Annotated in this window: 48 protein-coding genes, 5 tRNA genes and 3 pseudogenes (2 of these 56 only partly in view); 26 read left to right on the top strand and 30 right to left on the bottom strand. The window is 70.3% G+C overall.

From position 1 onward, the window contains the following. Positions 1-447, bottom strand: partial view of an aminomethyl-transferring glycine dehydrogenase subunit GcvPA gene (gcvPA, locus tag BT364_RS18655; protein ID WP_072486318.1) — the 5' end (the start) only. The gene continues 945 nt to the left of window position 1, outside the view; 447 of the gene's 1,392 nt are visible here — the first part of the coding sequence; it begins with the start codon at positions 445-447; its stop codon lies off the left edge, out of view. 143 nt (positions 448-590) lie between these two features. Here gcvPA and BT364_RS18660 point away from each other — a divergent pair, with 143 nt between their 5' ends. The 5 genes from BT364_RS18660 to BT364_RS18680 are packed head-to-tail and all read left to right on the top strand — an operon-like array spanning position 591 to position 7,941. Then, the gene (locus BT364_RS18660; protein ID WP_218172444.1) at positions 591-1,928 is read left to right on the top strand and encodes an ABC transporter substrate-binding protein; all 1,338 of its coding nucleotides are present in this window, start codon (positions 591-593) and stop codon (positions 1,926-1,928) included. Between the two features lie 4 nt (positions 1,929-1,932). Next, entirely contained in the window at positions 1,933-2,859 is a 927-nt protein-coding gene (locus tag BT364_RS18665; RefSeq protein WP_072486319.1) for a carbohydrate ABC transporter permease, read from the top strand. Continuing rightward, the gene (locus BT364_RS18670) at positions 2,856-3,713 is read left to right on the top strand and encodes a carbohydrate ABC transporter permease (RefSeq protein ID WP_256260043.1); all 858 of its coding nucleotides are present in this window, start codon (positions 2,856-2,858) and stop codon (positions 3,711-3,713) included. The genes BT364_RS18665 and BT364_RS18670 overlap by 4 nt, the downstream gene beginning before the upstream one ends. Then, the gene (locus BT364_RS18675; RefSeq protein WP_072486320.1) at positions 3,710-5,743 is read left to right on the top strand and encodes a beta-galactosidase; all 2,034 of its coding nucleotides are present in this window, start codon (positions 3,710-3,712) and stop codon (positions 5,741-5,743) included. Before BT364_RS18670 ends, BT364_RS18675 begins: the two co-directional genes overlap by 4 nt. Continuing rightward, on the top strand, positions 5,740-7,941 hold the full coding sequence (locus tag BT364_RS18680; protein WP_079179526.1) for an MGH1-like glycoside hydrolase domain-containing protein: 2,202 nt from the start codon (positions 5,740-5,742) through the stop codon (positions 7,939-7,941). The genes BT364_RS18675 and BT364_RS18680 overlap by 4 nt, the downstream gene beginning before the upstream one ends. A gap of 108 nt (positions 7,942-8,049) precedes the next feature. Here BT364_RS18680 and BT364_RS44255 read toward each other — a convergent pair. The 6 genes and pseudogenes from BT364_RS44255 to BT364_RS18710 all read right to left on the bottom strand — a co-directional run. Then, positions 8,050-8,232: pseudogene (locus BT364_RS44255) on the bottom strand (amino acid permease); the annotation flags it as partial. A gap of 147 nt (positions 8,233-8,379) precedes the next feature. Continuing rightward, positions 8,380-12,441 carry a hypothetical protein gene (locus BT364_RS18690; RefSeq protein WP_072486321.1) on the bottom strand — a complete coding sequence of 1,354 codons (4,062 nt, stop codon included), beginning with the start codon at positions 12,439-12,441 and terminating at the stop codon, positions 8,380-8,382. Between the two features lie 9 nt (positions 12,442-12,450). After that, positions 12,451-13,320, bottom strand: a complete 870-nt coding sequence (locus tag BT364_RS18695; protein ID WP_256260046.1) for a carbohydrate ABC transporter permease — start codon at positions 13,318-13,320, stop codon at positions 12,451-12,453. Continuing rightward, a complete protein-coding gene (locus tag BT364_RS18700; RefSeq protein WP_079179527.1) occupies positions 13,317-14,279 on the bottom strand; it encodes a carbohydrate ABC transporter permease in 963 nt (320 codons plus the stop codon). The genes BT364_RS18695 and BT364_RS18700 overlap by 4 nt, the downstream gene beginning before the upstream one ends. Beyond that, positions 14,276-15,583, bottom strand: a complete 1,308-nt coding sequence (locus BT364_RS18705; protein WP_072486323.1) for an extracellular solute-binding protein — start codon at positions 15,581-15,583, stop codon at positions 14,276-14,278. The genes BT364_RS18700 and BT364_RS18705 overlap by 4 nt, the downstream gene beginning before the upstream one ends. Beyond that, positions 15,580-18,489, bottom strand: coding sequence for an alpha-L-rhamnosidase (locus BT364_RS18710; RefSeq protein WP_072486324.1), 2,910 nt, complete (start codon positions 18,487-18,489; stop codon positions 15,580-15,582). The genes BT364_RS18705 and BT364_RS18710 overlap by 4 nt, the downstream gene beginning before the upstream one ends. Before the next feature lie 382 nt (positions 18,490-18,871). Here BT364_RS18710 and BT364_RS18715 point away from each other — a divergent pair, with 382 nt between their 5' ends. After that, positions 18,872-20,404: an alkaline phosphatase D family protein gene (locus tag BT364_RS18715; protein ID WP_256260049.1), complete on the top strand. Its 1,533-nt coding sequence runs from the start codon at positions 18,872-18,874 to the stop codon at positions 20,402-20,404. 48 nt (positions 20,405-20,452) lie between these two features. On the opposite strand, the gene BT364_RS18720 is transcribed toward BT364_RS18715, so the two are convergent. The 6 genes from BT364_RS18720 to BT364_RS18740 all read right to left on the bottom strand — a co-directional run bounded on the left by BT364_RS18720 (position 20,453) and on the right by BT364_RS18740 (position 25,344). Further along, entirely contained in the window at positions 20,453-20,698 is a 246-nt protein-coding gene (locus BT364_RS18720) for a cupredoxin domain-containing protein (protein WP_371268619.1), read from the bottom strand. A 185-nt stretch (positions 20,699-20,883) separates the two neighbouring features. Further along, positions 20,884-21,042: a hypothetical protein gene (locus BT364_RS40210; RefSeq protein ID WP_107408259.1), complete on the bottom strand. Its 159-nt coding sequence runs from the start codon at positions 21,040-21,042 to the stop codon at positions 20,884-20,886. Between the two features lie 66 nt (positions 21,043-21,108). Beyond that, positions 21,109-22,059, bottom strand: coding sequence for a cytochrome c oxidase assembly protein (locus BT364_RS18725; protein ID WP_072486327.1), 951 nt, complete (start codon positions 22,057-22,059; stop codon positions 21,109-21,111). Between the two features lie 111 nt (positions 22,060-22,170). Then, on the bottom strand, positions 22,171-23,199 hold the full coding sequence (locus BT364_RS18730; RefSeq protein ID WP_072486328.1) for a 6-phosphofructokinase: 1,029 nt from the start codon (positions 23,197-23,199) through the stop codon (positions 22,171-22,173). Between the two features lie 143 nt (positions 23,200-23,342). After that, positions 23,343-24,071, bottom strand: a complete 729-nt coding sequence (locus BT364_RS18735) for a type 1 glutamine amidotransferase (protein ID WP_072486329.1) — start codon at positions 24,069-24,071, stop codon at positions 23,343-23,345. 34 nt (positions 24,072-24,105) lie between these two features. Then, positions 24,106-25,344, bottom strand: coding sequence for a Mur ligase family protein (locus tag BT364_RS18740; protein ID WP_072486330.1), 1,239 nt, complete (start codon positions 25,342-25,344; stop codon positions 24,106-24,108). Positions 25,345-25,458: 114 nt separating this feature from the next. On the opposite strand from BT364_RS18740, the gene def reads away from it, so the two are divergent. Next, a complete protein-coding gene (gene def, locus BT364_RS18745; RefSeq protein WP_177328163.1) occupies positions 25,459-26,004 on the top strand; it encodes a peptide deformylase in 546 nt (181 codons plus the stop codon). Positions 26,005-26,018: 14 nt separating this feature from the next. On the opposite strand, the gene BT364_RS18750 is transcribed toward def, so the two are convergent. Next, positions 26,019-26,669 carry a TetR/AcrR family transcriptional regulator gene (locus BT364_RS18750; protein ID WP_072486331.1) on the bottom strand — a complete coding sequence of 217 codons (651 nt, stop codon included), beginning with the start codon at positions 26,667-26,669 and terminating at the stop codon, positions 26,019-26,021. A gap of 174 nt (positions 26,670-26,843) precedes the next feature. Between BT364_RS18750 and BT364_RS18755 the strand changes: the two genes are divergently transcribed. Then, entirely contained in the window at positions 26,844-28,070 is a 1,227-nt protein-coding gene (locus BT364_RS18755; protein ID WP_072486332.1) for an acyl-CoA dehydrogenase family protein, read from the top strand. A gap of 78 nt (positions 28,071-28,148) precedes the next feature. Here the strand turns inward: BT364_RS18755 and BT364_RS18760 are convergent, their stop codons facing one another. The 3 genes from BT364_RS18760 to BT364_RS18770 form a co-directional block, all read right to left on the bottom strand. Next, positions 28,149-28,637 carry a glutathione peroxidase gene (locus BT364_RS18760; RefSeq protein ID WP_072486333.1) on the bottom strand — a complete coding sequence of 163 codons (489 nt, stop codon included), beginning with the start codon at positions 28,635-28,637 and terminating at the stop codon, positions 28,149-28,151. 230 nt (positions 28,638-28,867) lie between these two features. After that, a complete protein-coding gene (locus BT364_RS18765; RefSeq protein WP_072486334.1) occupies positions 28,868-29,410 on the bottom strand; it encodes a GNAT family N-acetyltransferase in 543 nt (180 codons plus the stop codon). A gap of 49 nt (positions 29,411-29,459) precedes the next feature. Further along, complete coding sequence (locus BT364_RS18770) at positions 29,460-30,041, bottom strand: helix-turn-helix domain-containing protein (RefSeq protein WP_072486479.1); 582 nt, start codon at positions 30,039-30,041, stop codon at positions 29,460-29,462. A 157-nt stretch (positions 30,042-30,198) separates the two neighbouring features. Between BT364_RS18770 and BT364_RS18775 the strand changes: the two genes are divergently transcribed. Beyond that, positions 30,199-30,639, top strand: coding sequence for a DUF7144 family membrane protein (locus BT364_RS18775; protein ID WP_072486335.1), 441 nt, complete (start codon positions 30,199-30,201; stop codon positions 30,637-30,639). An 18-nt stretch (positions 30,640-30,657) separates the two neighbouring features. Here BT364_RS18775 and BT364_RS18780 read toward each other — a convergent pair whose 3' ends face one another. The 4 genes from BT364_RS18780 to BT364_RS18795 form a co-directional block, all read right to left on the bottom strand. Then, positions 30,658-31,989 carry a chloride channel protein gene (locus BT364_RS18780; protein WP_072486336.1) on the bottom strand — a complete coding sequence of 444 codons (1,332 nt, stop codon included), beginning with the start codon at positions 31,987-31,989 and terminating at the stop codon, positions 30,658-30,660. Positions 31,990-32,158: 169 nt separating this feature from the next. Continuing rightward, positions 32,159-33,604: a DUF2252 domain-containing protein gene (locus BT364_RS18785; RefSeq protein WP_371268614.1), complete on the bottom strand. Its 1,446-nt coding sequence runs from the start codon at positions 33,602-33,604 to the stop codon at positions 32,159-32,161. Positions 33,605-33,751: 147 nt separating this feature from the next. Further along, on the bottom strand, positions 33,752-34,705 hold the full coding sequence (locus BT364_RS18790) for a DUF389 domain-containing protein (protein WP_072486337.1): 954 nt from the start codon (positions 34,703-34,705) through the stop codon (positions 33,752-33,754). Positions 34,706-34,984: 279 nt separating this feature from the next. Further along, entirely contained in the window at positions 34,985-36,754 is a 1,770-nt protein-coding gene (locus tag BT364_RS18795; RefSeq protein ID WP_072486338.1) for a cation:proton antiporter, read from the bottom strand. A 236-nt stretch (positions 36,755-36,990) separates the two neighbouring features. Here BT364_RS18795 and BT364_RS18800 point away from each other — a divergent pair, with 236 nt between their 5' ends. Both BT364_RS18800 and BT364_RS18805 read left to right on the top strand, forming a co-directional pair. Continuing rightward, positions 36,991-37,440 carry a DUF6325 family protein gene (locus BT364_RS18800; protein WP_177328164.1) on the top strand — a complete coding sequence of 150 codons (450 nt, stop codon included), beginning with the start codon at positions 36,991-36,993 and terminating at the stop codon, positions 37,438-37,440. 76 nt (positions 37,441-37,516) lie between these two features. Next, positions 37,517-37,813 (top strand): SHOCT domain-containing protein, encoded by a 297-nt coding sequence (locus tag BT364_RS18805; RefSeq protein WP_072486339.1) that lies wholly within the window; start codon positions 37,517-37,519, stop codon positions 37,811-37,813. 38 nt (positions 37,814-37,851) lie between these two features. Here the strand turns inward: BT364_RS18805 and BT364_RS18810 are convergent, their stop codons facing one another. Next, a complete protein-coding gene (locus tag BT364_RS18810; RefSeq protein ID WP_072486340.1) occupies positions 37,852-38,517 on the bottom strand; it encodes a hypothetical protein in 666 nt (221 codons plus the stop codon). A gap of 69 nt (positions 38,518-38,586) precedes the next feature. Here BT364_RS18810 and BT364_RS18815 point away from each other — a divergent pair, with 69 nt between their 5' ends. Next, positions 38,587-38,838, top strand: a complete 252-nt coding sequence (locus BT364_RS18815; protein WP_072486341.1) for a DUF6011 domain-containing protein — start codon at positions 38,587-38,589, stop codon at positions 38,836-38,838. 15 nt (positions 38,839-38,853) lie between these two features. Here the strand turns inward: BT364_RS18815 and BT364_RS18820 are convergent. Beyond that, positions 38,854-39,258: pseudogene (locus BT364_RS18820) on the bottom strand (acyl-CoA thioesterase); the annotation flags it as partial. An 87-nt stretch (positions 39,259-39,345) separates the two neighbouring features. On the opposite strand from BT364_RS18820, the gene BT364_RS18825 reads away from it, so the two are divergent. From BT364_RS18825 to BT364_RS41610, 5 genes are all read left to right on the top strand, one after another. Then, a complete protein-coding gene (locus BT364_RS18825) occupies positions 39,346-40,989 on the top strand; it encodes a recombinase family protein (protein ID WP_256260072.1) in 1,644 nt (547 codons plus the stop codon). A gap of 541 nt (positions 40,990-41,530) precedes the next feature. Next, positions 41,531-41,608, top strand: a tRNA-OTHER gene (locus BT364_RS41605). Positions 41,609-41,748: 140 nt separating this feature from the next. Further along, a tRNA-Asp gene (locus BT364_RS18830) sits at positions 41,749-41,821 on the top strand. Positions 41,822-42,012: 191 nt separating this feature from the next. Then, positions 42,013-42,084, top strand: a tRNA-Gln gene (locus BT364_RS18835). A 2-nt stretch (positions 42,085-42,086) separates the two neighbouring features. Then, positions 42,087-42,172 (top strand) — tRNA-Ser (locus tag BT364_RS41610). A gap of 138 nt (positions 42,173-42,310) precedes the next feature. On the opposite strand, the gene BT364_RS41615 is transcribed toward BT364_RS41610, so the two are convergent. Further along, positions 42,311-42,469, bottom strand: a complete 159-nt coding sequence (locus tag BT364_RS41615) for a hypothetical protein (RefSeq protein WP_177328165.1) — start codon at positions 42,467-42,469, stop codon at positions 42,311-42,313. A 255-nt stretch (positions 42,470-42,724) separates the two neighbouring features. Here BT364_RS41615 and BT364_RS18840 point away from each other — a divergent pair. The 8 genes from BT364_RS18840 to BT364_RS44600 all read left to right on the top strand — a co-directional run bounded on the left by BT364_RS18840 (position 42,725) and on the right by BT364_RS44600 (position 47,337). Then, a tRNA-Pro gene (locus tag BT364_RS18840) sits at positions 42,725-42,802 on the top strand. A gap of 63 nt (positions 42,803-42,865) precedes the next feature. Continuing rightward, positions 42,866-43,000 (top strand): hypothetical protein, encoded by a 135-nt coding sequence (locus tag BT364_RS43100; RefSeq protein ID WP_256260057.1) that lies wholly within the window; start codon positions 42,866-42,868, stop codon positions 42,998-43,000. Positions 43,001-43,102: 102 nt separating this feature from the next. After that, positions 43,103-43,309 carry an HNH endonuclease gene (locus BT364_RS18845; protein ID WP_256260073.1) on the top strand — a complete coding sequence of 69 codons (207 nt, stop codon included), beginning with the start codon at positions 43,103-43,105 and terminating at the stop codon, positions 43,307-43,309. A gap of 253 nt (positions 43,310-43,562) precedes the next feature. Continuing rightward, entirely contained in the window at positions 43,563-44,009 is a 447-nt protein-coding gene (locus tag BT364_RS18850; protein WP_072486482.1) for a phage terminase small subunit, read from the top strand. Beyond that, the gene (locus BT364_RS18855; protein WP_256260058.1) at positions 43,996-45,108 is read left to right on the top strand and encodes a hypothetical protein; all 1,113 of its coding nucleotides are present in this window, start codon (positions 43,996-43,998) and stop codon (positions 45,106-45,108) included. The genes BT364_RS18850 and BT364_RS18855 overlap by 14 nt, the downstream gene beginning before the upstream one ends. A 55-nt stretch (positions 45,109-45,163) precedes the next feature. Beyond that, positions 45,164-45,466 carry a hypothetical protein gene (locus BT364_RS18860; protein WP_072486344.1) on the top strand — a complete coding sequence of 101 codons (303 nt, stop codon included), beginning with the start codon at positions 45,164-45,166 and terminating at the stop codon, positions 45,464-45,466. Positions 45,467-45,556: 90 nt separating this feature from the next. Then, entirely contained in the window at positions 45,557-46,762 is a 1,206-nt protein-coding gene (locus tag BT364_RS18865) for a helix-turn-helix domain-containing protein (protein ID WP_072486345.1), read from the top strand. 299 nt (positions 46,763-47,061) lie between these two features. Further along, complete coding sequence (locus tag BT364_RS44600; RefSeq protein WP_072486347.1) at positions 47,062-47,337, top strand: DUF7848 domain-containing protein; 276 nt, start codon at positions 47,062-47,064, stop codon at positions 47,335-47,337. Positions 47,338-47,425: 88 nt separating this feature from the next. Here the strand turns inward: BT364_RS44600 and BT364_RS18880 are convergent. After that, positions 47,426-47,776: pseudogene (locus tag BT364_RS18880) on the bottom strand (acyl-CoA thioesterase); the annotation flags it as partial. 48 nt (positions 47,777-47,824) lie between these two features. Continuing rightward, the gene (locus tag BT364_RS18885) at positions 47,825-50,338 is read right to left on the bottom strand and encodes a DEAD/DEAH box helicase (RefSeq protein WP_072486348.1); all 2,514 of its coding nucleotides are present in this window, start codon (positions 50,336-50,338) and stop codon (positions 47,825-47,827) included. Positions 50,339-50,476: 138 nt separating this feature from the next. Here BT364_RS18885 and BT364_RS18890 point away from each other — a divergent pair, with 138 nt between their 5' ends. After that, a complete protein-coding gene (locus tag BT364_RS18890) occupies positions 50,477-51,268 on the top strand; it encodes a metal-dependent hydrolase (protein WP_072486349.1) in 792 nt (263 codons plus the stop codon). Positions 51,269-51,311: 43 nt separating this feature from the next. Here BT364_RS18890 and BT364_RS18895 read toward each other — a convergent pair whose 3' ends face one another. From BT364_RS18895 to BT364_RS18910, 4 genes are all read right to left on the bottom strand, one after another. Beyond that, the gene (locus BT364_RS18895; protein WP_072486350.1) at positions 51,312-53,093 is read right to left on the bottom strand and encodes an ABC transporter ATP-binding protein; all 1,782 of its coding nucleotides are present in this window, start codon (positions 53,091-53,093) and stop codon (positions 51,312-51,314) included. After that, complete coding sequence (locus tag BT364_RS18900) at positions 53,090-54,916, bottom strand: ABC transporter transmembrane domain-containing protein (RefSeq protein WP_072486351.1); 1,827 nt, start codon at positions 54,914-54,916, stop codon at positions 53,090-53,092. Before BT364_RS18900 ends, BT364_RS18895 begins: the two co-directional genes overlap by 4 nt. Before the next feature lie 198 nt (positions 54,917-55,114). After that, positions 55,115-56,563, bottom strand: coding sequence for a Gfo/Idh/MocA family protein (locus BT364_RS18905; protein WP_079179529.1), 1,449 nt, complete (start codon positions 56,561-56,563; stop codon positions 55,115-55,117). 215 nt (positions 56,564-56,778) lie between these two features. After that, positions 56,779-57,671 carry the final stretch of an FAD-binding and (Fe-S)-binding domain-containing protein gene (locus BT364_RS18910; protein ID WP_072486353.1) on the bottom strand. 2,059 nt of this gene lie beyond the right edge of the window, so only the last 893 of its 2,952 coding nucleotides appear in the window; its start codon lies beyond the right edge, outside the window; it ends in the stop codon at positions 56,779-56,781.

Consider the following 57,671-nt stretch of genomic DNA (forward strand, 5'->3'; position numbering starts at 1 on the left):
GCCGTCGTACACCGGGACGTTGACGACCTCGACGTCCAGCAGCTCGGCCATCATCGACTGGTACTCCCACAGCGCCTGGAAGCGGCCGTGGTCCTCGTACGGTTCGCCCGCGTACGCCGTGAGGAACTCGCTGCGGTTGACCACCTCGTCCACCACTGCCGGGACGTGGTGTTGGTAGCAGCCGGAGCCGAGGAAGCTGAGCGCCTGCCGGGTCGAGGTGTTGCGGACGAGCAACTCCTCCATGTGGCGGGTGAGTTCGGCCTCCGAACGCAGCGGGGCCGGCAGATCGAGGGGGCGGTGCAGCCGGATGCCGTCCGGGATGTCGGCGTAGAAGTCCTCGACGCTCCTGGCGCCGATCTCCTCCAGCATCGCCTGCCGCACGGCCGGGACCGCGTTCGGGATGTAGGGATGGGTGTAGGTGTGTGCGGAGTCCTGGGGTGACGTCATGCCGCGCCTTTCGCGTGCGCCGGCTCGGGGGCCGGCCATGGACCACAGCAGCAAAAGTCTTTGGGTGTACACCTCTTGACGGCAGCCTCCGTCATTCAGTGTTCTGAATACAGCATTAGGCATTCAGGCTCCAGGAGGCAAGAGTGTCAACAGGACCCACCCGACGGGCCGTTCTGGCCACCGGCTTCGCGACCGCGGCATCGTCCCTGGTCAGTGCATGTGCCATGGGCGGCGCGGGCGGCGGACAGGCCCGCGACATCGGCGGCAGGAAGGACGACGAAGGGGGCAAGGTCAGCGGCGGGATCACCGTCTGGTCATGGGACGTGGCCGCCAAGGCCATGAAGCGCCTGGCCCGCACCTTCGAGGAGCGCCACCCCGGGACCACCGTCGACATCGTCGACATCGGCTACGACAACGCCTACGACAAGATCATTGTGGGCCTGCGCGGCGGCTCGGGTCTTGCCGACGTCCTCACGGTCTCGGGCAGTCACATGCCGCGCTTCACCGGCAACTTTCCCAGCGGCTTCTACGACCTGACGAGCCTCGGCGGCCGCTACGGAGGCGACTTCGACCGCGCCGCCTGGCACACCGTCACCGGCAAGGACAGCGCGGTCTTCGCCCTGCCCTGGGATATCGGCCCCTGCGCGCTCTACTACCGGAGGGACCACTTCCGTGCCGCGGGAGTGGACCCCGCGTCGCTGGTGACGTGGGACGACTACGTGACGGCAGGCGTCCGCATCAAGAAGGCCACCGGCCGCAAGCTGCTCATCATGGACTCCACGGACGCCGGGATCCTGCCGATGCTGCTCCAGCAGCAGGGCCAGTACTACTTCAAGGGCGGCCGGGTCGCGCTCGACACCCCGGAGGCCGTGCGGGCCCTCACCCTGATGAAGTCCTTGCAGGACGAGGGTCTCGTCGACTACGAGAAGGGCTGGGACGGACTCGTCACCGGCACCAAGGAGGGCAAGGCCACCACCACACCCACCGCTGCCTGGTGGACGGGCACGCTCACCGACGAGATGCCGGAGCTGAAGGGCAGGTTCGGGGTGGTGCCGCTGCCCGGCTTCACCGCCGACGGCATCCGCACCTCCAACATGGGCGGCTCCACGCTCTGCGTCCCCGCGCAGAGCAAGAATCCCCGCCTCGCCTGGGCGTTCATGGAATTCCTGCTCACCGGCAAGGCCAACCAGGTCTCCATGCTCAAGCGCGAGGGCCTATTCCCCGCCTATCTGCCCGCGCTCGACGACCCGTACCTGAGCACGAAGCAGGAGTACTTCGGCGGGCAGGCGGCCCTCGACGTGTTCGCCCGGCTCGCCCGCAACATCCCGCCGGTCGAGTACAACAAGGACGACGCGAAGGCCACCGACATCATGGTCTCCGCCGTCACCGGCGTGATGCTGCGCGGCAAGGACCCGCGCGCCGCCCTCGACTCGGCCGCGCGGCAGCTCGCCGCGGCCACCGGCCGCGAAAGGGTGAAGTAGCCCGATGGCAGTCCCCACCACCTACGACCGGCCCGTCGCCCCCGCCCGTGCCCCGGCCCCGGCACGCCGCAGACGCCGGCGCCCCACCGCCTGGATCTTCGCCGGACCCGCGGCCGTCCTCTTCGCGCTCTTCTTCGCCTATCCGCTGGGCGCGAGCCTCCTGCAGAGCTTCACCACCGAGGACGCCGGCGCCACCCACTGGGTCGGACTCGACCAGTACCGGCGCATGATCCACGACCCCGCGTTCCTGGAGTCCCTGTTCAACACCGGGATCATCCTCGTCGTCCAGGTCCCCGTGATGATCGGCCTGGCACTCGTCCTCGCCGTCCTGCTCAACCAGTCCTGGCTGCGCTTCCGCGGCACCTGGCGAGCGGTCTACTTCCTGCCCGCCGTCACCACACTCGTCGCGTACGCCGTCGTCTTCCAGGTCCTCCTCAAGACCGACGGCGGTCTCGTCAACCAGATCCTCGGCGCCGTCGGCATCGGCCAGGTCGACTGGCTCAACAGCCCCACCTGGGCCCGCGTCTCCCTGATCGCCTCCCTGACCTGGCGCTGGACCGGCTACAACGCCGTCATCCTGCTCGCCGGACTCCAGTCCATCGGCAAGGAGCAGTACGAGGCCGCGGCGATCGACGGCTCCGGCACCCTGTCCACGTACACGCGCGTGATCCTGCCGCAGCTGCGCCCGGTCGTCCTGTTCTGCGTGATCACGTCCACCATCGGGACGCTCCAGCTCTTCGACGAGAACTACGTCCTCACCCGCGGCGGCCCCGACGACGCCACCCTCACCCCGGTCGTCTACCTCTACAAGGCCGGCTTCCAGCAGCTCGACTTCGGCTACGCCGCCGCCATCGCCTGGGTCGTCGTCGCCCTCATCGCCGCGGTCTCCGCCCTCCAGTACGTCGCCTTCGGAAGGGAGCGCCGCCAGTGACCGCCCTCCAGCAGGCCTCCGTACGCATCCACCCGGCCCGGCGCGCCGGCCGGTACCTCATCCGCCTCCTCCTCGTGGCCGGCGCCGTCGTCAGCCTGGTGCCGTTCCTCTGGATGGCGATCGCCGCGACACACTCCACGTCGGATCTGTTCCACTCACCGCCGCCGTTCCTGCCCGGCGGCCGTCTCCTCGACAACCTCGTCCGGCTCCAGGACACCATCGGCTTCGGGCGGGTCCTCCTCAACAGCGTCGGCATCGCCGTCGTCCACACCGCGCTCAGCTCGCTGATCTCCGCCATGTGCGGCTACGGACTCGCCAAGTACCGCTTCCGCGGCCGGGGTCTGCTGCTCGGCGCCGTGCTCGCCACGATGATGATCCCGTTCCAGGTGCTGCTCGTGCCGCTGTTCCAGATGATGGCGAGCGTCGGCTGGATCGACTCGTACCAGGCGGTGATCCTGCCGTTCCTGGCGAACTCCTTCGGCATCCTCCTGATGCGGCAGAGCTTCGTCGACTTCCCCGACGAACTCCTCGAATCGGCCCGGATCGACGGTTCCGGCGAGCTGCGCACCTTCTACCAGGTCGTGCTGCCGTGCGTACGCCCGCAACTCGGCGCCCTGGTCATCTTCACGTTCATGGCGCAGTGGAACAGCTTCATCTGGCCGCTGCTCATGCTGAACTCCGAGGACAAATACACCGTGCCCGTAGCACTCAACACCCTCACCGGGCTCTCCCATGTCGACTACTCGGGCCTGATGCTCGGCTCGCTCCTCGCCACGCTTCCGCTGATGCTCCTCTTCCTGGTCTTCCAGCGGCAGTTCGTCGCCGGACTCCTCGGCGGGGCGGTGAAGGGATGAGCCGCCTGACCCGCGTCCCGGGCGTCCTGTACGGCGGTGACTACAACCCCGAGCAGTGGCCCGAGGAAGTCTGGGCCGAGGACGCCGAGCTGATGCGCGAGGCCGGCGTCACGATGGTGACCGTCGGCGTCTTCTCCTGGGCCCGGCTCCAACCCGGCCCGGACGCCTGGGATTTCGCCTGGTTCGACCGGCTCCTCGACCTCCTGCACGCCCACGGCATCGCCGTCGACCTGGCCACCGCGACCGCGTCACCGCCGGCCTGGCTGGTACGCGCCCACCCGGAGATCCTGCCGGTCACGGCCGACGGCGTTCGCCTCGAATTCGGCTCGCGCCAGCACTACTGCCCGTCCTCGCCCGAATACCGGGCCGCCGCGCTCCGGCTCACCCGCACCCTCGCCGAACGCTACGCACACCATCCGGCCCTCGCCCTGTGGCACATCCACAACGAGTACGGCGACCATGTCACCGAGTGCTTCTGCGTTCGCTCCGCTGCACACTTCCGGGCCTGGCTCACCGACCGCTACGGCACCGTCGACTCCCTCAACCACGCCTGGGGCACGGCCTTCTGGTCGCAGCGCTACAGCACGTACGACGAGATCGAACCACCGCGCACCGCCCCGGGACCGGTCAACCCGACGCAGCTGCTGGACTGGCGGCGCTTCTGCTCCGACGCCCTTCTCGAATGCCACCGCGCCGAGCGCGAGGCACTCGGGCAACTCAGCCCCGGCATCCCGGCCACCACCAACTTCATGTCGATGTTCAAGGCACTCGACTACTGGAAGTGGGCCGAGCACGAGGACCTCGTCTCCGACGACGCCTACCCGGACCCCGCCGACCCCCACGCCCATGTCAACGCCGCCCTCAACTACGACCTGATGCGCTCCCTCAAGGGCGGCAGGCCCTGGCTGCTCCTCGAACAGGCGCCGTCCGCCGTCAGCTGGCGGCCGGTCAACGTCCCCAAGAAGCCCGGCCTGCAACGCCTCTGGTCCCTCCAGGCACTGGCCCGCGGCGCCGACGGCATCATGTACTTCCAGTGGCGTGCCTCTCGCGCCGGAGCCGAGAAGTACCACAGCGCCCTGCTCCCGCACCGGGGCACCGCGTCCCGGGGCTGGCGCGAGACCGTCCGCTTCGGCGCCGAACTCGCCCGGCTCGGCGAGGTCACCGGCACCACCGCCCCGGCGGGCGTGGCGATCATCCTCGACTGGGACTCCTGGTGGGCCCTGGAGGCCGACGACCACCCCTCGGCCCGGATGCGCTGGCGCGAGCTGCTGCGCCCCTGGTACGCGGCGCTCCACGCCCGCGCCGTCACCGTCGACTTCGTGCCCCCGCACGCCCGCCTCGACGGCTACCGGGCCGTCCTCGCCCCCAACCTCCATCTGCTGCGGCCCGAGAACGCCGCACGCCTCGCCGCCTACGTACGCGGCGGCGGCCTCCTCGTGTGCGGGCCCTTCTCCGGCGTCGTCGACGGCCACGACCACATCCACGACGGCGGCGCACCCGGGCCGCTGAGGGACGTACTCGGCGTATCCGTCGACGAGTTCTGGCCGATCCCCGACGGCGCGGCGGTGCCCCTGGCCTCCGGCGCGGAGGCCACCCTGTGGAGCGAGTGGATCGAGCGCCAGGGCCCGGACACGGAGGTCGTCGACGCGTACGCGGCCGGCGAGCTCACCGGCCGCCCCGCGATCACCCGCCACTTCTACGGCACCGGCACCGCGTGGTACATCAGCGCCCACCTCGGCGACGGCATCGCGGCCGTGCTCGACGAGGCGCTGAAGGCAGCGGGCGTTCGGCCCGTGCTCGACGGCCCCGAGGGCGTCGAGGCAACCGTGCGCTCCGGCGCGCAGGGCACGTACCTCTTCGTCCTCAACCACAACGACCACGCCACCCGGACCCCGCTGACGGGCCCGTACGCCGTCGGCGGCACCGATCTGCTCACCGGAACCGCCGTCCGCGACCACATCGACCTCGGCCCACTCGGCGCCGCCGTCCTGCGCATCGTCACCGACTCCCTTGGAGAGACCGGGAAATGACCCGCTGGAGAGACCGACACCCGACCGGACGCCGCTCCCTGAGCGCCCTGACCGCGCTCCTCCTCGCCGGCGGCACCCTCGCGGTACCGCAGACGGCGACCGCCCACGGGCACCCGAAGCCCCCGCCTTCGTACGCCGACGTCCTCGACCTGCACGGCACCCCTGCCGCAGCCCAGCCCGGCGACGACGAGGACAACAACCCCGTCAACGTCTTCGCCGACCAGGGGGCCTGGCACGCCTACGCCCTGCCGGAGGCCGGTGACAAGGACGCGTACGGCGGCTTCTCCGGGCCCCTCTACATCGCCCAGGAATACCCCTGGTGGCTCAGCAAGTCCTTCAGCCGCATCCGCCTCACCGAACACGGCCGCACCCTGGACCTGGCCGGTGGCGGGGCACCCCGGCTCACTTCGCTCCCGGGCCGCCTCCTCCAGTCCTACGACCTCGGCCGCGGGCTGCGCCTCACCCTCGAACTCCGCTTCGCCACCGACCGCAGCGCCCTGGTCAGGGCCGAGGTCCGCAACACCGGCCCGGCGCCCCGCACCCTGGGCGCCGACTGGACGGGCAGCCTGCTGCGGCCCGCCGACAAGCCGATGCGCGACGCGCCGTCGCTGACCGCCACCGGCTCCGGCGTCGGCGTCGACTTCGCGAAGGTCCGCGAGACCTGGGACTACCTCACCGACGGCACGGAGCGCTTCGAGGTCACCCACAAGGACCGCGTCCGCACGGCGGTGGACGGCGACAGCTACCGCACCGAGGCGGACCCGGTGACCCTCGCCCCCGGCCGCTCGCACAGTTTCGACTGGACCGAGTCCTACACCTTCACCGCCACCGAGCGCGGGAAGGAGCAGGCGAAGGTACGCGAGGTGCTGGCCCGCCCCGCATCCGTCGTGTCCGCGTCCGACGCGCGCTGGCGGGGCTATGTCGCCGGGGTGACCCGTGGCGTGCCCGCCGACCGGCGGCGTACGGCCGTGAAATCCCTGGAGACCCTGGTCACCAACTGGCGGAGCGCGGCGGGGCGGATCAAGCACGACGGGATCACACCGTCGATCTCCTACAAGTGGTTCGCCGGCGGCATCTGGGCCTGGGACACCTGGAAGCAGGCCGTGGGCACCGCACGCTTCGCGCCCGAACTGGCCGAGTCGCAGATCCGCTCCATGTTCGACTGGCAGATCCGGCCCGACTCCACGACCCGCCCCCAGGACGCCGGGATGATCCCCGACGTCATCTTCTACAACGACCCCGCACGCGGCGGCGGCAACTGGAACGAACGCAACTCCAAGCCCCCGCTGGCCGCCTGGGCGGTGTGGGAGGTGTACAAGAAGACCGGGGACAGGGCCTTCCTGCGCGAGATGTACCCGAAGCTCGCCGCGTACCAGGCGTGGTGGTACCGCAACCGGGACCACGACCACAACGGTCTCGCCGAGTACGGTGCCACCGTGGACCCGGCCAACGACTCCCCCGAGGAGCGGCGCCTCGCCGCCGCCTGGGAGAGCGGCATGGACAACGCGCCCCGCTTCGATGCCGCTCTCGGCACCGGCATCGTCGCCAACAGGGCCGCCTACGGAACGCTCCTCGGCTACTCCGTCGACCAGGAGTCCGTCGACCTGAACTCCTATCTCGCCGCCGACCAGGGCTACTTGGCGCGCATCGCGGGCGCGCTGGGCCGCGGCGCCGACGCCCGGCACTGGCAGCGGCGCTCCGACGCCACCGCCACCGCCGTCCGCACGACGATGTACGACGCCACCGACGGCTGGTTCCACGACACCGCGCTCGGCACCGGCGCACCGCTCACCTCCCGGGGCCGCGGCATCGAGGGCGCCGTTGCGCTGTGGACCGGCACGGCGTCCGCCGGACAGGCACGCTCCGTGCGCGACAGGCTGACGGACCCGGCGGAGTTCGCCACCACCGTGCCCTTCCCGACCGTGGCGAAAAGCTCCCCCTACTTCTCGCCGACCGCGTACTGGCGCGGCCCCGTCTGGTTCGACCAGGCCTACTTCGCCCTCGGCGGCCTGCGCCGCTACGGCTACGGCAAGGACGCGGACGCCCTGACGGACCGCCTCCTCACCCACGCGTCGGGCCTCGCCGGCAACGGGCCGATCATGGAGAACTACGACCCGACCACCGGGGCGCCGCTCAACTCGCCCAACTTCAGCTGGTCCGCGGCGCTGCTGCTGCCGATGCTGACGGGAGACAGGTAGGGGACGGGCGGCAACCGTCCCCGGATCGGGCGCGGGCAGGGCAGCTGTGCTCGCGCCCCGTCGATGCGGTGGGCCCTGGACCTCCCGGGTCCGGACCGGCAGGGCCGAACCGCGGCGCGTGGCCGCCGCCAGGACCAGGACGATCGCCTCGGGACCGTAGGCCACCGAGGCCATCGCGTCGAGCGAGAGCGCGGCGAGGCCGGTGAGGGAGGTGAGCTTGTGGCGGGCCCCGGGATCGGGGGGTTCCTCGGCGCTCGGCGCCGCGCCGGGGTCTGAGGTCGGAACGGACATGTGATGCGCGGTCCTTCGATCGGGTCCGCCCAGCGTGGGCCCGGTCCCGGCCGCCGGAGACGGGCACTTGCGCGATCTTGGCGCGGAGCGCCGGACTCTTCGCGCATTCCTGACGCGCGGGGCCGGGGCACGACGGTCCCTGCCCCGTCACACCCGCCCGGTGCGCAGCCGTACCGGACCCAGCAGGCCGCTGACCCGCTGCCCGGGAAAGACGAAATGGGTCGGACTCGTCGCATCCAGGCGGGGTGCCAGCGTCCCGAACACGGTGACCTCCACGGCATTGGCCCCCGGCACGACCAGCCCCGTCAGATCGAAGACGTACGGGGAACACACGCGCACCCCCGCTCCGGTGCCCCCGACCCGTACCTCCGCCGTGCCCCGGACCCGCCCGAGGTCCAGCCACACCGGACCCGCTGCGGCATCGGCGGGCACGGTCACCACACGGCCGTACCGCACCCCGCCGCTGTACTCGGCCAGGCCCCGGCTCTCCCAGTCGCCGAGCCGGATCCGCCCGGGGCCGACCGTGCACCGCAGCGGACCCGCCAGCGCGGCACCACCCTCGTACCCGGGGCGTGTCCGGACCCGCAGCGCCGCGGTCCGCGGCCCGCCGCGACCGGCGGGCGGCAGCTCGACCGTCACGGTGCGCACCCCCCGGGCGTCGACGGCGGTCGCGGCGACGGGGCAGTCGGAGCCGTCCACATGGACCGTGACCTCACCGTGCACCGCGGCCGTCAACCGGTGTGTTCCGGGAGGGAGTTCGCACCACAGCCACTCCACACCGCCCCGGTGCCCCGGAACCGCGAATCGTACCGGCACCACCGTGCCGTCGTCGGCCTCAGGGTCCAGCCACGCGGCACCCGGCAGCGGATGGGGGCGGCGGCGCAGGAACAGGGCGGCGGGATCACCCACCGGCTCGCGACGCACCCGGACCGGCCCGCGCCCCCGCGCGTCCTCGGCCCACCAGCGGGAGTCGCTGTGCAGCGTCGCGACATGCCCGCCGTGCCCGTCGTCGAGGACCGCGTCCACCAGCACCGCGCGCTCGCCGTCGCCGGACGTCTCGACCGTGATGGCGTTGTCGCCGAGGCACAGGGCGGCCGCCACGTCGTACCGCCGCACACGTGGCACCGCGTGCTCGGCGTACGGGTCGAAACCGCCCTGTCTGCCGATGAGATGTCCGTTCACCCGCAGTGCGCAGGGCACCCGGGAAGCCACCTGGACGACGGCCCGGTCGGGGAGTGCCGGCAGGTTCAGCGTGGTGCCCATGGTTCCGGGCGCGTGGATCCACTCCGGTCGCCGGTAGCGCCCGGGATCACGCACGAGCGCGAAGTGCACACGCAGCTCGCAGTCTTGATCGGGTGTCAGTTCAAGTTCGAGCAGATGGACTCCGGCCGTTGCCCGCACCGGGCCCATCGCGAGGTGGCCCCCGTCGTCGAGAGCCACCGGCGCGCCGTCGATCCGTACCCGCTTGGCCGCCGCGGCGCCGATCGCGAGATGACCGTCGAACGCCTCGTCCAGACCCAACGCCACCCGCAGCCGCACCACCTCTTCGGCGACCGCGCGGCCGATGTGCGCGAACTCCTCGGGCACATGCCCCTTCGGCCCCAGAACCGCGCGATGCACCGGATCCTTGTACACGCCCAGGGTCTCGGACCATTCGAGCACCGAGGGGCCGCCGTCCCGGCCGGGCCCCTCGCGCAGGACGACCGCGCGCGGGCCGAACGTCGCGTGGACCGTGGCCCCTGCCGCGCGACCGGGGCCGGAGGGCGCGGCCCATCCGTCCCGGACGCCGTCCTCACCGGCCGCCTCCACCCGGTGCCGGAAGGTCCGGCACTCCGTGACGGCCGGACCCGTGGGCGGACCGGTCGCGGGGCGGGCGAAATCGCCCCAGGTGTTGTCGAGCGTCGGAACGAGCACCATGTCCCACTCCGCGTCCGGAGGGATCTCCACGACGGTGGCACCCGGTCCGGAACAGTGCGCCACGGGCGCGGACGGCTCCCGGTCGTGCGCCGGAAGGACCAGCACGGCCGCGGGTCCCGTATCGAAGGGGACCTCGACCTCGACGGCCCGCGCGTCGCCCTCGGCGGGCAGCGCCGGCAGCGTCCGCGGAGCACCGCCGAACGGGTCCACCAGCACGGCCGGGCCCGAAACGTCCCGCACCCGCACCCGGGCCCGCCGCGCGTAGCGGCCGGGGTCGAAGTCGTAGCGGGCGTCGAGCCAGCCCAGCGCGGCGCCCCGCTCGTCGGGGGCGGCGACGGACGCACGGGTCGCCCGAGGCGCGGCCGCGGTCAGGAACACCACCGTGGCGCCGTCCACCCGACGCGCGAGCGCGGGGACCGGGGCCCGGACGACCGGGTGCGTACCGCCGAGAGCGGCGGCGAGCGGATCGGCCGGGTCGTCCGTCATGGGGATGTGCACGGCCCGGCCGTCCGCGAAGCACTCCCGCAGCCCGGCCGGGGTGTCCGTGCCGGGGCCGACGAGCTGCTCGGGGAGGTCGCCCAGCGCGATCAACCGTCCACCGGCGGAGGCGAATTCGACGAGCCGCTGCGCCGTCTCCCGTTCCAGGACGGTGCACGAGGGCAGCACGATCGTGGCGTACGCCTCGTCCGCGACCCGTAGCCGCACCCCGTCGTCGAGCCGGGAGATCCGGGCACGGGCCAGCGAGGCATCGTCGACGACATCGGCATCGAGGCCGAGGCGGTCCATGACGCCGGGCCGGGTGCGGAACCAGGCCATGTCCCCGACGAGTTCGAGGTACACCGACTGGGCGCGCCTGGCCGCGTCGGTGACCCCGTCCAGGGCGGTGCCCGCCTGGGCGGTCGTGGTGGGCAGCAGGATCGCGATGTCGCACAGATGGTGACCGAGGCTCAGGATCGCGCACAGCCGGGTCACGGCGTCGGCGAAGACACGGTGGTGGCGCCAGTACGGCTGGCGCCAGTCGGTCGCGGGCGGCGCCCATTCCCACCAGCCGCCCTTGGTCGTGTAGTAGACGGCATGCGGGTTGTAGAGCGTGGCGCCGGCCCGCAGCCACGGCAGCAGCCAGTCGAAGGTCTCCTCCAGGGTGCCGCCCCAGCCGGTGGAGTGGAAGGCCTCGACCCAGGTGCGGGGGCGGCCGTAGAGGTGGGCGAGCGAGGAGTGGACGCGGGCGTCCCCGTGGTGGTCGGAGCCGGGCGCCGAGAACCAGCGGTGTGTCCGCGCGTAGTCGGCGTACAGCTCCACGCCCGCCACCGGGTGCCCGGCGCGGGCGGGGTCCTGCTGGTCGCAGCCGATGAGCAGTCCATGACGCTCGTGCCAGGCGGCCAGCGGGCGGAAGAAAGCCTCCTCGGCCAGTTCGGCCCGGGTCAGGTGGTAGTCGCGGCGGACCCGGTGGACGTCCGGATCCGCGCAGTCGTCGTACAGGGCGTCGAGCCGATCGCCGATGTCGTACCCGCGAAGGCGCCGGAAGGCGTCGGCGAAACCGGTGGACCAGGTGGGCAGGGAGGGCAGTTCGTCCTGGAACGAGCCGACGACGACGGACCCGAGCCGGTCGCCGAGCCGGCGCTCGAACTCCCCGTGCACCCGGTCCAGCAGCGCCGCACAGGCCTCGGCGCCCAGATAGTCGAAACCCAGCGCCACATGGTGGTGGAGCGTCAGGCGCCAGCGGCCGGGGCCCGGCGCCCGTACGCCCCCGTCGGCAACCGCCACCGGGACCGTCGGACCGGTGCTCCGGCCGTCGGCGTCCAGCGGTTCGGCGCTGCCTGCGAGCGGCCGGCCGCCCGGCGGACAGCGCAGCTCGCCGGCCCGGTCCGCCGCGCACTCCACCACGGCTCGTACCCGGTCGAGCCGGCGGCCCGCGTGGGCGGGCCGCTCGTCGACGAGGCGTGCCTGCAGATCGGCGCCGGAGAAGCCGAGCTGGTCGTAGAACCAGAGAGCGACCCCCAGTACCCGGGCGTCCTCGCACACCCCGTCGAGCAGCGCCCACCACGCGTCGGACAGGAACGGCGGATCGTCGGCGTCGGCGCCGAACAGCGGCCCCGACGGCGCCAGGTTGAGGAGCACGAGATTGTGCACCCCGCCCTGCGCGAAGCGCTGCAGTTGTGCCCGCAGCCGCGCCCGGTCGAGCCGCTCCCCGCTCCACCACCAGATCGCGACGGGCGAGAAGGCGCGCGGCGGCCCGGCGAGTACCGCCGAGATGCCCGGCGGGAGGAGAGGGCCGTCCTCCGGGTGTGTCATGGGAGCTCCTCAGCCCTTGAGGCCGCCCGCGAAACCCTTGATCACATAGCGCTGGAGGAGCACGAAGACGATCAGGATCGGCAGCGCGGCGAGGACCAGCCCGGCGAAGACGAGCCCGTAGTCCGAGACGTACTGGCCGACGAACGCGAAGATGCCCACCGGCACGGTCTCCTTGTCGGAACCGCCCAGGTACAGCAGCGGAGTGAAGAAGTCGTTCCAGATGAACACCGCGTTCAGGATGATCACGGTGCCGGTGATGGGACGCAGCAGCGGGAACACGACCCGGGTGAACGCCTGCCGGTGGTTGCAGCCGTCGATCAGCGCGGCCTGCGCGTAGTCCGGCGGCAGCGCACGGATGAACCCGGTGTACAGGAAGACGGTGAACGGCAGCTGGATGCCGGTGTAGAAGAGCACCATGCCCTGGTACGTGCCGAGCCAGCCGAGGTCGTCGACGAGTTTGTAGAGCGGGATCATGCCGAGCTGGAACGGCAGCACGATGCCCAGCAGGAACAGGATGTACAGCCCGTAGCCGAGGCCGCGGGCGCACCGTGCGAGGTAGTAGGCCCCCGTGGATCCGAGGACGATCAGCAGCAGCAGACTGACCGCGGTGATGACCGTGCTGTTGACCAGGGCGGGCCCCAGCGACGCGGAGGACCAGGCGTCGCCGAAGTTGCCGAAGGTGGGCGGCGAGGGCAGCGAGAGGGGTGATTCGGAGATCTGCCGGGGGTCCTTCATCGCCAGGGTGATCAGGGCGTACACCGGGAACAGGAAGACCACCGCGACGGCGATCATGACCAGTTCGAGGACGTACTGCCCGTACCGAGGCCTGCGGCGCCCGCGCCCGGGTGCTGCCGTTCCGAGGGTCATTGAGGTGCTCACGCGGTGACCTCCCTCGCACGCAGATAGCGGAGCTGGACCAGGGAGACCGCGGCGACGAACAGCGCGAGGACCAGGGCCACGGCGGTGCTGTAGCCGAACTTCCCGTAGACGAAGGCCTCCTTGTACAGGACGGTCGACAGCGTCTCGCTGGAGGTGCCGGGTCCGCCGTTGGTGGCGGCGTAGACCTGGTCGAAGAGTTTGAGTCCGCCGATGGTCGACAGCATCAGGTTGATCGTCAGCGCCGGGGCCAGCAGCGGCCAGGTGACATAGCGGAAGCGCTGCAAGGAACCCGCCCCGTCGATCCGGGCGGCCTCGTGGAGTTCGACGGGCACGCCCTGGAGCCCGGCCAGGAAGACGACCATCGAGTAGCCCGCGTACTGCCACACGACCATCGCCGCGACGGACCACAGGGCGAGCGAGGGATCGCCGAGCCAGTCCTGACGCAGTCCGCCGAGCCCGACCGCGCCGAGGAGACTGTTCAGGCCGGCGCCGTTCTCCGGGTTGTAGACGTACTTCCAGAGGATCGCGATCATGACCGGGCTGACCACGGCCGGTGCGAAGAAGATCAGCCGCAGTACCGCGCGGGACTTGATGTTGGTGTGGACACCGAGCGCGAGCAGCAGGCCGATGCCGTTCTGGACGACGACCACGGCAATGGTGAGGAGCAGGGTGTTGCCGACGGACTCCAGGGCCCGGCCGTCGTCGAGCAGGGTGCGGAAGTTCTCCGTACCGGTGAAGGAGAAGCCGCCGATCCCGGACCAGTCGGTGAAGGCGTACACCACCCCGGCAAGGCTCGGATAGAGCACGACGATGCCGTAGACGACGAGCGCCGGGACGACGAAGAGCCAGGGCGGGACGGTGTGGTCGCGGTGCCGGACCGGGCGGCCACGACCGGCCTTCGGACCGTCCCCGGCCGTGTCGGCCGCACCGGGGACCGTCTTCTCGGAGGTGCTCGTCACGACTTCTTCCCGTAGGCCTCGTCCATCTGCCTCAGGGCGCCGTCCACGTCCTTCTTGCCCGCGAGGAGGTTCTGCACGGCGGCGAAGTGGGCGGGCTGCACCTCGGCGTTGGGCCAGCTCTGATCCATGAAGGGGACGGCCCGGTTGTCGTCGATGAGGGGCAGGAAGCCGTCGAGGACCGGGTCGGTCTTCGTCGAGGCGCCGCGCTTGAACGGGATCGCGGCCACGGACTGCGCCCAGCGGTCGACGTTCTCCTGCTTCCCGAGGAACTCGATGAACTCCTTCGCCGCGGCCGATTTCCTGGACCGCGCGGAGACCCCGAGCCCGACGACGATGCCCGCCGGGATCCACAGGTTCGCGGCGTCGTCACCGCCGGGGAAGGGGAACATGCCGAGGTCGTCCGGATTCCGGGCGGCCTGGCGGAAGTTGGCGAGCACGGCGGAGACCTGGACGGCCATCGCCGCCTTGCCGCTCGCGACCATCGAGGTCTGCTGCTCGTACGTCGTACCGTTGGGGTTTTCGTTGAAGAAGCCCCGGCGTTGCAGCTCCTGGTACTTGCCCATCGCGTCGGCCCACCCGGAGCCGCGGAAGTGCGCCTTGCCGGAGGCCATCTCGGCGTCGAAGCCGGGGTTCTTCGCATAGACGGCGTTGGGGACCAGCGCGTAGGTGATCAGCTGGGTGACCCAGGGCGTCTGCGTGCCGAGCGCGATCGGGATGATGCCCTTGGCCTTCAGCTTCGCGCAGACATCGAGGAGTTCGCTCCAGGTCTTCGGCGGTTCGACCCCGGCCTCGGCGAAGGCCTTCTTGTTGTGGATGGCGCCGATGACACTGCTTCCCGCCGAGTACAGATACGTTTTTCCATCGCGCCGGTATGCGGGGTGGAAGTTGGCCGGGACTTCCTTGGTCCACGGCTGGGCGCTGAGGTCGGCGAGCAGCCCGGCCTTGGTCAGCTCGACCATGGACATGGCGCTGCCGCTGCCGGGATAGAGCACATGGACATCGGGGGCGTTGCCCCCGGCGAGCTGGGTGCGTACCACCGTCTGCACCTGGTCCGTGGGCGCGAAGGAGGTGGCGAACTCGTCGTCGGGCCGGGACTTGCGGTAGAGGGCGACGAGCTCCTCTATCGGTCTTTGCTGGTCGGCGACGCCGACGACGCGCAGCTTGCCGGAACCGCCGCCGGAATCCGAGCAGGCCGTCAGAGCGGGCGGAAGGGCGGCGAGCGCCGCGACCCCGCCGCCGATCCGCAGAAATCCCCGGCGGCCGACCGTGCTGCGGTCCGGCCGGATGCGAGAACCCGTCGTCATGGTGTGTCCTCCTCGTACGAACGGGCGAACGAAGGTTTCGCCGCCGGTCCTGATGTGCGTCGGCTCGGGGTGAGTGACGGCCGCGGCCGGTCCGCCCCGGGCGGGCCGCCGATCGGGGAATGGGCCGCGGTGAAGCGGTAGGCGCCCGAGGACACCCGGTAGAGCACGTGGTCGGCGGCGGTCGAGACCGCCGTGATGTGGCGGTCGTCGGCGTCCGGGACCAGGCCCGATTCGCGGACCGAACCCGGGTCCGTCGTGGGCACGTACACCTCGGCGGTGGAGCCGGGAGGCACCAGGACGCGCAGGGCGATCCGGCCGCCCTGTCGCTCCCAGGTCACCGAGACGGTGCCGCGGACCGACTCGTAGCGGGCGCTCGCGTGGCGGAGCCCGCCGGGGCGCGGCCGGATCAGCAGCGTCCGGTACCCCGTGGAGTCCGGCGCCTGGTCCAGGCCGGCGACACCGCGGTAGAGCCACTCGCCGACCGAGCCGAGCGCGTAGTGGTTGAAGGAGTTCATCGACGGCGCCCGGAATCCGGTGCCGGGGGTCCACCCGTCCCAGCGCTCCCAGATCGTGGTGGCACCGTGCCGCAGCGGAAACCGCCACGACGGCACCTCGTCGCGGAGCAGCAGTGCGTGGGCGAGGTCGGCCCGTCCGTGGGCGTCGAGTACGGGCGCGGCGAGCGCCACTCCGAGGAAACCGGTCAGCAGGGCCGGGCCCGCCGACTCGACGAGTTCGGCGAGACGGCGGGCTCCGGCTCCGGCGAGCCCGGCGGGCAGCAGCTCGAAGGCGAGCGCGAGGAGATACCCGGTCTGGGTGTCGCCCGCGACGCGCACGCGGAGGCCGTCCGCGGCCTCCTCGGAGGTGACGAAGTGCTCGGTGAACGCGCGGCGGATGTCGTCCGCCAGCCGGTGGTAGCGCTCCCCGACGTCCTTCTGCCCCAGGGCCTCCGCGGCCCGTGCGGTGAGCCGCGCACTGTGCGCGAAGTACGCGGTGGCGACCACGTCACGCGGCGTGGGCGTGCCGGGGGCGAGCCAGTCGGAGAAGTGCGGGCCCACCCGGTGGCGCCAGACCAGCCCGGGGTTGTGACGGTGGATCAGGTCGACCCACGCGCACATGCCCTCCAGGGACCGGGAGAGGAACCGGGGATCGTCGTAGACCCGGTAGAGGTGCCACGGGACGATCACCCCCGCGTCCGCCCAGCCGGGCGCGCCCTCGTCGGCGACTCCCACGAGGCGCGGGGCGACATTGGTGAAGCCGCCGTCGGGGGTGCGGGCGTCGTCGATGTCGCGCAGCCACTTGGTGAAGAATGCGGCGACGTCCGCGTTCAGCGCGGCCGTCGGCAGGAAGACCTGCGCGTCGGCCAGCCAGCCGAGCCTCTCGTCGCGCTGCGGACAGTCCGTGGGGACACTGACGAAGTTCGAGCGCTGTCCCCAGGCCACACAGTCGTGGAGCCGCCTCAGCTCGGCGTCCGAACAGTCGAACTCCCCGGCCCACGGCGTGTCGCTGTGCAGTGCCACGGCGACGACATCGGAGTCGGCCAGCTCCGGGACACCGCTGATCTCCGCGTACCGGAACCCGTGATACGTGAAGCGCGGCTCGAACACGATGTGCTCGCGGCCGTCCCCGACGAGCACATCGGTCGCGGCGGCGGTGCGCAGATTGGCGGTGTACAGCCGCCGCGACCCGTCCAGCACCTCGGCGTGACGGATCACCACCCGCGCCCCGGCCGCCAGCCGACGGACGGTCAGCCGTACGCGTCCGGCGAGGTTCTGGCCGAAGTCGACGACGTGGGTGCCGGGGGAGACGCGTTCGACCGAGCACGGGCGCAGCTCGGTCATCGCCCGGACGGGCTCGTCGGCGGACGCCACCAGCAGGCGGTGATCGGTCTCCGTGACCAGGGCCGGGGACCAGCCGGAGTCGTCGAAGCCGGGGAGTTCCCAGCCGTCATTGTCGTGCCGCAGGTCATGGCACTCGCCCATCAGCAGATCCGCGTGGCGCACCACGCCCGTGGCGGTGCGCCAGGTCCCGTCGGTGACGACCGAGGAGCTCCGGCCGTCCGGCCCGGTCAGACGGAGTTCCGCCAGGAACTGGGGGGCCGAGCCGTAGTGGGCTCCGGCCCTGCGTGGTTCGAAGCCGACGAATCCGCTCCACCAGCCGTCGGCGACGGTGGCCGCGAGGACGTTCTCGCCCTCGCGCAGCGCCGCGGTGACGTCGTACGTCTGGTACTGGACGCGGCGGTGGTAATCGGTCCAGCCGGGCGCGAGTTCGGCGTCGCCGACCCGTACGCCGTTGAGCCGGACCTCGTACAGGCCGCGCGCGGTGACATGGAGCCGGGCAAGGGTGCCGGCCGATGCTGTGAAGGTGCGGCGCAGGACGGGGCACGGGGCGAGCCCGTGGTCGTCCAGGGCGAACCCGCCCTCGGTGGGCGCGTCCATGACGTCGACCGGACGCGGGTCGTGGGTGATCCACGAGGCCCGCCACTTGCCCACGTGGGTGATGCCGGTCTCGAACCACGAAGTGGCCTCGGCGGGCGTGTCCGACCCGGCCGGCCACACGGAGACCCGCCAGTGGAAGCGGGTACGGCCCGGGAGCGCCGGCCCCGCGTAGCCGACGGCCGTCGCACCGGGATCGGACACCCGGCCCGAGTCCCAGAGGAGTTGACCGCACCCGTCCAGATCCTCGGCCCGCCCCGCGACGCGGACCCGGTACGCCACCGGGTCGTCGCCACGAAGGTCGGAGGCCAGCCGCCAGGAGAGCCGGGGCGCCGGTTCGTCGATCCCCAGCGGGGTGGTGCGGTGCTCGCACCGCAGGGCGTACGGCCGCAGCCCCCGGGCCCCGGGACGGCCGGTCGCCGCCGCTTCGGCGGGGCGGCGGGCGGGTACATCCGCTACCGGGGAACCGGACACGAGCACGTCCTTCCGTCGCACCGAATTTCCCGATGTGAAATCTAACGTTAATTCTGTGGCGTGGAGACTATGAGCCGCCCTGAGGGGTGTCAAGGGTGTTGCCGGGCCTGTCGTCGGTCGCCTGGAAAAATGGTTGATGTCTCCTCAACTAACCGCCTGTGAACGGCGATGTGACCGCGCGCAGGTGGCCTTGTGGCGCCTGATTCCCCTGTGATATCCACGCTGTGATTACCACATGGACGGGCGTGAAATCACGTGCCGATCCCACCTCGTACCGGGCGGAATTCCGTTCGACGAAGGGACGAGTTTCATGCAAATGAACAGTGGGTCAGGTGGTACCGGAGGGTTCGGAAGACGGGCGATGCTCGGCGGGACAGTCGGTATGGCCCTCGCCGCGGCCGGCCTGTCGGCGGGCAGGGCCTGGGGTGACGCGCCCTTCCACGAGGATCCGTTCACCCTGGGCGTGGCGTCCGGCGACCCGTGGCCGGACGGGGTCGTCCTGTGGACCCGCCTCGCTCCCCAGCCCCTCGCGCCCGACGGAAGCGGCGGCATGCCGCCGTACGCCTTCGACGTGCAGTGGGAGGTCGCCCGCGACGACCGCTTCCGGTCCGTCGTACGCCGGGGACGGACCCGTGCGGTGCCCGAACTCGCCCACTCCGTCCACGTCGAGGTCTCCGGACTCCAGCCCGGCCGGCACTACTACTACCGCTTCCGCGCCGGCGGCATGCTCAGCCCCGTCGGGCGCACCCGCACCGCGCCCCCGCCGCACAGCCGGCCCCGGGAGCTGGACTTCGCCTTCGTCTCCTGCCAGGCGTGGTTCGAGGGCTTCTACACCGCCTACCGGCACCTCGCCGAGGAGGACGTCGATCTGGTCCTGCACCTCGGCGACTACATCTACGAGAACGCCATCGACGCCATGGGCGGCGTACGCAACGTCCCCGTCGCCGCCGAGCTGCGCCCCGAGCCGATGAACCTCGTCCAGTACCGCAACCGCCACGCCCTCCACCACTTCGACCCCGACCTCATCGCCGCCCACCAGGCCCACCCGTTCGCCCTCGTCTGGGACGACCACGAGGTCGAGGACAACTGGGCACGCGACAAGTCCAAGGCCGACAACGAACCCGACCAGGACCCGGCGGTCTTCCGCGAGCGTGCGGCCGCCGCGTTCCAGGCGTACTACGAGCACCTGCCGCTGCGGCTGCCGAACAAGCCGAACGGCTTCGAGGCCCGGATGTACCGCCGTCTGCGCTACGGGCGGATGGCCACCTTCCACATCCTCGACACCCGGCTCTTCCGAGACGACCAGCCCTGCGGCGACGGCATCAAGAGCGGCTGCGACGAACGGCTGACGCCCGGCCGCACCATCCTCGGCCCCGAGCAGGAGCAGTGGCTGTACAGCGGCCTCGGACGCTCCGACACGACATGGAACATGATCTCCCAGCAGATCCCCGTGACCCAGGTCGACACCGACCCCGGCCCCGGCCAGGCATTCGTGATGGACTTCTGGGACGGCTACGTGGACGCCCGCCAACGGCTGTTCAAGGAGATAACCGACCGCAACGTGAGCAACCCCGTCGTCCTCACCGGTGACATGCACCGCCACCTCGCCGCCGATCTCAAGCAGAACTTCGACGACCCGGGGTCGCCCACGCTCGGTGTCGAGTTCGTCGGCTCGTCCATCTCCACCACCAAGGACGGGATGGACCTGGACCCCTCAGGTGCCAAGCTGCTCGCCGCCAACGAGCACATCAAGTTCACCAACTTCCAGCGCGGCTACGTACGCTGCGAGCTGACCCGGGACAGCTGCCGCGCCGATTTCCGGGTCCTGCCGTACGTGACCACCCCCGGCGCACCCGTCTCGACCCGGACCTCCTACGTGACCGAGGCCGGCCGGCCGGGTCTGCAGCAGGCCTGAACGCAGCAGGGAGGCGGTGCCCCGGAAATGGGGCGCCGCCCACGTGGTTCACCGGACGGTGAGCGTCCCCTTCATGTACGGGTGAAAGGTGCAGATGAACGGGTACGAGCCCGCCTTGTCCGGGGCCGTGAAGGTGACCGTCTGCCCGGACGCCACCTTGCCGGTGTCGAAGGCCTTGCCGCCGGTGGCGGTCAGGGTGTGGGTCTCTGGGTCCTTGTTGACCACCGTGATCGGAGTCCCCGGCGCGACCGCGGGGCGGGCCGGCTCGAACGTGAAGTCCTTGATCGTGATCAGCGCCTTGCCGACCGGGGAGGAGACGGCCGACGGGGCCGCCGGTCCGACGGCACTGTGGCCCGAACGTCAGGAGCCCCGCGACCGGGAAAGGGGCAGGCGCTCTGAGTGACCCGCAGCCCGAATCCGTCCGGCGTACCGCGGTAGGCGGCCGGTGCGCCGGACGGCCCGACGGCAGCTCCCCGCACTCAGGATTCGCGCGTCGCCGCCATCCCCAGGGTGATCAGGCCGAGCACCACCCAGCCGAACCAGAGCCAGCCACTGCTCCCCAGCGCCACCGTGTAGGCGGTGACCACGACCAGGGCGGTCAGCGTGAGCACTCCCATGGCCTTCGTGGATCCGGACATGCCCGCACCCTCCTCATCGGCCGTGCGGCCGTGGATGCCATCGTCACCCCTGAGGCATGCCCACCGCTACTGCCCGCGTGCCTGCAATGAGGCGAGATAGGCGTTGTACGCCTTCAGCTCCTGGTCACCGTCCCGGTCGGCCCGACGGTCCGAGCGCTTCGCCGTCCGCTGCTCGGAGCGGTACCACTGGAAGACCAGCGCGATCAGCACCAGCACCGACGGGATCTCGCTGAAGGCCCAGGCGATCCCGCCCGCCCAGCCCTGATCGCTCAGCGCGTCGATGCCCAGCGAGGCCGGCGGATGCTTGTACGTTCCCACCATCGGAGTCGTCGCCATCATCAGCGCGATACCGAAGAACGCGTGGAACGGCATCCCGGCGAACAGCTCCAGCATCCGCATCACATAGCCGGGCCGGTGCGGCCCCGGGTCGACACCCATGATCGGCCAGAAGAACACCAGGCCGACCGCGAGGAAGTGCACCATCATCGCGATGTGACCGGTCTTCGAGCCCATCAGGAAGTCGAAGAGCGGGGTGAAGTACAGCCCGTACAAACTGGCGATGAAGATCGGGATCGTGAAGGCCGGATGCGTGATGATCCTCATGTACCGGCTGTGCAGCAGCTTGAGCAGCAGCTCGCGCGGACCTGTGCGGCCACGGCCCGCGACCGGCAGCGCACGCAGAGCCAACGTCACCGGGGCGCCCAGCAGCAGCAGGATCGGCGACAGCATGCTGATCACCATGTGCTGCACCATGTGCACGCTGAACATGACCATGCCGTAGTCGTTGAGCTTGGTGCACATCATCAGGGCGATGCTCAGCACGCCGACGACGAAGAACACGATCCGGCCGACCGGCCAGTCGTCACCGCGTCTGCGCAGCCGCAGCACGGCGTACCCGTACAGGCCGATGCCGAGAACACAGCCGATGAGGAAGAAGGGGTCCGCGGAGAATTGGAGTCCACGTCCCAGCGTGAACGGCGGCATATCCATGTTCATGCCGTGCCCGCTGTGATCCATCTGTTCACTCCTGCTGGGGGCGTCCCCGTTTCGTGCCGGTTGTCCCGACCAGAGTAGAACTGCCCCCGGCCGCAGCCGCGGCCGGGGGCAGTTCATGGGACAGGGTGTCGCTCAGAGCACGCATTCCGCCTCGGCGTACCGCTCGCCCGGGACGGTCTTCAGCGTCTCCACTGCCTCGCCCAGCGGCACCATCACGATGTCCGTGCCGCGCAGCGCCGTCATCATGCCGAATTCACCGCGGTGCGCGGCCTCCACCGCGTGCCAGCCGAAACGGGTGGCGAGCACCCGGTCGTACGCGGTCGGCGTGCCGCCGCGCTGCACATGGCCGAGGATCACCGGACGGGCCTCCTTACCGAGGCGCTGCTCCAGCTCGGTGGAGAGCTGCGTGGCCATCCCGGCGAACCGCTCGTGCCCGTAGATGTCCTTGGTGCCCTGCTCGATCTCCATGGACGTGCCCTCGCGGGGCTTGGCGCCCTCGGCGACGACGACGATCGCGAACTTCTTGCCGGCCGAGAACCGCTTGCCGACCACCTCGGTCAGCTCGTCGATGTCGAACGGGCGCTCCGGCACGACGATGGCGTGCGCACCGGCCGCCATGCCCGAGTGCAGCGCGATCCAGCCGGTGTGGCGGCCCATGACCTCGACGATCAGCACCCGCTGGTGCGATTCGGCGGTCGTCTTCAGCCGGTCGAGCGCCTCGGTCGCGACACCGACGGCCGTGTCGAAGCCGAAGGTCACATCCGTGGAGGCGATGTCGTTGTCGATGGTCTTCGGTACGCCGACGATCGGCAGCCCCGCCTCGGAGAGCAGGTTGGCCGCCTTCAGCGTGCCCTCGCCACCGATCGGGATGATCGCGTCGAGGCCGAGATCGGAGACATGGCCCCTGGCCTGTTCCACGCCGCCCCGCAGATGGGCGGGCTGGACCCGGGAGGAGCCGAGGATCGTGCCGCCCCGGGCGAGGATGCCGCCGACCGCGTCGAGGTCGAGCTTGCGGTAGTCGCCGTCGAGGAGGCCCTTCCACCCGTCGTGGAAGCCGATGACCTCGTCGCCGTGGTCGACCACCGCACGGTGCACGACGGAACGGATGACGGCGTTGAGGCCGGGGCAGTCGCCGCCGGAGGTGAGCACACCAATTCGCATTGCCCGGGAAACCTTTGCAACGTGGGCCGACGACCGGACCACGTCGTCCGGTTGGATCCCCGCCACCCTACCGGCGCAGGGTGGCGGGACCGAACCGGGCGTCCGCCTGCTGGACTCCGCTCAGACGAGCGAAATACGCCTCATCAGGCGGGCTGTGTGGCCGAGGCGATGCGCTCGGCGCGCAGCGCCTCGTACCAGCGTTCGTCCGTCGGCGGCAGCGCGTTCACATCGAGGGCCAGCTTCAGCAGCAGGTCCGCGATCTGCGGGTTGCGCGCCATCACGGGGCCGTGCATGTACGTACCGAAGACGGTGTCGTTGTACGCGCCCTCGGTGCCGTCACCGGTGCCGTTGCCCCGGCCGAACTGCACCCGGGCGAACGGCCGTGCCGTCGGGCCGAGATGGGTGACGCCCTGGTGGTTCTCGAAACCGGTCAGCGGCGGCAGGCCGAGCCGCGGGTCGATGTCGGCCAGTACGTCACCGACGCACCGGGCACCCTCGCCACGGGTGGAGACCACGTCGAGCAGCCCGAGGCCGGGCTCGCGGTCGCCGAGGTCATTGATGAACTCGTGGCCGAGGATCTGGTAGCCGGCGCAGACCGAGAAGATGATCGCGCCGTTCGACGCGGCCCGGCTGAGCCCGCCGTCACGGCGCAGCCGCTCCGCAGCGAGACGCTGCGGCCGGTCCTCACCGCCGCCGATCAGATAGATGTCGCCGGACGTCGGAACCGGCTGGTCGCTGCGCACGTCGACGCGCTGCACGTCGAGACCGCGCTGCCGGGCCCGGCGCTCCACCACCAGCGCGTTGCCCTGGTCGCCGTAGGTGCTGAGGAGGTCGGGGTAGACCCAGACCAGACGCAGACCGTTGTTGCTCATGCTTCGTCCTCTCCGGAGGTGGCCGGGGCCGGGGTCAGTTGCCGACACGACGGCGCAGATCCTGGAAGGCGGTGTAGTTGGCGATGACCTCGATACGGCCGGGCGGGGCCTGCTGCACGGCCTCGTCGAGGTTCTCGCAGACCCGGAAGTCGAGACCGGCCACTTCGAGGCGGACCGCCAGGTCCAGCTTGCGATCGCCGAGCACGAAGATCGGGTGACCGGCGAGCTGGGTGTAGTCCACGTCCCACAGCCAGGAGGTGTCCGTGCCGTCCGCGCCGCGGGCGTTGACGGAGAGGATCACCGGCGTGGGCGGCGGGTCGATCAGGGAGAACGTTTCGAGCCAGCCCGCCGGGTTCTTCGCCAGCAGCAGCCGCAGCTCACGGCCGAGGAAGGACACCACGTCGTAGCGGCCCGCGACGGCCTGCACCTGGTACATCCGCTCCAGCGCGACCTGCGGCGGCACACCGAAGACGGCGGCCACGGCGGCGGAGCTGGTGGCGTTGGCCTTGTTGGCGCGGCCGGGCAGCTGGAGGTGGATCGGCCAGGCCGAACCGTGCGGGTCCAGGACGTAGTCGCCGTGCAGGACCCAGCTGGGCGCGGGCCTGCGGAATCCGCACTCACCGCAGAACCAGTCGTCGCCGGGGCGCTGCATCACACCGCCGCAGGCGGGGCAGGACCAGGCGTCGTCCTTCCACGCCTGTCCCGCCGCGACCCACACCACATTGGGGGAGGAGGAAGCGGCCCAGACGATCAGCGGGTCGTCCGCGTTCGCGACGATCACGGCCTTCGAGCCGGACAGCCCCTCACGCCACTTCTCCGCCAGCATCCGGGTCTCCGCCGCGCGGTCCAGCTGGTCGCGGGAGAGGTTGAGCAGTGCGATCACCTTCGGCGTCGTGTCGCGCGCGACTCCGGCGAGATACTTCTCGTCGACCTCGATCACGCCGTACTGCGCGTCAGAGCCCCCCGCCAGCGCCGAGGTGATGCCCGCCGGCATGTTGGCGCCGAGCGCGTTCGACACGACCGGGCCCGCGGCCCGCAGTGCCTCGGCGATCAGCCGGGTGGTCGTCGTCTTGCCGTTCGTCGCCGACACGAGGATCACGTCCAGGTGCTGCGCCAGCCGCCCCAGCAGGTCGGGGTCGAGCTTGAGCGCCACCCGGCCGCCGATCACCGATCCGCTGCCGCGCCCGGCGGCGCGTGACACCGCCGCCGCGGCCTTTCCCGCCGTCACGGCCAGCTTGGCCCGCGGCGACAGCGGCTCCGTGTTGCCTGCCATCGTCCTAGATCCTCCTTGCATCGGTCCGCGCCCAGCCTATCGATGTCCGGCGCGGCGACCGCACCCTGGCACCGCCGGGAAGGTGGAGGTCACGTGGAACGTACGATTGCGGCCATGCGAAACCGCCCGATCCCCGGCAGTTCCGGACTGATTCGTGCCATGAGCCTGCTCGGTGATCCGGTGCTGCACGCGACCTGCGAACCCGTCACGGACTTCGGCCCCTCCCTCGCCCGCCTCGTCGAGGACATGTACGCCACGATGTACGCGGCCGAGGGCGTCGGCCTCGCGGCCAACCAGATCGGCGTTCCGCTGCGGGTGTTCGTCTACGACTGCCCGGACGACGACGATGTCCGGTACCTCGGGCATCTCGTCAACCCGCGGCTCGTCGAGGCCGACGGCATCACCGTACGCGGCCCGGAGGGCTGTCTCTCGCTGCCCGGTCTCGAAGCGGCCACCCCGCGGTTCGACCGGGCCGTCGTCGAGGGCTTCACCGTCGACGGCGAGCCGGTCCGGGTCACCGGAACCGGCTTCTTCGCGCGTTGCCTCCAGCACGAGTGCGACCACCTCGAAGGCGAGGTCTACACCGACCGGTTGACCGGGCTGCGCCGCAGGAGGGCGCTGCGCGCGGCCCGCCGGGCGCCCTGGGCGCGCACCGGCTGACCGCGTCCGCGGCCTCAGAATCCGGGGCCGCCCGGCCGGTCGTCCGCGGCGGACAGCCTGCCCCACAGCAGATCGGCCAGGCTGCTCACCAACTGCTCGCGGGAGCAGGGGCGTTCGCCCAGCCACCAGTCGCCCGCCGCGTGCATCATGCCGACGATGCCGTGGCCCCAGATGCGCGCCATGGCCTCGCTGTCCGGGCCCAGGTCCACCCGCTCGGCGATCACCAGGGCGAGTTCCTCGCCGAGCCGGCGCAGCAGCGGCGCCGAGTGCCGTCCGACGTCGAAGCCCTGCTCCGTGGCGGGCGCCGCGTCGTCGGCCGGGTGCATCAGGAAGCGGTAGACCTGCGGGCGGGCCTCGATCGCCGCGAGATAGGTGTCGAGCGTCGACTCGACGCGCCGGCGGCGCTCGGCGGGCGCGTCGAGCGCCGCCCGCAGGGCGATCAGCAGGGCGTCGGTGTGACGCTTGGCGAGGGCGCGGTAGAGCCCGCCCTTGTCACCGAAGTGCCGGTAGAGAATGGGTTTGGTGATGCCGGCCTCCGCCGCGATGGCGTTCATCGAGGCCCCCGGCCCGTCTCTGAGCACCACGCGGTCGGCGGCTTCGAGCAGCTCGCGGCGGCGGCTCTCGGCCGCTGTCCGCTGGCGCTCTGCCTGTCGTGTGCTCTCCATGTCGCCTCTCCCCGCCCCTGGCCGTGCAAATGCGTCCTGCCTGCGCAACGTAACACCCTGCCCAGCGCGGTGCGGATGGCAGCCGGGGCGGTTGACAGGGGCTACTTGCCGGTAACAGACTGCGGTTACCGCAAGTAACGAGTGGTTTTTTCACGGCAGTACGTGGAGGGGAACATGGCGGAGTTCACGCTCGAACTCAACGATGACCAGAAGCAGGTCCGTGACTGGCTTCACGGCTTCGCCGCGGATGTGATCCGTCCGGCGGCTTCGGAGTGGGACGAGCGTGAGGAAACGCCCTGGCCCGTCATCCAGGAGGCGGCCAAGGCAGGCATCTACTCCCTCGACTTCTACGCCCAGCAGTTCTTCGACCCGACGGGGCTCGGCATCCCGATGGCGATGGAGGAGCTCTTCTGGGGGGACGCGGGCATCGCCCTGTCCATCGTCGGTACGGGCCTGGCGGCCGTGGGCGTCCTCGCCAACGGCACCGAGGAGCAGATCGGCACCTGGATCCCGCAGATGTACGGCGACGCCGATGACGTGAAGGTCGCGGCCTTCTGCTCCTCCGAGCCGGACGCGGGTTCCGACGTCGCCTCGATGCGCACCCGCGCGGTGTACGACCAGGCCAAGGACGAGTGGGTGCTGAACGGCACCAAGACCTGGGCGACCAACGGCGGCATCGCGGGCGTCCATGTCGTCGTCGCCGTGGTCGACCCCGAGCTGGGTTCCAAGGGGCACGCCTCGTTCATCGTGCCGCCGAACACCCCCGGCCTCTCCCAGGGCCAGAAGTTCAAGAAGCACGGCATCCGCGCCTCGCACACCGCCGAGGTCGTCCTGGAGGACGTCCGGGTTCCCGGTCACTGCCTGCTCGGGGGCAAGGAGAAGCTCGACCAGCGCCTGGCCCGGGCCCGCGAGCGCGCCGCCTCCGGTGGCGAGCGGGTGAAGAACGCCGCGATGGCCACCTTCGAGGCGTCCCGCCCCGCGGTCGGCGCGATGGCGGTCGGTACCGCCCGCGCGGCGTACGAGGTGGCGCTGGACTACGCGAAGACCCGCACCCAGTTCGGCCGCCCGATCATCGACAACCAGGGCATCGCCTTCCAGCTCGCCGACATGCGTACGCAGATCGACGCGGCCCGGCTGCTGGTCTGGCGCGCCTCGTGGATGGCGACCACCGGCAAGCCGTTCACCTCGGCCGAGGGCTCCATGTCCAAGCTGTACGCGAGCGAGACGGCGAAGAAGGTCACCGCCCAGGCCGTCCAGATCCTCGGCGGCAACGGCTTCACCCGTGAGTACCCGGTGGAGCGGATGCACCGGGACGCGGCGATCTACACGATCTTCGAGGGCACGAGCGAGATCCAGCGACTGGTCATCGCCCGCACCCTCTCGGGCATGCCGATCCGCTGAGACCGTCCCGCCGGGGCTGCCCCCGGTCGCCGGACGGTCCTGGATTCCGGCCCGTCCGGCGACCGGGGGCGCGGTACGTCAGGCCGGCAGGAGGGACTCGATGGCCGTGACGAGCTCGGGCGACTCCGGCTCGACGCGCGGGCGCAGACGCGCGACCGGCTCGCCCGCCGGGGAGATGAGGAACTTCTCGAAGTTCCACTGGATGTCACCGGCCTCGCCGTCCGCGTCCGCCAGCTGGGTCAGCCCGGCGTAGAGCGGGTGGCGCCCGTCGCCGTTCACATCGGTCTTCTCCAGCAGCGGGAAGCTGACCCCGTACGTCGTCGAGCAGAAGGTCTGGATCTCCTCCGGGCTCCCCGGCTCCTGGCCTGCGAACTGGTTGCACGGCACGCCGAGTACGGTGAAGCCGCGGTCCGCGTACTCGTTCTGGAGCTTCACCAGGCCCGCGTACTGCGGGGTGAGCCCGCACTTGGACGCGACATTCACCAACAGGACCACCTTGCCGCTGTAGTCGGCCAGGGAGGTGGGCTCGCCGGTGAGGGTGCGCAGCGGGATGTCGTGCAGCGTCATGAGGGTCTCCTCGTAGATGTGACTTCCGCAGTCATTGTCACGCCCCGAGCCGGTCCGTAGGAAGCCGGTCGTCGGCGCCCGGAGCCCGCGCACGCCGCCGACCTGCGGGAGTCCCGCCGCCGCGTCGAACGCGGCATGACCCCGATGAGCGACCCGCGTACGATGTGAGCCGGGCGTCGAACTCCTGTGCCCCGCCCAGGAGATCGGCACGAGGACCGGCGCTCGCCCCGTCACCGGGAAGGCGCTGGGTGCGCGGAGCCGATCGCCTTGTAGTAGAGCGTCGTCGGCTTCAGGACCCCGGCCGGGTCTCCGGCGTAGTCCGGGACCGAACCGCACTCCGTCCAGCCCGCCGAACGGTAGAGCCGCTCGGCCGGACTTCCGCTCTCGGTGTCCAGGACCAGCAGTGTGACGCCCGTTCCGGCGGCCGAGCGCTCGACGGCGTCGAGCAGCGACCGGCCGAGGCCCCGGCCGCGGGCCGACGGACGCACCATCAGCTTGGCCACCTCCGCACGGTGGCGGGCGTTGGGCAGTTGGGTCCGGACCAGGCCGATGGTTCCCGCGACCCGCTCCGCGTCGCGGGCGATCCAGACCTGAAGCAGGCCGGCCTCGACGGCCCCGGCCCTCTCCCGCCACCAGGCGGCGGCCGTGTCACGGTCCAGCGGCGCGAGGAAGCCCACCGACGACCCGCCGTTCACGGTGTCCACCAGGAGAGCCGCCAACTCATCGGCGTAGGTGACCAGTTCGGGGGCGCACACGGGGGTGATCCCGGTCATGTGCGGAGTCCTTTCGCAGCCTTCACGGTCTTCGCGGCCTGCCTGGCCGTCATGGCAGAACGATCATCAGGGCATAGCGGACCTGCTCCGGACCCGGGCAGTGGAAGTGTGAGGGGCCGCGCAGCCGGAACCGGAGACAGTCGCCGCTGCGCACCGTGTGCACCGTGCCGTCGACGGTGATCTCGACCATTCCCTCCAGGACCCAGACGTGCTGCTCCACGCCGGACACCGGTGCGTTCTCGTACGCGATGGCGGCCCCCGGGGCGAGGGTGCCCTCGATGACCTCCGCGCGCAGGCCGGTGTGCGGTGGCGACACCGAGCGGCGTACGAACCCCGACGCCTCGTCCCGCCAGACCGGTTGCCGTGCGGCCGGGACGAGTTGCGGGGGATCCGCCTCCACCTCCAGCAGCAGCCGGGACATCGTCCGTCCGTAGACCGTGCACAACTTGCCGAGCAGGGCGGCGGTCGGGCTCAACTCGCCGCGCTCCAGCCGGGACAGCGTGGAGCGGCTCACCCCGCTGCGCCGCGAGAGCTCGTCCAGGGACCAGCCGCGTTCGGCGCGCAGTTCGCCCAGCCGCGCGGCGAGCCGGGCATCGACGGAGCCGGGCTCCGTCTCATCGGTCTCTCTCATCATGGAGACAATATCCCTGTCTGGAGACGTGTCGTGTCATGGCGGCGGCCCCGGAAACGGTCGTACTGCCGACCGGGCGCCGACGTGACACCCTTGTTCGGGGGGCCCCGGTGGCCATTCGGCCCACCGGGTTGCTCCGCTACCCGAGGAGGTCGCGATGGCAAGTACCGCCAACGGACCGAGCATGGCGCCCCACGCCGCCCCGAGCTTGAACCACCCCTTCCGGATCGGCTGGACCGCCTTCGCGGCGGTGCTGATGATCTTCGGCGGCGCGATGGCGATCTTCGAGGGAATCGCGGCCATCGCCAGGAGCAACGTGTTCATCGCCACGCGCGACTATGTGTTCCGCTTCAACCTCACCGGCTGGGGCTGGATCCATCTCGCTCTCGGCGTCGTCATCGTTCTCGCCGGTTGCGCGCTGTTCACCGGAGCCGCCTGGGCCCGTGTGGCGGGCATCGTGCTCGCGGGCCTGGGCGCACTCGCCAACTTCCTCTGGCTGCCCTACTACCCGCTCTGGTCCATCGTGCTCATCGCCATCAACGTCTTCATCATCTGGGCGCTGTGCGCGAATCCGCAGGAGGAGGAGAAGAGCGTCTGAGGTCACGGCAGGGGACCGTCATCCTCGATCCGGCCGGGCGGCGGCGGGGCACGGCGCGAGCCGGAGCGTGACGACGTAGGAGACCACCACCGAGACGATCACGAGCGGCATGACGGTGAGGCCCTCGGACCCCAGCAGCAGTGTCGCCAGCAGCACCGACGTCATCGGGAGCCTCAGCATCGCCACACACATGGCGCCGATGCCCATCGCGAAGCCCGACGTGAGGCTCAGCCCCGGGAGATGGGACAGGGCGACGCCGCCCGCCGCACCCACGAACATCGCCGGGAAGACGGGGCCTCCTCGGAAGCTGCTCAGGGACGCGCAGTACGCCAGCGCCTTGCAGACGACCAGCAGCGCGAGCGCGCCCACCGAGTACCCCGCGCTCCGGGCCAGCAGCGGATCGAGGGCGTCCTGCCCCGAGTACAGCACGCCGGACGCCTCCCTCCCGGTGCCTTCCGCGTACACGAGGGCGGCCGCACCGACGACCAGGCCCATGACGGCGGTGGCCACCACGGTCCGCCGCTCCACCCGCTCCTGGAGGAACACGGCGAGCCGCTGGATGCCCGTACCGGCCAGGGCCGCCGCCAGGCCCAGGACGAGCGCCCAGCCGAACTGCGCGAGGTCGGGTCCCTCGGCCCGGGGCACATGACGCAGTGCCAGGGAGTACGTCCCGAGCCCGGTCCACGAGCCGAGTCCGGTGAAGATGAGCGCCCCGACACCGGACGCCAGCAGACCGGGCACCAGCACCATGCCGAGCATCATCCCGGCCAGCCCCGAGGTCTCCATCAGGAGAAAGGCCCCCAGGAGCGGCGACCCCAGCAGCGCGCTGATGGCGGCGAAGCTTCCTGCGGCTCCCATCACGGCACGCGCGCCGGGCTCGATGCCGGGCCTGACCAGCCGCGCCGCGCACACGGCCAGTCCACCGCCGAGCGCGATGAGCGGTGCCTCGGGACCGAGCACCGCACCGAGCCCCAGCGAGGCGAGCGCCGCCAGTGCGATGCCGGGCAGTTGCGGCGCCGGGGGCGCCCCCGTGCTCTCCATGCCGTCGGCGGGCGGGTGACCGCCCTGCCCGGGAAGGTGGCGGACGGTCAGCCCGACCAGCAGGCCCGCCACGGCGAGCAGCGGCATCGGCCACCAGGACGGCGTACCGGTGAAGCCGAGCGCCCGGGGCAGCTCGTGGTAGGTCAGTGACTGGAGTTCGTGGACGAGCGCGAGGAAACCGAAGGCCACTGCCGAGACCGGGACTCCGATACCCGCCGCCATCACCAGGAGCACGGCGTAACCACGGGTGCGGATCAGCGCGGAGGGGTCCGTCGCCGTGGCCGGTGCTGCGGCGGGCTCGGTCGACATGGTCGTTGTCTCCTCGGCGTCGCAACCCGTCCGGAACGCGCTGTCCCGCAAGCGTCCACAAGGAGATAACACAGTGCGCGGTTTCCGCCGTGGCACACCCGCTGTGTGCCCGCGCTGATTCCGGTACTGCCATTCGCCTGGACCAGCGGGCGGGCGGCTCCTGGGAGGCTCAGACGTCCTCGGCCGCGGGAAGCCGCCCGGCCCGCACCGCGTCGACGAGGGCCCGGTGGTCGCGCTCGTTCCGGTCGGCGTACTTCTCGGCGAAACGCGTCAGCGCCCGGTCGAACGAGCGGCCGCGCCCCAGATACGCAGCGATGGCGATCCGGTCGCCGGAACGCGCGTGGGCGCGGGCCAGTGTGGTGCCGCACGCCTCGCCGAACACCCGCATGTCGGACGGCACCATGTCCTCCGGCTCGACGGTCCCCTTCCAGTCGCGCAACTGGCGTACGTAGAAGTCGCGGCGCCTGCCGTCGATCCCTTCCACCCGCTCCCAGCCGAGGAAGATGTCGCCCGCCGCCTGCATCAGCCGCTGGCCCGCGACCACGCGCTCGCCCTGATTCCGGTACGGGCCGGGGCCGGCGTGGGGCGCGAGCACCGAGGTGCAGGCCTCCTTGGCCTGGAGGAGGAGCGGATCCCCGCCGTCCCGGCCGAGCATCAGGACGACCCAGCAACGCTTGCCGACACTGCCGACGCCGACCACCTTGCGCGCCATGTCCACGAAGCGGAAATCGGAGAGCAGGGTCCGCCGGTCCGACGGCAGGCTCCGTCCGTAGCGCCTGATCAGTTCGCGGAACTGCTCCTGCGTCGCGTCGCGCTCGCCCTCCGGGAGCAGATCGGCGACCGGTACGAGCAGCGGCGGGTCCGCCGCGATGCGCGGCCGGCCGTCCACGGTCTCGGTGAGTCTGTCGAAGGCCTGCAGACTGTCCCGTGTGCGGGCCTTCGCCGCGGCCCGTGCCAGCCTCTTGCGGCCGCGCTTCGCCAACTGCCCGGATGCCAGCGTTTCGAGCCCGCGGATGTCGATCCGTGAGTACCACACGTCGAGATTGCGCATGCCGGCGAACCGGATCATCGACTCCCGGTACGACCTCACCGTGGTCAGCACGATGTCCGCGCGTTCCCTGTCGGTGAAGCCGTTCGCCCGGCCCGCGATGACGAAGCCGGCCGCCAGACGTTTGACGTCCCACTCCCAGGGGCCGGGCGACGTCTCGTCGAAGTCGTTGATGTCGAACAGCAGATTCCGCTCCGGCGAGGCGAACAGCCCGAAGTTCATCAGGTGGGCGTCCCCGCACAGTTGGGCCCGGATCCCGGAATCCCCGGTCGTGGCCAGATCGGAGGCCATGATCGCGGCGGCGCCCCGGTAGAAGCGGAAGGGGGACTCGGCCATCCGTCCGTAGCGGATCGGTACGAGCTCGGGCAGCCCGGTCGCGGACTGGGCTTCGAGGACGGCCAGCGGGCCGGGGCGGCCGGGCGGCGGCTCGAACTCGGCATGGCTCGACCGCGGCGTTCGGCGCCGGGCCGCCCTGCCGCGGGCCGCTCGCTCCTCAGGGGTCGCATCCGGTGCCGTTCTGAGCGTCGAGACCGCGTCCGGGGGCATCGGGTCCGGGTCCTGGGGCATCGGAGCCCTCCTGACTGCTTCACGGGCGTGGACCGCTCCCGCCGCACCACACCGGTCGGCACAGCTGCGCCCTGAGTCCGATCATCGCGGGTCGCCCTGGTTCCGGCATCATCTGGACGCCGCCCGTCACGTCCCACGCCCGGACCGCTACCGCCGGTCCGGGCGGCCGTGGCGGAGGCCCACCCGTCGCCAGATCGCCCGCTGACACTTGAGCGCGGCCGTGCCCACCACGATCAGCACCGCGATGTTGACCAGCAGTTGGATCAGCGAACCCCGGGCATCGGACCAGCTGGTGAACGCGATGGAGACGCTGAGGTCCGCGGCGGCCGGGATGGTCGTGACCGAGATGAAGACGCCCAGCAGGGCGCTCGTCCGGGCCTCGGTGAGGGACACGATGCCTACGATGCCGGCCAGTGTCGCCACCGCGACCGAGAAGAAGTTGGGGGTGTTGATCAGGTTGGAGACCGGCCGGAGCCCCGCTTCGAACGCCGCCGACTGGAGACCGAAGCCGCGGATCAGGAGACTGAAGAGGAAGGTGACGAGGACCGTCAGCGAAAGGCCCGTGAACAGAGCCGTCAGCCCCTGCCGGATCCTTTGCCGGTCGCCCCGGTCGATGCCCAGGGCGACGCTGACGATGGCACCGTACTCGGGGCCGACGACCATCGCCGCGACAATCAGGATCTGGGAGTTGGTGACGATCCCGACCGAACCGATGAGGCCGGCGATGACCAGGTACAGATAGAAACTCGGCGGGTACCTCCCCTCGGCGCGGATGCGGGCCTCCACCTGCTCCCACACGGGTGCGCGGGCCAGTGGCCCGAGCCGCTCGGTTCCGGCCTCGGCCGCCCGGCCGGAGAAGACCATGTCCACCGGCTCGATGACGATGGAGCCGCGCCGGTCCAGGTGCAGTGTGCGCAGGCTGCGCAGCACGTCATTGGCCGCTCCCGTCAGCACGTCGCACGCGATGCCGTCGCCGTCCGGATTGCGTGCCGCACCCGGCTGCACCATCAGATTCAGCACACAGGGATCACCGGCCAGCCGGTCCACCACCTGGTCGGTCACGTCCGGCGGGCTCACCGCGCGGACATGGATCATGTCCATCCTGAACCTCCACGAATCCCGCCCCGGCGCCGCCGGTCACGGCCGGCCCGTGTGCGCGGGCAGTCCCTCCTCCCTCCAGTAACGCCGCAAGCGCGACGGCGGGCAATCCGGGCCGCCCGGTGGCCGGGCGGCCCGAGCGGGTGATCACGACGGGTCAGGGATGCCGTTCTCGAACAGGTCATGGAACGGGGCTGGAGCGAGTCCGAGCAGGCCTTCGTCCAGTACTACGACGGCGGAGTGCTGGACGCCTCGCTGCTGCGGGAACGTGGCTGACGGCGCTCAGGGCGACGGAGGCCGCGACGGGGGACCGAGAAGGACGGCGGTGTCGCCCGGCCGGACATCCGGGGTGTGCGCGTGGGTGACCGGGGCGAGCCGCCCGTCGGCGCGTACGACGAACAGCACGTCGTGCCCGGCCGGGACGGCTCCGTCGGCCCGCCGCGTCAGCACCCGGGCCCCGGCCTCGTACCGGCGGGCCAGCTCCGGCCCGGTCAGACCGGTACGGAAGAGGGGCTCGCCGCCGGTGTACGGCGCCACCACGCCCTGGCTGTCGGCGCCCGGTGAGAGACGGTGGACCGGGCCCTCGACGCTCTCCCGCAGCGTCATGGCGGCCAGTGCGTTGAAGTCGTCCTCCTCGGTGAGCAGCAGCACACCGGTGATGCCCTCCAGCTCCGCCCCGGCACCGGAGGCCGCCGCGAGCAGTTCGCCCGGCGCCAGCGGCAGCCCGGCCTCCTCGATCCGGGCCCGCTGACGCTCGGCGCCCGCCCACATCAGCACGTCCAGCCCCGCCGAGTTCAGCGCGCGCCCCAGGTCGACCGCCCAGGGCGAACCGCCCACCAGCAGCGGCCGGGACCGGGACGGGCGCAGCACCCCGAGCCGCCGGGCGACCGGAAACGCCGTCAGGCCGTACAGCGTGACGGTGGCGACGATCACCACGAAGGTCGCGGGCAGAATCCGTTCGGCACCGTCGACGCCCCGCGCCACCAGAGTCGCCGAGAACGTGGAGGCGGTCGCCGCGGCGACGATGCCGCGCGGGGCCATCCACCCGATGAACCAACGCTCGCCGCCGCGGACATCGGTCCCGGCCGTCGACACCAGCGCCACGAGCGGGCGCACCACCAGGACCAGCAGGGCGACCAGCGCCAGCGAGGGCAGCACCACATGCCGCAGCGAGGCCGGGGTGACCGTGGCCGAGATGGAGATGAACAGCAGACCGATGATCAGCGAGACCAGTGTGTCCAGGAACGGCCGCCGGGCCGGAAGGTCCAGGCCCGGCAGATTCGCCATGGCCATTCCCATCACGACCGCGGAGATGAGCCCGGTGTCCTCGCGGAGCGCGTCGCAGGCGGCCGCGATCCCGATCACCGCGGCGATCTGCGCGGATGTGGCCAGCTCCTCGCTCAGCCGGGCACGGCGCAGCAGCAGCCACAGCACACCCGCCCCGACCACGCCGCCCACCGCACCCACCGCGGCGCTGGCCGAGAACTGCTCCACCTGGCTCCCGAACCCCTTGAGTTCACCGGCGACGACGGCGTGGAAGACCAGCGCCCCCAGGATGCCGCCGACCGGGTCGATCAGGGAGCCCTCCCAGATCAGGACGCGTTGCAGCCGCTCGGAGGGCCGTACGAAATTGAGCAGCGGTCCGACGACCGTCGGCCCGGACACGACGAGGATCGCGCCCAGCATCACCGCCGCGCCCTTGGACATGCTCAACACCGGCATGGCGAACAGCGCGGCGGACAGCCAGGTGATGAGCGCCCCCAGCCAGATCAGCCTGACCACGATGCGACGCATATGGCCCCGCAGCCGCCCGATCTTCAGGCCGAGCCCGGCCTCGTAGAGAATCACCGCCACCGCGAGGGAGACCAGCGGGGAGAACGCCTCGCCCAGCAGCTTCTCGGGGTTGACGTCGTCCGTCAGCGCCCCGGCGGTGAAGCCGACCGGCAGCAGGATCAGCAGCGCGGGCACTCGCAGCCTGCTCGCCACCAGCTGGGAGCCGACCGCCAGAACCACGATGAGGCCCACGCCCACCATCACTTCGTCGGCCGTCATCTCCGTGCCTCCTCGGACGCCGTGCTGCCCGGCAACCATGGGCGGCGGTGGCGGGGAGGCGGGTCGGGGCTCGCGCCACTGGGCCGTCGGAGTGACCCCCTGTCCCTCCGACGGCCCAACGGGTCCGCGCCCCCCCGTGGACCCGACCGAGATGCGCACCGGCCCGCCCACTGCTCCAATGACGGAGGCACAGGCCCCGGCCGGACGTGGGGCAGTCGAGATTCTGAGGAGCCGGTGTGAGCAGCGAGACCGACGAGACGGGGCCGATCGACTACCTGGTGATCGAGTTCCCGGGAAGCCGGATGACGGGCGAGGGACTGCCCCTGCTGGTCGACCTGGTCGACCGGGGAATCATCCGGATCCTGGATCTGGTCTTCGTCAGGAAGAACCAGGACGGAACGGTGGACGGCGTGGAACTCTCCGAGCTGACCGCGAACGGCCAGGAAGACCTCGCCGTCTTCGAAGGGGTGTCCTCCGGCCTGCTCGGCCGGGACGACATCGACGAGGTGAGCGCGGTCCTCGAACCCGGCAGCGCCGCCGGGATCGTCATCTACGAGAACGTGTGGGCCGGACCGCTCGCGGCCGCCCTGCGCCGCTCCGGGGGACGCCTCGTCGCCAACGGGCGCATCCCGGTCCAGGACATCCTGGCGTCGCTCGACGCGGCCGAGGCCGGGTCCAGGGCCTGAGCCGCCGTTCCGGGCCGGCCGTACCGCGCAGCGGACCGCGAGCCGTCCCCGCAGAGCCAGTCAAAGGAGATGCACCATGCCAGGCCTTCTTCGTGGCGTCGCCCGTACAGCGGTGATCGCCGGAACCGCCACCTCGGTCTCCAACCGGGTCTCCCGGCGGCAGGCGGGCCGCTGGGCGCGCCAGGACGCCGAGCAGGCGCAGGCCCAGCAGGCCGCCGCGGCGCCCCCGCCCCCCGCGCCCGCCTCCCTCCCGCCGGAGGACGAGATGAGCAACAAGATCGCCCAGCTCAAGGATCTCGGCGACCTCAAGAGCCAGGGAGTGCTGAGCGAGAGCGAGTTCGAGGCCCAGAAGGCCAGGATCCTCACCTCCTGACCGGTCAGGCCGGCGCGGCGCGGCCCCGTGCACCCGGCTCAGGTGCGCTTGTCGTCCCAGGGCGTGCCCATCCAGCTGTCGAAGGTGCGGATCAGCGCGCTCAGCGCGGCTGCGAGCCGCCGGTCGACCCACGGCGCGTGGACATGGATCTCGTCGTCGTCCGAGAAGAACTCCAGCGGAACCTCCCGGCCGGCCCGCCAGATGATGCGCCGAGGCCCGCGTGCCGCATCGCCCCCGCCGCTCAGGAGGCTGCCCACGCCGATCGCCACCTGGATGGGGAGCAGCAGCCACCACACGTACCACCAGAAGATCCGGCCCTTGAAGCCGACCGCCTCCGGGCAGCCGGCCTGGGCGACCGTCCAGCGGGTCCGCAGACCCTTGCCGTGCAGGGCCTTCTCACGGACGAGTGTCCCGATCAGCTCGCCCTGCGCGTCCAGCACCCGGTACGTGGCGACGCCGTCGGCCGCGGACGCGGTGACCAGGGTGGCCAGCCGGGCCCGGCGCTCGGGGTCGGCCCACAGGACGAAGGAGCGCACCCCCGTCTTGCGGGCCGCGAGATACGCCGGTATCCCGCCCTCCGGCAGTTCGCGCTCCACATGGGCGACCACCCGGGACCCGCCGCCGGGCGCGTCGGCGAACTCGACGACACGGCCGACGGGCGAGACCTCCACCCCGACCCGCTTCAATGTCAGCACGCTGCTCACCAGTGAACTCCTCCGTTGTGCGCTGCTCGGACGTCGCACAGTAGACGGGCGTCCTGAGAAGATCGATCCGTGGAATCCGCCGAGATCTTCCCCGAGCCCTTCCCAGGCACCGGCACCGAGCCCTCGCCCGAGGACGACCCGGCCGGCCGTACCGCCCGGCGAGAAGTGGTGCGCTGCCGCATGTGCGGCCGCCCGCTCACCGGTACGGAGTCACGCCGCACCGGCCTCGGCCCCGCCTGCGACGCTAAACTCCACCCCGCGCCGCCGGACATCCGCACCCGCCGCCACGAGGTCGAGCAGGACCCGCTGCCCGGCATCTGAGCCAGACGGAAGGCCCTATTCGCCGAGACGGCGGAACAGCCCCTCCTGCACCACGGACACCAGCAGATTGCCGCCGCGGTCGTAGATCCGGCCACGAGCCAGTCCCCGCCCGCCGGTGGCGACCGGCGACTCCTGGTCGTACAGGAACCACTCGTCGGCCCGGAACGGGCGGTGGAACCACATCGCGTGGTCCAGCGACGCCATGTCGAAGCCGCGCGGCCCCCACAACGGCTCCACCGGGATACGGACCGCGTCGAGGAGCGTCATGTCGCTGGCGTACGTCAGCGCGCAGGTGTGCACCAGGGGGTCGTCGCCCAGCGGGCCGACCGCGCGCATCCACACCGCGCTGCGCGGGTCGGCGCCCTTGACCTCCTCCTTCGTCCAGCGCAGCCGGTCGACGTACCGGATGTCGAAGGGCTGCCCCTAGGCACTGGACTACAGATCTGGGAGGATCTACGCGTGTACCCGCTATCGCAGATTACGGCCCCGGCCTCACATCTCAGAGGCGTGCAGGTCATTCGGTTGTCCGTGCTCACGGATGAGACAACGTCACCCGCACGGCAGCGCGCTGCAACAGACCGGGTCGCCGCAGAAATGTCGATCGTCTTCGACGGCAGGATGGCCGAAGACCTCGACGTGAGTGCGAGCAAGACCGCACCGTTCGACCGGCCCGCGCTAGGCAAGTGGCTTCGACGGCCCGACGAGTTCGACGCGCTTGTGTGGTGGCGCTTCGACCGTGCCATCCGATCCATGGGGGACATGTACGAACTCGCCAAGTGGGCCCGTGAGCACCGGAAGATGCTGGTTTTCTCCGAGGGGGTCGGAGGAGGGTCGAAGCTGGTCTTCGACTTCCGCAACCCGATGGACCCCATTGCCGAACTCATGATGGTCATGTTCGCCTTCGCCGCGCAGGTGGAGTCAATGAGCATCAGTGACCGGGTCACCGGAGCACAGGCAGCCATGCGGCTGATGCCGCTCCGGTTCAGGGGCGGGCAGTTGCCGTACGGCTACATGACCGCACCGCTGGCCAGCGGGGGCTTTACCCTCGTCCCCGACCCGGAGGCCGTCAAGGTCATCGAGCGCATCATCCGGGAACTGATGGAGATGGAGGCGCAGGGGGACAGCCGTGCCGCAATCGCCTCACGGCTCAACGTCGAAGGCATCCCGTCCCCCCGTGACTACCGGCAGATCAAGCAGGGCCGTGCGACGGGCGGGAAGGTGGGCAAGTACAAGCGTCAGCACGAGCGCTACGCGTGGCAGGCAGGGACTATCACCCGCATGCTCCGGTCCCCGACGCTGATCGGCTGGAAGATGCACGACGGGAACCCCGTCCGTGACCCGGAGGGCCGTCCCGTCATGCTCACCGAGAACCCGATTCTGACGAGGTCGGAGTTCGACACCATCGGTGCGCTGCTGGACCGCCTCGGGAACGGTGGGGGGCCAACGGCTCGTTCCGACACGCATTCGATGCTTCTGCACGTCATCCACTGTCCGTCGTGCAGCGGCTTCATGTACCAGTCCCGACCCGGGGGTGGCCGCCCGAGAGGGCCCGGTGAGAGTTATACCTGTCGTACCAGGGCCAATGGCGGGGTGTGTGAGGAACCGTCAACGGTGAAATCGGTGTGGGCTGACGACTACGTCGAGCGGGAGTTCCTGAAGGCTGTCGGGGACCTCCCGGTAACGGAGGTGCGGGAAACCGCTGGCTATGACCCCGAGCCCGAAATCGAGGCCACGATGCGGGAGTTCGAGGCGCACCAGGAGCAACAGGGACAGCAGCGCTCGAAGGCTGCTGCTGCTGCATGGCAGCGTCGGGCGGACGCTCTCGATGCCCGTCTGGAGGAACTCGAAAGCACTCCGCGCATCGAGCCGAAGCGGGAGATCGTCGCCACGGGGAAGACCTACCGCGATTCATGGCCAGCGATGCCCGAAGACATCTCGGACGTGCCGGATGAGGAGATCTTCGCAATCAACGACGAGCGTCGGCGCATGCTTCTTGCGGCGGGCGCCAAGCTGACCGTCAAGAAGGGCCCTCGTGGCGGGTGGCGCAAGCTCGACGAGTCCCGGTGTGGCTTCGCCGTCAGCACTGCCAACCAGATTGATCCCGCAGCGTCCCGTTTGGCAGAGATTGAGGCGGAAGAGTCCATTGAGTGACCCTTCGTCGGGCGACCTCCCCGCCCCGCGTGACGTGTAGCGGAGAGTGACGAGTCTCTGACCTGCGCTCATGACGTGAATGACACCTCATGACGTCTATTTAGGTTTCTCTCTAACGCGTATAAGAAGAACCTGAAATGACGTCGGGTTGTGTCACGTGAAGACGCCGCAGGACGACGAAGGCGCAGGTCAGAGGCCGTTTTTCGGGTGTGGCAGGGTCGTCAGGGGGATGTCACCCGAGCCCCATGGGTAACGGATAGGTAAAGGAATTTGACCCCTGGAAGAGCCGAAACGTTCTGACCTGGGGTTTTCCATTTTGACCCCCAAACGCCCCGACGCATAACCCTAGTAGGCCGGGAGAAGCGTGCGAGCGCGTGCGATTGGCGACGCGTCCCCCTTCCGGTCGGCCGGTGCGCTCCTGCGACGCCTCGTCCTCTCCTCCGGGGCTGACGCGGTCGAAGCGCGCCGGCCGTGAAGCTTCCCGCTGACGGTCACACTGCCCGGTTACTAGACCGGTGCCGGTCCCTGTATCGGCGGGAGACGAGTGCGAGGCTGACGGGAGGTCACCGGTCCTGGTAAGGGACCGGTACAGCCGGGGGTTCAACTCCTCCGCACTCACTTGCTGAACGCAGACGGACGATTCGTCATCGACCACTGTCCCGCGTCCAGAGGGCATGGCGGGGCGACACCCGACAACGCGCGATGCCCATCGACGTCACGCACTCCGGGACCTCTCGGAGTCAGCCTCTGACGTCCCTTGCTTCCGTAGCTCAGTGGTCAGAGCGTCCGCCTGTCGAGCGGAGGGGCGCCGGTTCGAGTCCGGTCGGGAGCGCGGTGGGATTCGTCAGGGCCATGCGTGGTGCCCTGACTGACCGTGGGTTGGCGGGGACGTCACGGCAAACCCGGGCCTCACGGCTCGGAAGGACGGACGGCCGTAGGCGGGGCGAAATCTCCGCGCCCGGAGAAAACCCGGTGACACTCCGACCGACGTCAGGGTTTCATAGTCCCGTTCGAACAGTGCTTTCCCTGTTGGTGCAATTGGCAGCACGCCTGGCCCTGGACCAGGAAGTCGGGGTTCGAGTCCTTGGCAGGGAGCTGGAAGGTCGGGCATTGGCGTGCCACGCGCTCTCGAAAAGCGTCACGGGGAGACCCGTTGGAGGTTCGACTCCTCCACCTTCCGCCAAGCGTTGAGCCCTGGGAGGCAAGCGGGCCTGTAAAGCCTGCGCCGGTAACGGCTAGCGTGGTTCGATTCCACGGCAACGCACTGGGGCGGGGCGCCGGATGTGCGGAGGGGCGGCCCACTACAGGCCGCCCCATCACGCTAGTTCCCGTTGCTGAGGTGCTCAAAGACCTTCATGCCGATGCCGAACGCGACGCCGAACGTTGCGCCTCCAGCGCCGACGATGGCCAGCGCCTGAGCATGGCAGAGCGCGGCCACGATACCGGCGGTGAGAGCTGCGGTCGTGGCCGCGAAGAACACGGTGGTGACCTCCAGCCCCTTCCGCGTTGCGGTGGGCTGAGCTGAAGTGGTCGTCACGGGTGGAGCCCCCAAAGTGTCGTCGCGTCAGTTTCTGAAAGCGGGCATGCCTCACCGAGGCACGTGCTTTCAGGTGACGGCGGGGGCGGCTGCCCCTACCGTTTCCGACGACGCCGCACTTGGGTTCCTCTCGGATGCAGAAGTAACCAAAGTAGCTTAGACGTTGGACCTGTTGAGGCGCAAGAGGATCCAGTTTCACGGGATATGGCGCAGCTTGGTCAGCGCATCCGCTTTGGGAGCGGAGGGCCGCAGGTTCGAATCCTGCTATCCCGACCACAACACCTACTCGACGAACGGAGCCGACGCATGCGCCTTACGATCACTGACGGAGAGCGCCAGGTGAGTATCCGTGCCCTGCGCGGGAAGCGTGCTGCTGACCTGTCAGCGGCCCTTCTCGCGGCCATGAAGGGCGACGTTGAGGACGAGGCGGAGACGAAGAGCTTCGGCTTCACGGCCGGCTCGGACGAGGGCTGACCCGTGGCATGGTCGACGAGCACCCGACGCACCACGCTGCCCGCCAACTGGCCGACGATCCGACTGCGCATCCTGGCCAGGGATAAGGGCAAGTGCACGTGGGTGCACGAGGGCAAGCGGTGCGGGTGGAAGGCCACTGATGTGGATCACGTCATCCCTCACCACCTTGGCGGGTCGGACGACGACAGCAATCTGACGAGCTTGTGCAGTTGGCATCACCGACGCAAGAGCGCGGCCGAAGGCCAGGCAGCACGCCGGCCAGTGGTCAGCCGGCAGCGCCGGAGGAAGCGCCACCCGGCAGAGCTGTGACCATGCATGGCTATGTAGCGTCGTGCATGACTACCCTGGGGGGAGGCCCCCTTTGAGTGTCCGTTTTGACCGCAAGCGCATAGCAGGTCACATCCTGTACGGGTTCCAGGGTCGCCGACCACCCTTGGTGACGAGGTCGACCGCATATCCATTCAGCCCCTGACTAGCCCCGATGTGGTCCGGCGGGGACGTTTCCATGATCATTTCGCCCCTCATTCGGGCCCGAAAACGCTCGAAAACGAGGGAGGACGACATGCCCGGTCCCGTACCGAAGCGCTCCGACCAGCGACGACGCAGGAACACCGACGCCGGCCCCGCCCTTGTGAAGGCGAAAACGGCCTCGAAGCGGCCAACTGTCCCGCGCGGGGACGACGATTGGCACCCCATCGCGAAACGCTGGTACGCCGACCTGAGGAAGAGCGGCCAAGCCGACTTCTACGAGGCGTCTGACTGGGCCACGGCGGTCTACGTCGCCGAAGCGATGTCCCGGAACCTGTCGCAGGCCCGGTTCAGCGCCCAACTCTTCCAGTCGGTCATGTCCGCGATGACGGACCTCCTGACGACCGAAGGATCCCGCCGGCGCGCACGCGTCGAGCTGGAGCGCGAGACCGGTGAGGTCGACGAGCACGAGACCGCTCGCCTGACGGTCCTTGATGGGTACCGCCAGGCAGCCGCAGGGGGCGCGGATGCTGGTACTTGAGCCCGTCCGCACCTGGACTGACTCGGTACCGCCTCCGCATCGCACCCTCGGTTGGCACGTCCTCGAATGGACGTCGCACTACCTCTTGCAGCCCGACGGCCCCGACGCGGGCGGTCCCTGGCGCTTCACTCCCGAGCAAGTCCGCATCGTCCTTCGCTGGTACGAGATTGACGACGCGGGCGTGTTCACGAGGAAGCAGGGAACCGTTCGCCGGCTCAAGGGCTGGGGGAAGGACCCGTTTTTGGCTGCTCTCGCTCTAACGGAATTCGTCGGCCCCTGCCGATTCGGCGGATGGGACCGCGACGGGATGCCGAAGGCGATTCCCCATCCCGCTCCGTGGGTTCAGGTGTGCGCGGTATCGAAAGACCAGACGAAGAACACGATGCGGCTCTTCCCGGGCATGATGTCGAAGCGCCTCGTCGAGGAATACGGAATCGACCCCGGAAAGGAAATCATCTACTCCGCGCGCGGAGGGGTGATTGAGGCCGTCACGTCGTCCCCGAGGACGATCGAGGGTGGACGAGCAACCTTCGTAATCCTCAACGAGACTCATCACTGGGTTTCGTCCAACGGCGGACACGACATGGCGGAAGTCATCGCCGGTAACGTCGGAAAGTCCCGTGGCGGTGGCGCCCGGACGATGGAGATCACGAACGCCCCGCTCCCCGGGGAAGACTCGGTTGCTGAGCGAACGTGGTACGCCTACTCAAAGATCGTCGAAGGCAAGAACCGCGACAGCGGGATGTATTACGACTCCGTCGAGTCGCCCCCGGTCGACCTCTCCGACGAGGACGAGCTTCGAGCCGGCATCATCGCCGCTCGCGGTGACGCTGACTGGCTTGACGTCGACTGGATCGTCTCCACGATCTACGCCGGCACGATGCCCCGGGAACGCAGTCAGCGAATGTTCCTGAATCAGCTCGTGACGGCCTCCGATCAGCTCATCTGGCGACGTACCGTGGACGCGACGCGGGAAGTGGTGGCGGAAGAACTGGAACAGATGGACGGCACCAACTTGGGCATAAGCCTGTCTCGCAACCAAGCCGTCAACGTTGCACGACGTGGAATCCGGCCGGAGGACTGCCGGAACCGGCCCTAACTCCCGCATAGCGCACATAGACTGCCCCCCTCACATTCTTCACGAGGGGGGCCTTGTGTATCAGCAGCCGAACCAACCGCAGCAGTACCGGCACGTCGAGAAGCGCGGGGCGAATCACGGCCTCCACATCGTCCTCACCATCTTGACGTGCGGTCTGTGGGCCATCACCGGGTGGCCGATCGCGGCAGCCATGGGGCGCAAGACGACGTCGACGACGTACGCGCCGGCGCCTCCGGTGTACCCACAGCAGCCGCAGGGGTACGCGCCGCCTCCGCAGCAGCCGTACCAGCAGCCCTATGGCTACCCTCCGCAGCAACAGCAGCCCCCGCGGGGCGGGTACCACGGGCCGCAGGGGTAGCAGTGGACAAGCCCCCGTATCTCATGGACGAGATACGGGGGCTTTCTGCTTTGTGGTCTGCGCCTCACCAGTCGGCGTACCGTCTGAGCTGTGAGCGAGCATCTTGGGGACAAGCTGAGCCGACTTCGTCGGTTGTCGGGCCTGACACAGGAAGAACTGGCGGAGAAGTCGGGCGTGTCCGTCGACGTCATCCGCAAGCTGGAACAGAAGCGCAAGGGGTCCGCACGCCTGCCGACCCTGCATGCGCTGGCCGGCGGACTCGGTGTTGAGCTGACGACGCTGCTGGGTGACCCTCCGGGCGTCCCGTCAACGGGGGAGTCTGACCCGCCACAGTTGGTGGCCGTTCGTCGAGCCGTTCACCCGCTCATGTTCGCCCCTCCACAGGAGCCTGACGGGGCGGAAGTCCTCACGTCCGAACTGCTGCGCGCTGAGATTGCTGACGCGTGGTCCATGTACCACTCGGCAGAGTTCCCGCAGCTTCTGAATCTGCTTCCGGGGATCCTTGCTGACGCCCGTCTCACGGCGTCGCAGGGGGCTGACGGAGGACAAGCGGCACTCGGCAAGGCGTTCCAGTTGGCCGGACACCTGAGCATCCGTCTGGGCAAGCTCGATCTTGCCCTTGCCGCCCTTGAGCGCGCCATAGCTGCCGCGGAGGCGTCGGAGGACCCGCTCCTAGTCCCGATGATCTGCAATTCCTTGGCGTGGGCCTACCAGCGCTCCAACCGGCTGGACGACGCTACGAGCATCGCCCTGTTCGCCGCTGAGGGACTGGAGCGGGACGGGCTCACCGACAACGCATCGGGGCTCCGTGTGTGGGGCGGACTGACGATGTCCGCGGCTACGTCGTACGCCAGGCTTGATGACTACGAGCAGGCAGACGAGATGATGCGCGCTGCGGAGGAGGCTGCCGGCCGTCTGGCGAGGATGCCGCCCACGGAGGGGGACGGACGTCTCTTGTCCGTCTTCAGTAAGTCGTCTGTCCGCATCGAGCGCGTACGCCTGGCCGTACAGCATGACCGACCGGAGGAAGCGCTACGTCTGGCCAAGGGAATGCGGCTGAGCAAGGATACGCCGCCCTCATGGCGTACGTGGCTGCTCCTGGATGTCGCCCGCGCGCACACGGACGTCGGCAATGCGGAAGGCGCTGTAAAGGCACTGGAGTCCCTGAAGCGGGTTGCACCGACGTGGATGCGGCATCACACGCTCGCGGTCGCCATTGTGAGCGACCTGTGGGAACTGCCGTCCCACCCACCGGGGCTCCGGAAACTGGCGGAATTCCTCGGGGTCGACAAATAGCGTCGCGGGAGTAGGACGTTCCATCCCTGTCACACCGTCTGGGGAGACGCGACTATCAACATCCCCCAGACGACAAGGCGGAGGCGTGAGATGAGACTCACCGGGATGTCCGGCCCCGTGTTCCTGTCAACCAGCGTGCCGAGGACACCGGTACCCGTCGACGGCTGCGCGGTGTGCGCGGCCCTGTGGCAGCAGTACAGAGACGCCACCGACCCGCGGCGGGCGGAGTTCTGCCGGTCCCGGGCAACGGATATCGCCGTCGAGATCAGCCGGCACCCGCACCCGAAGAGGACGAACCGGTGAGCCCCCGCACGCTGATTCGCAACGTTACGCACCGCATCACGCAGCACCCCGACATCGGGCTGACGTACGAGGCTGCGTGCCTGTCGTGCGGATGGTCCGCGGAGCCGTCCCCCGACGGGGGAGAGGTTGACGTCGAGTGCTTGCGGCACGCCGGCCGAAGCAATCACCGGGGTTTCCGGCGGACAGCCCACAGCTACGCCCACGTCGTCCGGGACGGAGAAGACCCCGTTACTGCCTCCACGGTGCCCCCGCACCCGTCGGCGAGGCAGTAGCGGTCCGTGTGCGCCGACGCACACGGTGGAGAAGGCAGAGGCATCCCACCCGGCGCCTCTGCCTTCTCGGCGTTTCCGAACGGCCCGGCTCGAAGCCCGCCTCCTCCGGCCGGTGGAAGGACGCCGTCAGATTGAAGATCGTCCGGCCCTGCTGGACGGCCGTGACCCGGCGCGTGGTGAACGACCGGCCGTCCCGGACGCGCTCCACCTCGTACACGATCGGCACACCCGGACGCCCCGGCCGCAGAAAGTACGCGTGCAGCGAGTGCACCGGCCGGTCCCCGTCGGTGGTCCGGCCGGCCGCGACCAGCGCCTGCCCGGCGACCTGCCCGCCGAAGACCCGCTGCAGGGACTCCTGCGGGCTGCGCCCACGGAAGATGTTGACCTCGATCCGCTCCAGGTCGAGCAGATCGACCAGGCGCTCGGCGGGATTCGTCATGCCGTTCGTCTCCACTCTCGCAGCGGCGCCGCCCCAGGGCGTACGCCCTCACAGCTGACCGACGGAGGTCACGCGGACCACGGCCCGGCCCTCCTCGTCGGAAGCGGCCAGATCGATCTCCGCGCTGATGCCCCAGTCGTGGTCGCCGTTCGGGTCGGCGAAGGTCTGCCGGACCCGCCACAGCCCGTGCGCCGCATCCTCGTCGATCCTCAGCAGCTTCGGGCCGCGGGCGTCCGGACCGGTGCCCAGGTCGTCGTACTCGTCCCAGTAGGCGTCCATCGCCTCGCCCCACGCGTCCTCGTCCCAGCCCGAGCCGCCATCCAGCTCACCGAGCTCACCGACCTTGTCCAGCGCGGCCAGCTCCACCCGGCGGAACATCGCGTTGCGCACCAGTACCCGGAAGGCACGGGCGTTGGCCGTGACCGGCTTCACCTCGTCGGCCCGCTCCTGCGCCTGCTCGGCGGTCTCCACCTCCGGGTTGGCCAGCTGCTCCCACTCGTCCAGCAGACTGGAGTCCACCTGGCGGACCATCTCACCCAGCCAGGCGATCAGGTCCTCCAGGTCCTCGGACTTGAGGTCGTCCGGGATGGTGTGCTCCAGCGCCTTGTACGCACTGGCGAGATAGCGCAGCACAATGCCCTCGGTACGGGCCAGCTCGTAGTTGGAGGTGAACTCCGTGAACGTCATGGCGCGTTCGTACATGTCACGGATCACGGACTTCGGCGAGACGGGGTGGTCGCCCACCCACGGGTGGCTCTTGCGGTAGACGTCGTACGCGTGCCACAGCAGCTCGCTCAGCGGCTTCGGGTACGTGACCTCCTGGAGCAGCTCCATCCGCTCCTCGTACTCGACGCCGTCCGCCTTCATCTGCCCGACCGCCTCGCCGCGCGCCTTGTTCTGCTGCGCGGCGAGGATCTGCCGGGGGTCGTCGAGCGTCGACTCGACGACGGAGACCATGTCCAGCGCGTACGAGGGGGAGTCCTGGTCCAGCAGGTCGAACGCGGCCAGCGCGAAGGTGGACAGCGGCTGGTTGAGCGCGAAGTCCTGCTGGAGATCGACGGTGAGCCGGACGATCCGGCCCTCCGCGTCCGGCTCGTCGAGCTGCTCCACGACACCGCCGTCCAGCAGCGAGCGGTAGATCGCGATGGCCCGGCGGATGTGCCGCAGCTGCGCCCGGCGCGGCTCGTGGTTGTCCTCCAGCAGACGCCGCATCGCCTCGAAGGCATTGCCGGGGCGCGCGATCACGGACAGCAGCATGGTGTGCGTGACCCGGAAACGGGAGGTCAGGGGCTCCGGGTCGGACTGGATCAGCTTGTCGAAGGTGGTCTCCGACCAGGCGACGAAGCCCTCGGGGGCCTTCTTGCGGACCACCTTGCGCTTCTTCTTCGGGTCGTCGCCCGCCTTCTTGACGGCCTTCTCGTTCTCGATGACGTGCTCGGGCGCCTGCGCCACGACGAAGCCCGCCGTGTCGAAGCCGGCCCGGCCCGCACGGCCGGCGATCTGGTGGAACTCCCGGGCGCGCAGCGTACGGACGCGGGTGCCGTCGTACTTGGTGAGCGCCGTGAACAGCACGGTGCGGATGGGGACGTTGACGCCGACGCCGAGGGTGTCCGTACCGCAGATCACCTTCAGCAGACCGGCCTGGGCGAGCTTCTCCACCAGGCGCCGGTACTTCGGCAGCATGCCCGCGTGATGCACCCCGATGCCGTGCCGCACATAACGGGAGAGGTTCTGGCCGAACTTGGTGGTGAAGCGGAAGTTGCCGATCAGATCGGCGATCTTCTCCTTCTCCTCCTTGGTGCACATGTTGATGCTCATCAGCGACTGCGCCCGCTCGACGGCCGCGGCCTGGGTGAAGTGCACGATGTAGACGGGCGACTGCCTGGTGTCCAGGAGTTCGGTGAGGGTCTCGGTGATCGGGGTCAGCCGGTACTCGTAGCTGAGCGGGACCGGCCGGGTCGCGGAGCGCACCACGGAGGTGGGGCGGCCGGTGCGGCGGGTCAGGTCCTCCTCGAACATCCGGACGTCACCGAGCGTGGCCGACATCAGGACGAACTGCGCCTGCGGCAGCTCCAGCAGCGGGATCTGCCAGGCCCAGCCGCGGTCCGGCTCGGCGTAGAAGTGGAACTCGTCCATCACGACCTGGCCGATGTCGGCGTACTTGCCGTCACGCAGCGCGATGGAGGCCAGCACCTCGGCCGTGCAGCAGATCACCGGGGCGTCGGCGTTGACCGAGGCGTCGCCGGTGAGCATGCCGACGTTCTCCGTACCGAACAGCTTGCACAGGTCGAAGAACTTCTCCGAGACCAGTGCCTTGATCGGCGCGGTGTAGAAGGTGACCTTGTCCTGGGCCAGCGCGGTGAAGTGCGCACCCGCCGCGACCAGGCTCTTTCCGGAGCCGGTCGGGGTGGAGAGGATCACATTCGCGCCGGAGACCACCTCGATCAGCGCCTCCTCCTGGGCCGGATAGAGGGTGATGCCCCGCGTCTCGGTCCATGACGAGAAAGCCTCGAAGAGGGCGTCGGGGTCGTCGGTCGGGGGCAGCTGATCGATAAGGGTCACGCCCCCATCTTGCCTGCCTTCCGCCCGGATGAGGGAACCGGACGACCGTATGAAGATCACGGGCGATACGCTTCCCACTCAACTCGGCCGTGCCGTAACGGCAATGGCAGCGATACGACTCTGGGGGCGGGAAGAACCATGATGGGACCGGCACACTCTCTGTCAGGGGCGGCGGCCTGGCTGGGGGTGGGCGCGGCGGCGGCGGCCGCCGGCCACGCGATGCCGTGGCCCGTCCTCGTCGTCGGCGCGCTGATCACCGCCGGAGCCGCGCTGGCCCCGGACCTCGACCACAAGTCCGCGACCATCTCGCGTGCTTTCGGGCCGGTGTCCCGGTGGCTCTGCGAGATCGTCGACAAGCTCTCGCACGCCGTCTACAAGGCGACCAGGATGCGCGGCGACTCGCACCGCAACGGCGGCCACCGGACCCTGACGCACACCTGGCTCTGGGCCGTCCTGATCGGTGCCGGGGCCTCCGCCGCGGCGATCACCGGCGGCCGGTGGGCGGTCCTGGCGATCCTCTTCGTCCATCTGGTGCTCGCCGTCGAAGGGCTGCTGTGGCGGGCCGCCCGGATGTCCAGCGACGTCCTGGTCTGGCTGCTCGGCGCGACCAGTGCCTGGATACTGGCCGGCGTCCTGGACAAGCCGGGCAATGGCTCGGACTGGCTGTTCACCGCCCCCGGCCAGGAGTACCTCTGGCTCGGGCTGCCGATCGTGCTCGGTGCCCTCGTCCACGACATCGGTGACGCGCTGACCGTCTCCGGCTGCCCGATCCTGTGGCCCATCCCGATCGGCCGCAAGCGCTGGTACCCGATCGGCCCGCCGAAGGCCATGCGGTTCCGGGCCGGGAGCTGGGTGGAGCTGAAGGTACTGATGCCGGTGTTCATGGTGCTCGGAGGAGTGGGCGGGGCGGCCGCCCTGAACTTCATCTGACGGCGCACCGCCCTGGGCCGCCGGGCGGCCCAGGGCGGTGCGCTCAGCCGTGCCAGGACCGCCACAGCGCCGCATACGCGCCGTCCGCCGCCACCAGCTCGTCATGACCGCCCAGTTCGCTGATCCGGCCGCCCTCCACCACCGCGATCACATCCGCGTCGTGCGCGGTGTGCAGCCGGTGTGCGATCGCCACGACCGTACGGCCGTCCAGCACCCGGGCCAGGGATCGCTCCAGATGGCGGGCGGCCCGCGGGTCCAGCAGCGAGGTCGCCTCGTCCAGCACCAGGGTGTGCGGATCGGCCAGGACCAGCCGGGCCAGGGCGATCTGCTGGGCCTGGGCCGGAGTCAGCGCCAGACCGCCGGAGCCGACCTCGGTGTCCAGCCCCTCCTCCAGGTTCCTCGCCCAGCCGTCCGCGTCGACGGCCGCCAGCGATGCCCACAGCTCGGCGTCCTCGGCGCCCGTACGGGCCAGCAGGAGGTTGTCCCGCAGCGAGCCGACGAACACATGGTGCTCCTGGTTGACCAGCGCCACATGCGTACGTACGTCCTCCGCCCTCATCCGTGACAACTCGGCGCCACCGAGAGTCACTTCGCCCGACCGCGGGGCGTAGATCCCGGCCAGCAGCCGGCCCAGCGTGGACTTGCCGGCGCCGGACGGGCCGACCAGCGCGAGGCGCGTACCCGGTGCGACGTCCAACGACACCCGGTGCAGTACGTCGAGGCCGGCGCGGTACCCGAAGCGCACCTCGTCGGCCCGCACGTCCCGGCCCTCCGGGACGACCTCCGCGTCGCCCGCGTCCGGTTCGATGTCCCGTACGCCGACCAGCCGGGCCAGCGACACCTGGGCGACCTGGAGCTCGTCGTACCAGCGCAGGATCAGACCGATCGGGTCGACCATCATCTGCGCCAGCAGCGCGCCCGTCGTCAGCTGGCCCACGGTCAGCCAGCCCTCGATGACGAACCAGCCGCCGAGCATCAGCACCGCGCCCAGAATCGTCACATAAGTGACGTTGATGACCGGGAAGAGCGCGGAGCGCAGGAAGAGCGTGTAGCGCTCCCAGGCGGTCCACTGCGCGATGCGCCTGTCCGACAGCGCCACCCGGCGCGCTCCGAGACGGTGCGCCTCCACGGTCCGTCCGGCGTCCACGGTCTCCGCGAGCATCGCGGCGACCGCGGCGTATCCCGCGGCCTCCGAACGGTACGCGGACGGCGCCCGCTTGAAGTACCAGCGGCAGCCGATGATCAGCACCGGCAGCGCGATCAGCACCGAGAGCGCCAGCGGCGGAGCCGTCACGGTGAGAGCGGCGAGCAGCAGCCCCGCCCACACCACGCCGATCGCCAGCTGCGGCACGGCCTCGCGCATCGCATTGGCCAGCCGGTCGATGTCCGTGGTGATCCTGGAGAGCAGATCTCCGGTACCGGCCCGCTCCAGCACCCCCGGCGGCAGCCCGACCGACCGTACGAGGAAGTCCTCGCGCAGATCGGCCAGCATCTCCTCGCCGAGCATCGCGCTGCGCAGGCGCATCAACCGGGTGAACACGGTCTGCACGACCAGCGCGAGCGCGAACACCCCGGCGGTGCGCTCCAGATGGAGGTCCCGCACGCCCCCGGAGAGATCCTCGACCAGCCCGCCGAGCAGATACGGGCCGGTGATCGACGCGATCACCGCGACGGCGTTGAACGCGACGAGCACGGCGAACCGCCCGCGATGGCGCCGCAGCAGCTCCCGTACGTAGCTCCGTACGGTGGTGGGGGTGCCGACCGGCAGGGTCGTCGCCGACTCCGGCGCGGCCGGGTCGTACGCCGGTACTGCGACGCCGATCATGCCCGTTCCTCGACTTCCTCGATCGTTGCGGTCGCGCCCCGGGAGGCCAGGGCCGCGATCTCCTCGTCCGTCTCGCGTGTCACGACGGCCCGGTAGCGGGGTTCCGTGCGCAGCAGGTCGCGGTGCTCCCCGACCGCGACGACGGTGCCTCGGTGCACCAGCACCACCCGGTCCGCGAGGTCGAGCAGCAGCGGCGAGGAGGCGAACGCCACGGTGGTACGGCCCTGGCGCAGTGCCTTGATTCCGGCGGCGACCCGGGCCTCCGTGTGCGAGTCGACGGCGGAGGTCGGCTCGTCGAGCACCAGGGCCTCCGGGTCGGTCACCAAGGAGCGGGCCAGCGCGAGCCGCTGGCGCTGGCCGCCCGAGAGCGAGCGGCCGCGCTCGGTGATCCGGGTCGTCATGGGGTCGCCGTCCGTGGCGAGCGAGGCCTGCGCCAAGGAGTCCAGCACATCGCCGCACTGCGCGGCGGTCAGCGCCTCCTCGGCGGTCACCCGGCCGGACGACGGAACGTCCAGCAGTTCGCGCAGGGTGCCGGAGAGCAGAACGGGGTCCTTGTCCTGGACCAGCACGGCGGTCCGGGCGGAGTCCAGCGGGAGCTCGTCCAGCGGTACGCCACCGAGCAGCACGGACAGGACCTCGCGCTCCGCGGCGTCCTCGTCCGGGTCGGTGCCCGCCTGTGCGTGTCCGCCGAGCCGCTCGGCCAGCCGGCCCGCCTCGTCCGGATCACCGCAGACCACCGCGGTGAACAGGCCGGCCGGAGCCATCAGACCGGTGACCGGGTCGTACAGATCGCCGGTCGGCGCGGCGTCGAGGGTCGACGGCCGGGCCGCGCGGTGCAACGACAGCACCCGGACCGCGCGCTGGGCGGACGGCCGCGAGAAGGAGTACGCCATCGCGATCTCCTCGAAGTGGCGCAGCGGGAAGAGCAGCAGCGTCGCCGCGCTGTACACCGTGACCAGCTGGCCGACCCCGATCCGGCCGTCCCGCGCCAGCATTGCCCCGTACACGACCAGCGAGATGAGCAGCACACCCGGCAGCAGCACCTGGATCGCCGAGATCAGCGACCACATCCGCGCGCTGTGCACCGCCGCCTCGCGGACCTCCTGGGAGGCGCGCCGATAGCGGCCGAGGAACAGCTCCTCGCCGCCGATCCCGCGCAGCACCCGCAGCCCGGCCACGGTGTCCGAGGCAAGCTCCGTGGCCTTGCCCGCCTTCTCGCGCTGGAGGTCCGCGCGCCGGGTGGCCCGGGGGAGCAGCGGCAGCACGGCGAGGGCCAGCAACGGCACGGCGACCGTCACCAGGATGCCCAGCGACGGCAGGTAGAGGAGGAGCCCCGCACAGATCAGAACAAGGGCGGCGGCGGCCGCGGCGAAGCGCGAAAGGGCCTCGACGAACCATCCGATCTTTTCGACGTCACCGGTGGAAACCGCGACCACTTCGCCCGCCGCGACCCGACGGGTCAGCGCCGAGCCGAGCTCCGCGGTCTTACGGGCCAGCAGCTGCTGGACCCGGGCGGCAGCGGTGATCCAGTTGGTGATGGCCGTCCGGTGAAGCATGGTGTCGCCGAGCGCGATCAGCACGCCCAGCACCGTGATCAGCCCGCCCGACCAGGCGAGCCGGCTGCCGGAGCGGTCGACGACCGCCTGGACGGCCAGACCGATGGCGGGCGGCAGCCCGGCGATGGAGCACTGGTGCAGCAGCCCCCAGGCCATGGACTTGAGCTGGCCCCTGAGCTGATTGCGGCCGAGCCAGAGCAGGAAGCGTGGCCCTGACCGGACATCGGGATCGCCGGGATCCGGGTAGGGAAGATCGCGAATCTGCATGACGTCCCATGGTTCGGTGTGACTGGGCGTTCGGTGCCTGGATCAAGGCGAATGATCCAAACCGTGTCAGGTTCGCCCCGGGACGTCGGTTCGAGCAATTGGTTTTCTCCGGAAACGTCTGTATCGCGTTACGGCCGCGACGCGCACGGGCGGGCCGGGCACGGGCCCTGCGGGCCCGTGCCCGGCCCGGCCGGCCGCTCAGGCCTTCTCGGGGTTCTCCGAGTCCATGCCGGAGCGGGCCTTCTTCCACTCACCGCGGGTGAAGTCCGGGATCTGTTGCGGCGCGCCCTTCGCCCGGATGGACAGGTGGCTGAGCGGCACGGGGGACGTCCAGGTCGCCGCGTCGTACACGTCGAAGTCGGGGACGAGGCCGAGCCGCATGCACTGCATCAGCCGGAACACCAGCATGTAGTCCATGCCGCCGTGGCCGCCCGGCGGATTGGCGTGTTCCTTCCACAGCCAGTGGTCCCAATCCTGGTATTCGGAGAAGTCGCCCCAGTTGTCGTTGGTGTGGTCGGGCTCGATGTAGATCCGGGCGGGGTAGTCCTCGAAGACGCCCTTCGTACCGCCGAGGCTGTTGATCCGCGAGTACGGATGCGGGGTGGACACATCGTGCTCCAGCCGGATGACCCGCCCCTTGGCGGTCTGGACGAGACTGATCGTCCGGTCGGACTCGATGTAGGTCTCCTTCCAGCTCGGGTCGCCGGCCGGCATGTTCTTCTCGCGGTACTCGGCGAGCCCGAGGGACGGGGAACCGACACTGGTGATGCTCACCGCACGGTCGCCGCGGTTGATGTCCATGTAGTTGGCGACCGGACCGAACCCGTGGTTGGGGTAGAGATCGCCCCGCAGCCTGGTGTGCCAGAGCCTGCGCCAGGGGCCTTCGTAGTAGTCCGGGTCGAACATCAGGCCACGCAGATCGTGGTTGTACGCGCCCGCGCCGTGCAGCAGGTCACCGAAGAGACCGGCATGCGCCATGCGCAGCACCCGCATCTCGTTCTGCCCGTAGCAGCAGTTCTCCAGCTGCATGCAGTGGCGTCTGGTGCGCTCGGACAGATCGACCAGTTCCCAGAGCTGGTCGAGCTGGAGAGCGATCGGACACTCCACACCGACATGCTTGCCGTTCAGCATGGCGGTCTTCGCCATCTGGAAGTGGAAGTCCCACGGCGTCGCCACATAGACGAAGTCGATGTCTCCGCGCTTGCAGAGGTTCTCGTAGTCGTCCTCACCGTTGGTGTAGACGGCGGGAGCCGGCTGACCCGCAGCGGTCACCTTCGCGGCGGCCCGTTGGGCCTTCGCCTTGACCGGGTCGCAGACGGCGACGACCTGTACGCCGCTGACGGCGAGGAAGAGATCGATCATGCTGCCACCGCGGTTGCCGAGGCCGACGATGCCGACCCGGACGGTGGAGCGCCGGTCGAAGGGGACCCCCACCATGGTCCGGCCCTGGCGCTTCGGAGCCTCCGCCAGGTCCGCGGCGGCCTCCGGGCCCCGTCCGATGGCGGCGGCCGCGGTGGAGCTGCCGAGGGCGCCGAGCCCGAGCCCGGCGCCGGCCACCGAGGCGGTCGTCCAGAGCACCGAGCGGCGGCTCATGGAGCCCTCGTCGCCGCCCTGCGTACCGTCGTTCTGCTGTGCTGCGTCGTTCATCGATCCTCCGTGAAGGGGGTCTGACGTGCGCGGCTGGTGAATGAACCTCGATAAGGACCTTGGTAGTTGGGGCTGTTGTTGCGCAAGGGGAGCGATTGGACTCCCGTTCCGAAACCATGGACTTTCGTGCCTGCGTGAAAACGCCGGGCGGGCTCGAAGGTGTCGAGCCCGCCCGGCGCTACAGGGCGGCTACGGGGGCCGTCCGGCCCCCGTTATCAGCGCACCACAGCCCCTGGCCGGGTGGCCCGTTCCAGTTCCATCAGCACCGAGTGGTACGAGTGGCCCGTGGCCCGGTCCATACCGATCTCGCACATCCGGTTGGCCGAGAGATAGGCGTCGTACTCGCGCCCGTTCACCTCGGCGGCCTCCTTCGCCGTCGCCGAGGCCGTCAACTCCTTGTGCAGCATGCCCCGGTCGCCCGCGAAGGCGCAGCAGCCGGCGTCGTCGGGGATCACGACCTCCTCGGCGCAGGCCTCCGCGACCGTACGAAGCTGCTGCACATCGTCCAGATGCTGCATGGAGCACGTCGGGTGCAGGACCGCCGAACCGGTCTTCCGGAGGACCGTCAGCTTCGGAAGCAGCTCGTCGGCCGCCCAGACCAGGGAGTCGACGATGGTCAGCTCCCGGTGCAACTCCCGGTTGTCGTCGGTGAGATACGGCACCACCTCATGGGCGATGCCCAGGGTGCACGACGAGGCGTCGACGACCAGTGGGAGCTTTCCGCCGGCCGTCCAGCCCCAGGCCGCCTCCACGATGCGGTTGGCCATCACCGCGTTGCCCTCGTCGTACCCCTTGGAGTGCCAGATCGTCGCGCAGCAGGTCCCTGCGACATCGTCCGGAATCCATACCGGCTTTCCGGCGCGGGCGGAGACGGCGACGACGGCCTGCGGCAGCGACGGACCGCGATGGCCCTCGGGGCCGCCGAAGATGCGGTTCACACACGCCGGGTAGTAGACCGCACTCGCCCCGACACGGGAGGTGCGGGGCAGCTTACGGGCGGCGGCGCCAGGAATCTCCGGCAGCCACTCGGGTACCAGATCGGGGCGCACGGCCCTGCGGGCGAGAGCGGTGACGGTCTCCAGCGGTCCGTCGCCGAGCCGGTCGCCGA

Source organism: Streptomyces atratus, assembly GCF_900119365.1.
GTDB classification, from domain to species: Bacteria; Actinomycetota; Actinomycetes; order Streptomycetales; family Streptomycetaceae; genus Streptomyces; species Streptomyces atratus_B.

Excerpts from the sequence above, each read along its gene's own strand:
- BT364_RS18665 (WP_072486319.1), top strand. The coding sequence starts at position 1,933 with ATGGCAGTCCCCACCACCTACGACCGGCCCGTCGCCCCCGCCCGTGCC.
- BT364_RS18675 (WP_072486320.1), top strand. The coding sequence starts at position 3,710 with ATGAGCCGCCTGACCCGCGTCCCGGGCGTCCTGTACGGCGGTGACTAC.
- BT364_RS18680 (WP_079179526.1), top strand. The coding sequence starts at position 5,740 with ATGACCCGCTGGAGAGACCGACACCCGACCGGACGCCGCTCCCTGAGC.
- BT364_RS18690 (WP_072486321.1), bottom strand. The coding sequence starts at position 12,441 with ATGACACACCCGGAGGACGGCCCTCTCCTCCCGCCGGGCATCTCGGCG.
- BT364_RS18705 (WP_072486323.1), bottom strand. The coding sequence starts at position 15,583 with ATGACGACGGGTTCTCGCATCCGGCCGGACCGCAGCACGGTCGGCCGC.
- BT364_RS18715 (WP_256260049.1), top strand. The coding sequence starts at position 18,872 with ATGGCCCTCGCCGCGGCCGGCCTGTCGGCGGGCAGGGCCTGGGGTGAC.
- BT364_RS40210 (WP_107408259.1), bottom strand. The coding sequence starts at position 21,042 with ATGTCCGGATCCACGAAGGCCATGGGAGTGCTCACGCTGACCGCCCTG.
- BT364_RS18725 (WP_072486327.1), bottom strand. The coding sequence starts at position 22,059 with ATGGATCACAGCGGGCACGGCATGAACATGGATATGCCGCCGTTCACG.
- BT364_RS18730 (WP_072486328.1), bottom strand. The coding sequence starts at position 23,199 with ATGCGAATTGGTGTGCTCACCTCCGGCGGCGACTGCCCCGGCCTCAAC.
- BT364_RS18735 (WP_072486329.1), bottom strand. The coding sequence starts at position 24,071 with ATGAGCAACAACGGTCTGCGTCTGGTCTGGGTCTACCCCGACCTCCTC.
- BT364_RS18740 (WP_072486330.1), bottom strand. The coding sequence starts at position 25,344 with ATGGCAGGCAACACGGAGCCGCTGTCGCCGCGGGCCAAGCTGGCCGTG.
- def (WP_177328163.1), top strand. The coding sequence starts at position 25,459 with ATGCGAAACCGCCCGATCCCCGGCAGTTCCGGACTGATTCGTGCCATG.
- BT364_RS18750 (WP_072486331.1), bottom strand. The coding sequence starts at position 26,669 with ATGGAGAGCACACGACAGGCAGAGCGCCAGCGGACAGCGGCCGAGAGC.
- BT364_RS18755 (WP_072486332.1), top strand. The coding sequence starts at position 26,844 with ATGGCGGAGTTCACGCTCGAACTCAACGATGACCAGAAGCAGGTCCGT.
- BT364_RS18760 (WP_072486333.1), bottom strand. The coding sequence starts at position 28,637 with ATGACGCTGCACGACATCCCGCTGCGCACCCTCACCGGCGAGCCCACC.
- BT364_RS18765 (WP_072486334.1), bottom strand. The coding sequence starts at position 29,410 with ATGACCGGGATCACCCCCGTGTGCGCCCCCGAACTGGTCACCTACGCC.
- BT364_RS18770 (WP_072486479.1), bottom strand. The coding sequence starts at position 30,041 with ATGAGAGAGACCGATGAGACGGAGCCCGGCTCCGTCGATGCCCGGCTC.
- BT364_RS18775 (WP_072486335.1), top strand. The coding sequence starts at position 30,199 with ATGGCAAGTACCGCCAACGGACCGAGCATGGCGCCCCACGCCGCCCCG.
- BT364_RS18780 (WP_072486336.1), bottom strand. The coding sequence starts at position 31,989 with ATGTCGACCGAGCCCGCCGCAGCACCGGCCACGGCGACGGACCCCTCC.
- BT364_RS18785 (WP_371268614.1), bottom strand. The coding sequence starts at position 33,604 with ATGCCCCAGGACCCGGACCCGATGCCCCCGGACGCGGTCTCGACGCTC.
- BT364_RS18790 (WP_072486337.1), bottom strand. The coding sequence starts at position 34,705 with ATGGACATGATCCATGTCCGCGCGGTGAGCCCGCCGGACGTGACCGAC.
- BT364_RS18795 (WP_072486338.1), bottom strand. The coding sequence starts at position 36,754 with ATGACGGCCGACGAAGTGATGGTGGGCGTGGGCCTCATCGTGGTTCTG.
- BT364_RS18805 (WP_072486339.1), top strand. The coding sequence starts at position 37,517 with ATGCCAGGCCTTCTTCGTGGCGTCGCCCGTACAGCGGTGATCGCCGGA.
- BT364_RS18850 (WP_072486482.1), top strand. The coding sequence starts at position 43,563 with ATGCCCGGTCCCGTACCGAAGCGCTCCGACCAGCGACGACGCAGGAAC.
- BT364_RS18855 (WP_256260058.1), top strand. The coding sequence starts at position 43,996 with ATGCTGGTACTTGAGCCCGTCCGCACCTGGACTGACTCGGTACCGCCT.
- BT364_RS18890 (WP_072486349.1), top strand. The coding sequence starts at position 50,477 with ATGATGGGACCGGCACACTCTCTGTCAGGGGCGGCGGCCTGGCTGGGG.
- BT364_RS18895 (WP_072486350.1), bottom strand. The coding sequence starts at position 53,093 with ATGATCGGCGTCGCAGTACCGGCGTACGACCCGGCCGCGCCGGAGTCG.
- BT364_RS18900 (WP_072486351.1), bottom strand. The coding sequence starts at position 54,916 with ATGCAGATTCGCGATCTTCCCTACCCGGATCCCGGCGATCCCGATGTC.
- BT364_RS18905 (WP_079179529.1), bottom strand. The coding sequence starts at position 56,563 with ATGAACGACGCAGCACAGCAGAACGACGGTACGCAGGGCGGCGACGAG.